This window comes from Flavobacterium sp. FG68 (assembly GCF_057808895.1).
This window is the reverse complement of the sequence record NZ_JBMDIY010000001.1, coordinates 171849-229519: the sequence shown is the minus strand read 5'-3', so window position 1 is coordinate 229519 and position 57671 is coordinate 171849. Positions and strand designations below refer to the sequence as shown.

The 57671-nt window shown below is 32.5% G+C and carries 51 protein-coding genes and 1 pseudogene (2 of these 52 cut by a window edge); 20 read left to right on the top strand and 32 right to left on the bottom strand.

Annotated features, from left to right (window positions below; genetic code table 11):
* The 6 genes from ACODSB_RS00985 to ACODSB_RS00960 all read right to left on the bottom strand — a co-directional run.
* Positions 1–87, bottom strand: the 5' portion of a protein-coding gene (locus ACODSB_RS00985) for a hypothetical protein (RefSeq protein WP_488935674.1). Its footprint begins 567 nt before the window's first position; only the first 87 of its 654 coding nucleotides appear in the window; it begins with the start codon at positions 85–87; the stop codon falls past the left edge of the window.
* A gap of 280 nt (positions 88–367) precedes the next feature.
* A complete protein-coding gene (locus ACODSB_RS00980) occupies positions 368–619 on the bottom strand; it encodes a hypothetical protein (protein ID WP_488935673.1) in 252 nt (83 codons plus the stop codon).
* 188 nt (positions 620–807) lie between these two features.
* Positions 808–1554: a LytR/AlgR family response regulator transcription factor gene (locus tag ACODSB_RS00975; protein WP_053470033.1), complete on the bottom strand. Its 747-nt coding sequence runs from the start codon at positions 1552–1554 to the stop codon at positions 808–810.
* A 1-nt stretch (position 1555) separates the two neighbouring features.
* Positions 1556–3088: a tetratricopeptide repeat-containing sensor histidine kinase gene (locus ACODSB_RS00970; protein ID WP_488935672.1), complete on the bottom strand. Its 1533-nt coding sequence runs from the start codon at positions 3086–3088 to the stop codon at positions 1556–1558.
* 305 nt (positions 3089–3393) lie between these two features.
* The gene (locus tag ACODSB_RS00965; protein ID WP_256636778.1) at positions 3394–3786 is read right to left on the bottom strand and encodes a hypothetical protein; all 393 of its coding nucleotides are present in this window, start codon (positions 3784–3786) and stop codon (positions 3394–3396) included.
* A 206-nt stretch (positions 3787–3992) separates the two neighbouring features.
* Positions 3993–4955, bottom strand: coding sequence for a hypothetical protein (locus ACODSB_RS00960; protein WP_488935671.1), 963 nt, complete (start codon positions 4953–4955; stop codon positions 3993–3995).
* 105 nt (positions 4956–5060) lie between these two features.
* On the opposite strand from ACODSB_RS00960, the gene ACODSB_RS00955 reads away from it, so the two are divergent.
* Positions 5061–6131: a fatty acid desaturase family protein gene (locus tag ACODSB_RS00955; RefSeq protein ID WP_488935670.1), complete on the top strand. Its 1071-nt coding sequence runs from the start codon at positions 5061–5063 to the stop codon at positions 6129–6131.
* 88 nt (positions 6132–6219) lie between these two features.
* Here ACODSB_RS00955 and ACODSB_RS00950 read toward each other — a convergent pair whose 3' ends face one another.
* From ACODSB_RS00950 to ACODSB_RS00935, 4 genes are all read right to left on the bottom strand, one after another.
* The gene (locus tag ACODSB_RS00950; RefSeq protein ID WP_180857309.1) at positions 6220–8355 is read right to left on the bottom strand and encodes a polyribonucleotide nucleotidyltransferase; all 2136 of its coding nucleotides are present in this window, start codon (positions 8353–8355) and stop codon (positions 6220–6222) included.
* A gap of 178 nt (positions 8356–8533) precedes the next feature.
* Positions 8534–8800, bottom strand: coding sequence for a 30S ribosomal protein S15 (rpsO, locus tag ACODSB_RS00945; RefSeq protein WP_007804772.1), 267 nt, complete (start codon positions 8798–8800; stop codon positions 8534–8536).
* Between the two features lie 217 nt (positions 8801–9017).
* Positions 9018–9713, bottom strand: coding sequence for a toxin-antitoxin system YwqK family antitoxin (locus tag ACODSB_RS00940; protein WP_488935669.1), 696 nt, complete (start codon positions 9711–9713; stop codon positions 9018–9020).
* Positions 9714–9748: 35 nt separating this feature from the next.
* Complete coding sequence (locus ACODSB_RS00935; protein ID WP_053470045.1) at positions 9749–10204, bottom strand: GAF domain-containing protein; 456 nt, start codon at positions 10202–10204, stop codon at positions 9749–9751.
* A 71-nt stretch (positions 10205–10275) separates the two neighbouring features.
* Between ACODSB_RS00935 and xrtF the strand changes: the two genes are divergently transcribed.
* The 6 genes from xrtF (at position 10276) to ACODSB_RS00905 (ending at position 14993) form a co-directional block, all read left to right on the top strand.
* Positions 10276–10812, top strand: a complete 537-nt coding sequence (xrtF, locus tag ACODSB_RS00930) for an exosortase family protein XrtF (RefSeq protein ID WP_488935668.1) — start codon at positions 10276–10278, stop codon at positions 10810–10812.
* A complete protein-coding gene (locus ACODSB_RS00925; protein ID WP_488935667.1) occupies positions 10802–11248 on the top strand; it encodes an exosortase F system-associated membrane protein in 447 nt (148 codons plus the stop codon). Before xrtF ends, ACODSB_RS00925 begins: the two co-directional genes overlap by 11 nt.
* Before the next feature lie 43 nt (positions 11249–11291).
* On the top strand, positions 11292–11690 hold the full coding sequence (locus ACODSB_RS00920; RefSeq protein ID WP_408611647.1) for an HYC_CC_PP family protein: 399 nt from the start codon (positions 11292–11294) through the stop codon (positions 11688–11690).
* A gap of 113 nt (positions 11691–11803) precedes the next feature.
* Positions 11804–13810: a TonB-dependent receptor plug domain-containing protein gene (locus ACODSB_RS00915; RefSeq protein ID WP_488935666.1), complete on the top strand. Its 2007-nt coding sequence runs from the start codon at positions 11804–11806 to the stop codon at positions 13808–13810.
* A gap of 27 nt (positions 13811–13837) precedes the next feature.
* Complete coding sequence (locus ACODSB_RS00910) at positions 13838–14182, top strand: heavy-metal-associated domain-containing protein (protein WP_073483406.1); 345 nt, start codon at positions 13838–13840, stop codon at positions 14180–14182.
* A gap of 130 nt (positions 14183–14312) precedes the next feature.
* A complete protein-coding gene (locus tag ACODSB_RS00905) occupies positions 14313–14993 on the top strand; it encodes a DedA family protein (protein WP_053470051.1) in 681 nt (226 codons plus the stop codon).
* Positions 14994–15323: 330 nt separating this feature from the next.
* Here the strand turns inward: ACODSB_RS00905 and rodA are convergent, their stop codons facing one another.
* The 6 genes from rodA to purH all read right to left on the bottom strand — a co-directional run bounded on the left by rodA (position 15324) and on the right by purH (position 22588).
* Positions 15324–16559 (bottom strand): rod shape-determining protein RodA, encoded by a 1236-nt coding sequence (gene rodA / locus ACODSB_RS00900; protein ID WP_053470052.1) that lies wholly within the window; start codon positions 16557–16559, stop codon positions 15324–15326.
* An 11-nt stretch (positions 16560–16570) separates the two neighbouring features.
* Positions 16571–18538: a penicillin-binding protein 2 gene (gene mrdA, locus ACODSB_RS00895; RefSeq protein ID WP_488935665.1), complete on the bottom strand. Its 1968-nt coding sequence runs from the start codon at positions 18536–18538 to the stop codon at positions 16571–16573.
* Positions 18535–19041, bottom strand: a complete 507-nt coding sequence (locus ACODSB_RS00890) for a rod shape-determining protein MreD (RefSeq protein WP_256636793.1) — start codon at positions 19039–19041, stop codon at positions 18535–18537. The genes mrdA and ACODSB_RS00890 overlap by 4 nt, the downstream gene beginning before the upstream one ends.
* Positions 19034–19864: a rod shape-determining protein MreC gene (gene mreC, locus ACODSB_RS00885; RefSeq protein WP_053470055.1), complete on the bottom strand. Its 831-nt coding sequence runs from the start codon at positions 19862–19864 to the stop codon at positions 19034–19036. Before mreC ends, ACODSB_RS00890 begins: the two co-directional genes overlap by 8 nt.
* A gap of 111 nt (positions 19865–19975) precedes the next feature.
* Positions 19976–21004: a rod shape-determining protein gene (locus ACODSB_RS00880; RefSeq protein WP_007804822.1), complete on the bottom strand. Its 1029-nt coding sequence runs from the start codon at positions 21002–21004 to the stop codon at positions 19976–19978.
* Between the two features lie 57 nt (positions 21005–21061).
* Positions 21062–22588: a bifunctional phosphoribosylaminoimidazolecarboxamide formyltransferase/IMP cyclohydrolase gene (purH, locus tag ACODSB_RS00875; RefSeq protein WP_053470056.1), complete on the bottom strand. Its 1527-nt coding sequence runs from the start codon at positions 22586–22588 to the stop codon at positions 21062–21064.
* 165 nt (positions 22589–22753) lie between these two features.
* Between purH and ACODSB_RS00870 the strand changes: the two genes are divergently transcribed.
* Together ACODSB_RS00870 and ACODSB_RS00865 are read left to right on the top strand one after the other, a co-directional pair.
* Positions 22754–24001 carry an ABC transporter permease gene (locus tag ACODSB_RS00870; RefSeq protein WP_053470057.1) on the top strand — a complete coding sequence of 416 codons (1248 nt, stop codon included), beginning with the start codon at positions 22754–22756 and terminating at the stop codon, positions 23999–24001.
* An 86-nt stretch (positions 24002–24087) separates the two neighbouring features.
* Positions 24088–24972 carry a cupin-like domain-containing protein gene (locus ACODSB_RS00865; RefSeq protein ID WP_488935664.1) on the top strand — a complete coding sequence of 295 codons (885 nt, stop codon included), beginning with the start codon at positions 24088–24090 and terminating at the stop codon, positions 24970–24972.
* A gap of 153 nt (positions 24973–25125) precedes the next feature.
* Here ACODSB_RS00865 and ACODSB_RS00860 read toward each other — a convergent pair whose 3' ends face one another.
* The 5 genes and pseudogenes from ACODSB_RS00860 to tamL all read right to left on the bottom strand — a co-directional run bounded on the left by ACODSB_RS00860 (position 25126) and on the right by tamL (position 31262).
* The gene (locus ACODSB_RS00860; protein ID WP_488935663.1) at positions 25126–25737 is read right to left on the bottom strand and encodes a hypothetical protein; all 612 of its coding nucleotides are present in this window, start codon (positions 25735–25737) and stop codon (positions 25126–25128) included.
* 86 nt (positions 25738–25823) lie between these two features.
* A pseudogene (locus tag ACODSB_RS00855) lies at positions 25824–26221 on the bottom strand (helix-turn-helix domain-containing protein).
* 373 nt (positions 26222–26594) lie between these two features.
* Positions 26595–27449, bottom strand: a complete 855-nt coding sequence (gene accD, locus ACODSB_RS00850; protein ID WP_026728501.1) for an acetyl-CoA carboxylase, carboxyltransferase subunit beta — start codon at positions 27447–27449, stop codon at positions 26595–26597.
* A 111-nt stretch (positions 27450–27560) separates the two neighbouring features.
* Positions 27561–28628: a class II fructose-bisphosphate aldolase gene (gene fbaA, locus ACODSB_RS00845; protein ID WP_035645669.1), complete on the bottom strand. Its 1068-nt coding sequence runs from the start codon at positions 28626–28628 to the stop codon at positions 27561–27563.
* 60 nt (positions 28629–28688) lie between these two features.
* Positions 28689–31262 carry a translocation and assembly module lipoprotein TamL gene (gene tamL, locus ACODSB_RS00840; protein ID WP_082356339.1) on the bottom strand — a complete coding sequence of 858 codons (2574 nt, stop codon included), beginning with the start codon at positions 31260–31262 and terminating at the stop codon, positions 28689–28691.
* A 38-nt stretch (positions 31263–31300) separates the two neighbouring features.
* Here tamL and ACODSB_RS00835 point away from each other — a divergent pair, with 38 nt between their 5' ends.
* Positions 31301–32029, top strand: a complete 729-nt coding sequence (locus tag ACODSB_RS00835) for a TrmH family RNA methyltransferase (protein WP_488935662.1) — start codon at positions 31301–31303, stop codon at positions 32027–32029.
* A gap of 9 nt (positions 32030–32038) precedes the next feature.
* Here ACODSB_RS00835 and porT read toward each other — a convergent pair whose 3' ends face one another.
* From porT to ACODSB_RS00815, 4 genes are all read right to left on the bottom strand, one after another.
* Positions 32039–32761, bottom strand: a complete 723-nt coding sequence (gene porT, locus ACODSB_RS00830; protein ID WP_488935661.1) for a type IX secretion/gliding motility protein PorT/SprT — start codon at positions 32759–32761, stop codon at positions 32039–32041.
* A 1-nt stretch (position 32762) separates the two neighbouring features.
* Positions 32763–33494 carry a bifunctional demethylmenaquinone methyltransferase/2-methoxy-6-polyprenyl-1,4-benzoquinol methylase UbiE gene (gene ubiE / locus ACODSB_RS00825; RefSeq protein WP_053470065.1) on the bottom strand — a complete coding sequence of 244 codons (732 nt, stop codon included), beginning with the start codon at positions 33492–33494 and terminating at the stop codon, positions 32763–32765.
* A 578-nt stretch (positions 33495–34072) separates the two neighbouring features.
* Positions 34073–34555: a dihydrofolate reductase gene (locus tag ACODSB_RS00820; RefSeq protein WP_053470066.1), complete on the bottom strand. Its 483-nt coding sequence runs from the start codon at positions 34553–34555 to the stop codon at positions 34073–34075.
* A 12-nt stretch (positions 34556–34567) separates the two neighbouring features.
* Entirely contained in the window at positions 34568–34912 is a 345-nt protein-coding gene (locus ACODSB_RS00815) for a 2TM domain-containing protein (RefSeq protein WP_053470067.1), read from the bottom strand.
* A gap of 240 nt (positions 34913–35152) precedes the next feature.
* Here ACODSB_RS00815 and ACODSB_RS00810 point away from each other — a divergent pair, with 240 nt between their 5' ends.
* A complete protein-coding gene (locus tag ACODSB_RS00810; RefSeq protein WP_056207766.1) occupies positions 35153–35449 on the top strand; it encodes an isoamylase early set domain-containing protein in 297 nt (98 codons plus the stop codon).
* Positions 35450–35488: 39 nt separating this feature from the next.
* Here ACODSB_RS00810 and ACODSB_RS00805 read toward each other — a convergent pair whose 3' ends face one another.
* The 4 genes from ACODSB_RS00805 to ACODSB_RS00790 form a co-directional block, all read right to left on the bottom strand.
* Positions 35489–36340, bottom strand: coding sequence for a thymidylate synthase (locus ACODSB_RS00805; RefSeq protein WP_073483372.1), 852 nt, complete (start codon positions 36338–36340; stop codon positions 35489–35491).
* 109 nt (positions 36341–36449) lie between these two features.
* Positions 36450–37073, bottom strand: a complete 624-nt coding sequence (locus ACODSB_RS00800; protein ID WP_053470070.1) for a bifunctional nuclease family protein — start codon at positions 37071–37073, stop codon at positions 36450–36452.
* 162 nt (positions 37074–37235) lie between these two features.
* On the bottom strand, positions 37236–38204 hold the full coding sequence (locus ACODSB_RS00795; RefSeq protein WP_488935660.1) for an electron transfer flavoprotein subunit alpha/FixB family protein: 969 nt from the start codon (positions 38202–38204) through the stop codon (positions 37236–37238).
* Positions 38205–38350: 146 nt separating this feature from the next.
* Positions 38351–39097, bottom strand: a complete 747-nt coding sequence (locus ACODSB_RS00790; protein WP_180856436.1) for an electron transfer flavoprotein subunit beta/FixA family protein — start codon at positions 39095–39097, stop codon at positions 38351–38353.
* A gap of 502 nt (positions 39098–39599) precedes the next feature.
* Between ACODSB_RS00790 and ACODSB_RS00785 the strand changes: the two genes are divergently transcribed.
* From ACODSB_RS00785 to ACODSB_RS00760, 6 genes are all read left to right on the top strand, one after another.
* Positions 39600–40577: a pyruvate dehydrogenase complex E1 component subunit beta gene (locus ACODSB_RS00785; protein ID WP_053470073.1), complete on the top strand. Its 978-nt coding sequence runs from the start codon at positions 39600–39602 to the stop codon at positions 40575–40577.
* A 70-nt stretch (positions 40578–40647) separates the two neighbouring features.
* The gene (locus ACODSB_RS00780; protein WP_488935659.1) at positions 40648–43149 is read left to right on the top strand and encodes a DUF5686 and carboxypeptidase-like regulatory domain-containing protein; all 2502 of its coding nucleotides are present in this window, start codon (positions 40648–40650) and stop codon (positions 43147–43149) included.
* A 51-nt stretch (positions 43150–43200) separates the two neighbouring features.
* Positions 43201–44253, top strand: a complete 1053-nt coding sequence (locus ACODSB_RS00775) for an acyltransferase (protein WP_488935658.1) — start codon at positions 43201–43203, stop codon at positions 44251–44253.
* Between the two features lie 12 nt (positions 44254–44265).
* Positions 44266–44865 (top strand): DNA-3-methyladenine glycosylase family protein, encoded by a 600-nt coding sequence (locus ACODSB_RS00770; RefSeq protein WP_488935657.1) that lies wholly within the window; start codon positions 44266–44268, stop codon positions 44863–44865.
* A 132-nt stretch (positions 44866–44997) separates the two neighbouring features.
* Positions 44998–45528, top strand: a complete 531-nt coding sequence (locus tag ACODSB_RS00765; protein WP_488935656.1) for an inorganic diphosphatase — start codon at positions 44998–45000, stop codon at positions 45526–45528.
* A gap of 113 nt (positions 45529–45641) precedes the next feature.
* A complete protein-coding gene (locus ACODSB_RS00760; RefSeq protein WP_488935655.1) occupies positions 45642–48194 on the top strand; it encodes a sodium-translocating pyrophosphatase in 2553 nt (850 codons plus the stop codon).
* Positions 48195–48793: 599 nt separating this feature from the next.
* Here ACODSB_RS00760 and ACODSB_RS00755 read toward each other — a convergent pair.
* Entirely contained in the window at positions 48794–49408 is a 615-nt protein-coding gene (locus tag ACODSB_RS00755; protein WP_053470079.1) for a deoxynucleoside kinase, read from the bottom strand.
* The gene (locus tag ACODSB_RS00750) at positions 49408–50211 is read right to left on the bottom strand and encodes a hypothetical protein (protein WP_488935654.1); all 804 of its coding nucleotides are present in this window, start codon (positions 50209–50211) and stop codon (positions 49408–49410) included. Before ACODSB_RS00750 ends, ACODSB_RS00755 begins: the two co-directional genes overlap by 1 nt.
* A 234-nt stretch (positions 50212–50445) precedes the next feature.
* Here ACODSB_RS00750 and ACODSB_RS00745 point away from each other — a divergent pair, with 234 nt between their 5' ends.
* From ACODSB_RS00745 to ACODSB_RS00735, 3 genes are all read left to right on the top strand, one after another.
* Entirely contained in the window at positions 50446–51330 is an 885-nt protein-coding gene (locus tag ACODSB_RS00745; protein WP_053470081.1) for a GLPGLI family protein, read from the top strand.
* A gap of 90 nt (positions 51331–51420) precedes the next feature.
* Positions 51421–54108, top strand: a complete 2688-nt coding sequence (locus tag ACODSB_RS00740) for a carboxypeptidase-like regulatory domain-containing protein (RefSeq protein WP_488935653.1) — start codon at positions 51421–51423, stop codon at positions 54106–54108.
* An 87-nt stretch (positions 54109–54195) separates the two neighbouring features.
* Entirely contained in the window at positions 54196–56448 is a 2253-nt protein-coding gene (locus ACODSB_RS00735) for a hypothetical protein (RefSeq protein ID WP_488935652.1), read from the top strand.
* 79 nt (positions 56449–56527) lie between these two features.
* Here ACODSB_RS00735 and metK read toward each other — a convergent pair whose 3' ends face one another.
* Positions 56528–57671, bottom strand: the 3' portion of a protein-coding gene (gene metK / locus ACODSB_RS00730; protein WP_488935651.1) for a methionine adenosyltransferase. The gene runs 107 nt beyond the window's last position; only the last 1144 of its 1251 coding nucleotides appear in the window; its start codon lies off the right edge, out of view — the gene reads right to left on this strand; its stop codon occupies positions 56528–56530.

Below are 57671 nucleotides of genomic sequence, written 5' to 3'. Positions count from 1 at the left end.
TCTGTATGGATTAATGTGTGGTACCCCGTTGTTTAGGTCAAGATTATCTTTGCCAACCGTCTTGTCAAACCAGTTGTATACATTCACGTCGTTATTTGTTTGACTGTGAATGCTATAAATGTTTAAGAATAATCCAAATAAAATGAGGAAAGCGGACTTTTTTTGATAATTTTTCAAAGGATTCAGTGGATTTTAGTGATTTGTTTTGGGGGTTTCCAAATTTATTAAAAAAAGGTTATAAACAAAACGTATATCTGTTAAAATGTGATAAAATCTTATTTTTTAAACAACAAAAACCCTAAATCATAATAACGATTTAGGGTTTTTTAACGAATAATTTGATTGAGTTAGAATTATGTATTTAAGTTTAATCGTAGAAATCATCAGTGTTATCAAGGATTTCGTCGAATATTTTTTTTAAGGATCTTATATAAATTGGAAACGCAATAGCCAGTAAGATATATTCTAATCTTAATACGGTAACATCGTCTAAAATTCTATATAAGCAGGGAATAATTACAGCCAAGGATACAACAACCCCAACCCACGGATTGTTTTTTATTTTTTTTATAGTTGGCAAAAGTTTCATTTCAGGTTGTCTCGTTAATGCTATCTTCATCTATCTCTATTTTGATTTAGGTGGGATAAAAGTAATTTTGATCTCAATTTATAAGTGTGAAAATGTCACGAAATGCTTTTTCTCTGTCATGAACGCCATGAAATGTTTATTATGTAGGAATATTTTCTTTGAAATAAGCATAAAAAATCCTCTATTAAAGAGGATTGGTTTTGAATTTGAGATATTTACTAAGATAAAATATTCATTTTTTTTATAAAATCTTTGTAGGTGTCACTCAGGTTTATTTTATGATTTCCTTTTAAAATAATAAGGTTATCTGCCAGAATAATTTCTTCTATTTTATCCGTATTTACAATTGTATTGCGATGTGTTTTTATGAATTTATTTTTGTCTAATAAATCGCTGATTTTAGTCAATGAAATTAGAATTACAAATTTTTCTTTTTCGGTTATAATATTGCAGTAACGCTCTTCAACTTCAATGTAAAGAATGTCTTCAAGAGATACCTTTTTTAAGGAATTTTTCTTTTTAATAAATAAAGAATCATTACTGATTACGGTATTTTGTTCTTCGCTAAAAAAGACATTTGTCTGCTCATAAAATTTCTCGACAGCCATTTCTAAGGCATACAAAATTTCAAGTTCATTAAACGGTTTCATTAAAAAACTGAAAGGCCTTGTGAGTTTTGCCCTTTCAAAAACCTGACGATCCTGAGAGCTTGTTAAAAATACAAATGGTTTAGACGCATGCGGAATTATATTGATGGATTCAGCAAAAGTTATTCCGTCTGGTTTTCCATCCAGGAAAACATCAATTATAATTATATCAACGGGTTTTTCATAAAAAAGTTTTAGTGCTTCTGTGTAATTTACGGCAACTCCGGCAACATTATAATTGTTTTTCTCTAATACTTTTACAAGTTCATCACTCTGCTCTAAAGTATCTTCTATAATTAAAACATTAATATTATCCATTTCATTTAGTTTTTGGGAATGTTAATATCATTTTAGTCCCTTTATTGAGTTCGCTTTCTATTTCAAACGTTCCCGAGTTTTTCTTGATCATTTGCTTACATAATTGTAAACCCAAACCAGTTCCTATAATTTCTGAATTGCCTTTTTTAGCTAATAATTCTCCTTCATAAAGCAATTCTTTAATAGTGTTTTCATTCATTCCAATTCCGGTATCCTGAATTATAACCTGACAAAAATCAGAATCTATTTCATTTGCCGAAAATGTAATTTGTCCATTCTCATTAGAAAATTTAATAGCATTGTCCAATAAATTTCTAAATACAATTTTTAGAGAATCTAGGTCAACAAACAAAAAAATGTTTTTTGAAACCGAATTCTCGAACGTAATTGATTTGTCTAACAATAAAGGCTTATAATTATATTCAATTTGTTGTATTACAGAATGCAGATGAACCGATTCTTTATGAAAATACAACTGTTTGGTTTGCAACAAAGCCCAATGCAATAAATTATCTAAAAGACTGTAAGCACCATTTGCGATACCGCTGTTTTGAATAATTAATTGATTTAATTCGTCATAATTTTTCGTTTCCAGCGTGGCAGATAATTTAGTGTTACTGGTTTTTAATGCATTTACAGATGAACGCAAATCATGGCTTACAATCGAAAACAATTGATCTTTTGTAGCATTGAGTTCGTCAAGTTTGTTTTTTTGACGCAAAATAGTTTTACCATTTTTTACTTTTTGTGCATATAAATAAACACCGCCGGTTAAAATCAACAATAAACCAATTGAAGAAAAGAATAAGGTATTACGCTGTGCATTTTTTAAGTCATTTTCTACTTCGAGTACTTTAATTTGTTTTTGTTTTTGTGCTACTGCAAACTTTTTTTCGTAATCTGCCAAAGCCCAAATTTTGTTTTGATTGTTTAAAGAATCTTTCCATTGAGCAGATTCTTTTCTGTAAAACAGTGCCTTCTTAAAATCGCCTTTATTTTCTTCTACGACAGACATGTTTAATGAAGCTTTTCTCTTTATATCAAAATCAATTGTTTTTTTTGATAAATCGTATGCTTTTTCAAAATAAGGTATTGCTTGCTGGTCTTTATATTGAATATAGTATAAGTTGGCAATATCATTATAAATGCAAAATAAATTTGAAATGTCTTTTTCTGTTTCCAGAATTTCTAAACTTTTAAAAAGATATTCTTCTGCTTTGATAAAATCACTTAGATGTAAATGGCAAATTCCTAAATTTTGATAAATAAGGCTTATTTTTAATCCTTGTTGATTTAAGGATTTAAGGTCTTCTATTTTTTTGAAATATATAATTGCTTTTTCAAATTCTTTTAATTCTATTGAAGCATCCCCTAAGTTTTTATTGACTAATGGATAGAACGTAAATTTTTTGGAAATTAAGTTTAATTCAAATTTTGCTTCTTTGAATAATTTTTTTTCAATAAAACTATATCCCCTAAAAAAGTGGCAATAATCTGCGACTTCTTTATTTTTATTAATATTTAATTGTTTCATAGAACTGACCAAAGTCGAGTCCCAATTTTTTTTAATAAAAAAGTTAGAAGCTTTGCTAAAATTCAACTCGTTTTTGAATTCAATCTCTTTTTTCTTTAGTGCTTCGTTTAATTGTTTGTTTGATGATTGAGAAAACAACAAGAAAGGGGAGCAAAGAATCAAGAAATTAAAAAAAAATCTAATAATAAGCATTACTCATTTTTGTTTAGAATTTAATAAGAAAATATTATGTAATAAAGAAACATCGTTTAATGGATAATTTATAATCTCAATAAACGATGTTAGTAAAATATCTATTGCGAGGTTTAACGACCTACAGATGTCTCTGTTCCTCTTGATGTTTCAGGATCAATATTTCTTAAATATGAGAATACAGTAGTAATGTTTTCAACGCTTTCAGAAGTATAATCTATTTCAACATACCATACATCATAAGTATTTGGTGTTTCTTCATCCCAATCGTAATCAAAATAGATTTCAACAGTATTAACATGTTCTGTTAATGTTCCAACTACCGGATTTTGTGAATCTTTAGAGTTAATGTATACAGTAGCACAGATTTTTAATGTTTTAACTCCGTTATTATCGTAAATTTTTGCCGAAGCCAAAGGAGGAACAGGAAAAGTGATGTTCACTGTGTCTGTAAAAGTAAAATCTGCGGTGTTAATTCTTGTGATTTGAATGACATTAAAGTCCATAATAAGGTTTTTAGGGTTAATAATTTTATTTTTGGTGGGTTAAAGATATTTTATTTCTTTAAGAAAATATAAGCATTGTCGTGTTTTTTTTGTTAAATTATTTATTTATTGCCGTTCATCAGTAATAAATATTATAATTTACTTTACTAAGGAAAAAACAAGCTAAAAAAAAATGTATTGGTTTGTTCTAGAAATGAATTATTATTTTAGAAAAGTAAGTCAACCTGCGAATTAATTTTTTCGAGATAATAATCTATTTTTCGAATAGCACGATTAAAGAAAAGGTTTTGCTCTTTAATACCAGATTGCCCTAAAGCTATTGAGTTGCTAATTTGCTGTTTAAAAAACTGATGCACATTTTTACAGCTGTCTTCATTGTCTGTAATAAAATACCCTAAGAGCGTGTAAGGAACAAACATAGTTAGTTTTTCTTCCGTTTCTATGAGCATGTTATTGTTTAATAATATCAGTTCATTATAATAAAGGGCAAAGTTGTTATTTGAGTCATTACATTTTGCCTGTATTAAACTTATTATTCTCTTTAAGTCCTTACAAAGAGCATTAGCATTTTTTAAATTTAGCAAGCCGGCTTCATAAAAATATAGAATCTGCTGCAAGCTGCTGTTTATAGTGGTGTCGTTCCAAATTTCATTTACGGTAGTGTTTTCATATGCTTTTTTTAAGGTCTGCATATATTCAGTAAAAGATTCTTCAATCACAAAATTTTCAAAAGATATTTTTTTCTGGTTTGTATTTAAAAGATTCAGCCAAACAAAAGCCTTGAATTTTGACAAAATCGTTCCGTCCATAAAATAGAATAACGGAATATCCTTGGCCGAATAATAAAGTTTTGTTTTTGGGTTTTTTGTCAGTATTTCAACCTGTTGTGCAGATGCTTTAAAATATTGAAGCATATCTTTTAAGGATTCAATCTCGATTGTTTTTTCAACAATGACTTTTTCTTTTGGTGAAAATAAATTATCCAATGAAATATTAAAATGATTCGCCAGTTTGATGGTTTCGTCAATAGAAAATTTACTCTTTTGAGATATCCTTCGATGCGACGCATCATAACTGATTTCCAAGATAGAAGCAATCTCATCTATCAAAGAATTTGACTTGGAAATTTTACTTCTAATAGCTTTTAAAAATGATTCCTGATGTTTCATAATTTGCGATAATCACAAATATAATATATTTTTTTATTGTTTTGCGCAAATCAATATGTGATAAATGCAATAGGTTTGTCCTGTAATTTAAAAAAATGATAATTTATGAAAGCTAAATATTTCAATAAATCTGAAGAAGAAAAACTTTTTTTCACCACATTAAAAGGAAGAGTTCATGAAAAACTTCAAGATAAAACTGTTTTTTACGGAGATACAAAATTTTGGTTTAAAGGATTGTTTTGGACTTTAATTTGTTATTTGTCCTATGCATTTCTTTTTTCAGATTCTATTAGCAAAATGAACTTTTGGCTGCTATACGTTGTTTTTCAATTATCCGGATTATTAATAGGATTTAGTTTTGGACATGATGCTTCGCATAACACAGCATTCAAAAATAAAAAAGCAAATTCAGTCCTGCATTTTTTTAGTTTCCTTACCGTGGGAATTGATCCATTGCTTTGGGGATTAAGACATATTCGATCTCATCACTTATACGCAAATGTAGAAGGAAGTGATGTTGATATAGATAAAAACCCTTTTTTAAGATTGAGCCCAACGCACCCATGGAAACCCAAACATAAATATCAAGCGTTTTATGCACCATTTGTTTATATGTTTACTTTACTTCATTCTGTTTTCATGAGTGACTGGGTGTATTTATTTTCAAATGAATACGATTGGATGAAAAGAGGCGTTCCTAAAGTTGAGTTGTATTTAAGATTTATATTGTACAAAATATTTTATTTTTCTTTAGCATTGATTATTCCAATATTGTATGCTGATTTTTCGTGGAGCTTTATTGTTTTGGTTTATTTTACAGCCAGTGCTTTTACTTCTATGGTATTTATTATTATGCTTGTAGGGACACATTTTTTTGATGGTGCAGATTATCCTCAGCCTGAAGGAGAATTTCTTGAACATACATGGGCTGTTCATCAGCTTCATACTAGCTGTGATTGGAATGCAGATAAAGCCTGGGCAAGGTTTTTAAGCGGCGGATCCAATTGTCATGCAGCTCATCATCTTTTTCCTAATATCTGTCATACTAATTATAGCGAGATAAATAATATTATTGAAGAAACAACGAAAGAATACAAGCAGCCTTATCATCATAAAACATTGTTTGAAATGATGTTTTCACATTTTAAACATTTACATAAAATGGGGAATCCATAATAAGATAATTTTTTAAACTTAAAAACCCCAATTCAACTAAATGAATTGGGGTTTTCTATGAATAAACCTTTAGTAAACTAAGATCTGATTACTCTTTTTTGTCCTCACGTGGAGGTCTTGGAACAAGTGCTTTTTTAGACACTTTTTCTTTTTTAGTTTTAGGGTCAACTCCTAAGTATTTCACTTGGAAAACATCTCCCATATTAACTACATCAGCAACGTTTTCAGTACGTTCCCAAGCAAGTTCAGATACGTGAAGTAATACCTCGTTTCCTGGCGCAGCAGTATATTCTACAACAGCTCCAAAATCAAGCATTTTGATTACTTTCACTTCGTAAGCTTCTCCTAATACTGGTTTGAAAGTGATAGAAGCAATTTTTGCTAATACCGCTTCAATTCCGGCAGGATCTGTACCTAAGATTTCGATAACACCTTGCTCATCAACTTCGTTGATTACGATAGTAGTTCCAGTAGCTTTTTGTAATTCCTGAATTACTTTTCCACCAGGTCCAATTAATGCTCCAATAAAGTTTCCAGGAATAGTTCTGGTAATAATTTTTGGTGCATGAGCTTTTACGTCAGCTCTTGGAGCAGCGATTGTCTCAGTCAATTTTCCTAAAATGTGTAAACGTCCTTCACGTGCCTGCCCTAAAGCCTGCTCCATAATGTCGTAACGTAAACCATCAATTTTAATATCCATTTGACAAGCTGTAATACCATCAGCAGTTCCGGTTACTTTAAAGTCCATATCTCCTAAGTGATCTTCATCACCTAAAATATCTGACAATACAGCAAATTTCTCTCCATCAGTAATCAATCCCATAGCAATTCCAGAAACTGGTTTTACCATTTGAACTCCAGCATCCATCAAAGCCATTGTTCCAGCACAAACTGTTGCCATAGAAGAAGAACCGTTAGATTCTAAAACTTCAGAAACAACACGAATTGTATAAGGACAATCAGCAGGAATCATATTTTTTAAAGCTCTTTGAGCTAAGTTACCGTGACCAACTTCTCTTCTTGAAGTTCCTCTTAATGGTTTTGCTTCACCAGTTGAGAAAGGAGGGAAGTTATAGTGTAAGTAGAATTTCTCTTCACCTTGTTCTGATGGAGAATCGATTTGGTTTGCTTCTCTGGAAGTTCCTAAAGTTACAGTTGCCAAAGCCTGAGTTTCTCCACGAGTAAATAAAGACGAACCGTGAACTCTTGGTAAATAATCAGTTTCACACCAAATTGGTCTGATATCTGTAGTTTTTCTACCATCTAAACGAACACCTAATTCTAATACTACATTACGAACAGCTTCTTTGTTTGTTTTGTAGAAATATTTAGAAACTAAATCGCCGTCAGCAGCTAATTCTTCTTCAGTAAATAAAGCTTTAACTTCTTCTTTTACTTCAGCAAATGCAGCACCTCTTTCGTGTTTAGCCGAACCAACTTTTGCAATAGCATAAATTTTATCGTATGCAGCAGCTTTTACTTTTTTATAGATTTCTTCGTTTTCTTTCTCACCTTCGTAAGTACGAATTTCTTTTTTACCAAAAGCAGCCTGTAAACGTAATTGTGCCTGGATTTGAACTTTAATAGCCTCGTGAGCAAATTTAATTGCTTCAACCATTTCAGCTTCTGAAATTTCTTTCATCTCACCTTCAACCATGGCAACAGAATCCATAGAAGCTCCAATCATCATATCGATGTCAGATTTTTCTAAATCTACTCTGCTTGGGTTGATCACAAATTTTCCGTCGATACGTGCAACACGTACTTCAGAAATTAAGTTGTAAAATGGAATATCTGAAACTGCTAATGCTGCAGATGCAGCTAAACCAGCTAAAGCGTCTGGCATAACTTCTTCGTCATGAGACATTAACTGAATCATAACTTGTGTTTCAGCATGGTAATCATCTGGGAAAAGCGGACGTAAAACACGGTCAACTAATCTCATTGTTAATACTTCGCTGTCGCTTGGACGTGCTTCTCTCTTAAAGAAACCTCCTGGGAAACGACCTGCTGCTGCGAATTTTTCGCGGTAATCTACCGTTAACGGTAAAAAATCAACGCCAGGGTTTGATGTGCGAGCTGAAACTGCTGTTGCAAGAATCATTGTGTCGCCCATTCTTACTACTACAGAACCATCTGCTTGTTTAGCTAGACGTCCTGTCTCGATTGTGATGCTTCTACCATCACCTAAATCGATCTTTTCTACAAATAATTGTGGAATCATAAATTTTTTCCTTATTGATTATACAATGGGTTTTAGTTGTGTTGTAGTGTTGTTGTGTGTAGTTGTTGTAATCTAAAACCCAATGAAAAACCAAACTTTTTTTCTTGTAATATGCTTGTAATTAAATACAATATGTAAAAACAAAAAGAGGCACTTTCGCACCTCTTTTCTATATTGATTATTTTCTGATATTCAATACTTTGATAATCTCACGATATCTGTTGATCTCTTTCTTTTTCAAGTAATCCAACAAAGCTCTTCTTTTACCTACTAATAGTACAAGAGAACGCTCAGTGTTGTAATCGTGACGATTTTTTTTCAAGTGTTCAGTTAAGTGAGAAATTCTGTAAGTGAACAATGCAATTTGACCTTCTGCGCTTCCAGTGTTTGTTGCACCACCGTGTTGTGCGAAAATCTCTTCTTTCTTTTCTTTAGTTAAATACATTCCAATATTATTTAATGATTTTTATGTATGTCATACATCCTTTGTAAGACGGGTGCAAAATTACATCTTTTTTCCGAAAAAATAAATTTAAACTTTGAAAATTTTAATAATTAATCAAATTCAGGTAAAAATAATCCTTTTTTGTTGATTTTGAACTAGTTTGATTTTAAATTCAGCTATTTGTCATTCGTTTCAAGACTAATTAACAAACTAAAACCTATTTTGATTTTGCAACTTTTTTACCCGTTTCTTTCTCGTTTAAAGAGGAATAAGAAAGTTTTACATTGTTTTCGTCTATGCTTGTTCCTGAAATTAAAACTCCCTGATCATAATTATCTGTAAATGAAATTTTACGTAAAGCATCATTTCCAACCCAGACACCTTGTTTTAAACCGTTTTTGACAATTCCTTTTTGGGTTACAAACTTATCGGTTTCTTCATATTCTCCATTTCCATCAACTACGGTTTGATTTTTATTTTCATCCCAAAAATTAAGAATTAAAGTTTGAGATGTTTTGGTTTTAGGATTCCACGAATTCTGTTTCTCGGATTTTTTACTTTGGTTTTCGTACCAATTAATCTCTTTCCCCACTTTATGGTCGTCAGAATAATTTACAACAGATTCTTTCGATCCATTTTTGAAATAACAAATAAACTCGCCATCCTTTTTTAAAATGTCTCTGTCTAAAGTACAGCCCGTCATTTTCTTTCTTCCGTTCTTGTAAAAATCGGTTACAACGTAGCGCGCGCTTTTTTGAGAATAATTAGTAATTACTCTGGTATAAACATAATTTTCGGGAGTAGCTTCACGATTTAAGGAGTCAAGGAAAATTTTCTTTGAAACAACATTAATCTGCCCAAATAGATTGACTGAACTTATAAGAAGAAATATGATGAATACATTTTTTTTCATTCAGCACTATTTTTTATACATTAAAAATAGCTCTTCTAAAATAACTTAGCAACTTCTTGATTAACAAACTCCAAAAATCTTTCGTCAGCTTCTGTAAACGGATCAATTACGTGGCTGTCAATATCAATTTGACCTATGTTTATTCCATTTACAAAAAGTGGAACAACGATTTCTGATTTTACAGTTAAACTGCAGGCAATATAATTGTCTTGTGCTTTTACATCTGGCACAACAAAATTTGCATTGCTTTCGGCAACTTGTCCGCAAATTCCTTTTCCAAACGGAATAACAGTATGATCAGTTTCTGCACCTACATATGGGCCTAAATGAAGTGTTTTGTTTTCGTGATTTGCAAAATAAAAACCAACCCAGTTGTAATATTCTACATTTTCGTTTAATAATTGGCAGACAGCTAATAGTTTTTCGTCTCTAACTTTATTATTATCAGATACTATAGCGCTTATTTTTGGTTGTAATTCTTGAAATGTCATGATTTGAAAATTTTATACAAAAGTATTTAAAGCTGAACTCAAAAAATACATAAATTTGAAAAAAAAATCTGTTGAAAAAATATCTAGCCCAATTCAAGCCGTTTTTAATTTTTATAGGTAATTTTTTTGCAGCTTATATTGCATTAACGCTATTATATAAATTTTATTTGAACAGTTTTAAAGCTGATGAAGTCGACGGAATTACAAATTTGGTTGGCCGCAATGTTGAGCAGCTTCTACATGCTTTTAATTTTGATATAAAAGTTCAAAAAAGCCTTTCCGGTTCCTGGTTAGAAGTTTTATATAACAATTATTATATCGTTCGAATTATTGAAGGCTGCAATGCGGTAAGCGTTATTATCTTGTTTATTGCTTTCGTGCTTGCTTTTTCTGGGAAATTTAAAGTTACCTTATATTATATCCTGTTCGGAATCGTGTTTATTTATCTTTTAAATATTGCCCGAATTGCTTTATTGACCATTTTGTTATTTCATTTTCCTGAAAAAAATCATCTTTTGCACGGCGTTCTTTTTCCGTTAATTATTTACGGAACCGTTTTTATTCTATGGATTATCTGGGTTAATAAATTTTCGAAGTATGCTAAATAAAATAAGAGAAGAAAAAGCGAAAATTTTCATTTCGATACTTGTTATTTGCTGTTTCGGGTTGATAAGAGCTTTGGAAAGTTCTCTGTTTTATGATCCTTTCTTAGATTATTTTGAAAAGGATTTTAATAACATAAAATTACCGGAAGTCGATTCGTTAAAACTTTTCCTGAACCTTTTACTTCGGTTTGTTTTAAACACTGCGCTATCACTTATTCTAATTTATACCCTTTTTAGAGACAAAGGAATTTTAATTTTCAGTTCCATTTTATACGCATTTTTTTCAGTCGTTCTTTTCGCAATGTTTTTTATAATTGTCGAATATTTTCCGGAGAAAAGCTGGCTCTTGTTTTATGTTCGAAGATTTATCATTCAGCCTATATTTGTACTTTTGTTTATTCCGGCATTTTACTATCAGCTTCAAAATCTAAAAAAATAACATTTCATTTAAATTTTATCTGACTCTTTTTAAATACTTTTGCATTATGAGAAAAAAGTGCACAGTTTTATTTTTAGCGTTCCTATTGTTGGTTTCCAACATTGGGTTTGCTTTTGATGTGCATTACTGCGGAGGAAAAATAGCTTCCGTTTCTTTAAATACTTCAGCTTCGGCATCACCAGAGAAAAAATGCTGTGGTGAAAAAGAAAAAAAATCATCTTGCTGTAAAGACAAAGTTGTAAAATTTGAAAAAAAATCAAGCGATGCAACTTTTAAGGTTTTCTTTTTCCAGCTTGCATTTCCGGCTGTAATTCAGGAATACAAACCAATTGCGTTTTTGTCCATTCCAAACTTCAAAAACAATCAGGTTATTTCGTATTATTCAGATGCGAATGCGCCCCCTTTATTCAAATTATACAATCAATACATTTTTTATTCCTGATTTTAATGTTTAGAATCAAGCCTTCTTTCTATGGCTTGCAATGAATGTTTTAGTGTTTCTTATTCTACAGAAACCCAAAACAGAATTTCTAAATAACATTAAAATCTTTTTTTATGCCAAAAAATATCATGCTTTTTGCGATGTTTTTGCTTTCGGTTTCTGTGTTTTCACAAGAAAATCTAGAGGAAGTAAAAGTCAAAAAAAAGCAAAAAGGAATTACAAAATCCTATACCGTTACCGCAAACACATCTTTAATTACGAGTAAAGAACTCTTAAAAGCAGCATGTTGTAATCTTGCCGAAAGTTTTGAGACAAATCCGTCTATTGATGTCAATTTTTCTGATGCTTTAACAGGAACGAAACAAATCAAAATGCTGGGATTAACAAGTCCGTATTTAATGATTACCGAAGAAAATATTCCTTCGGTTCGCGGAGCGTCACAAGCTTACGGTTTATCATTTACGCCCGGAACCTGGATCGAAAGTGTTCAGATTACCAAAGGCGCCGGAAGCGTTATTAACGGTTACGAAAGTATTTCGGGACAAATAAATACCGAACTTTTAAAACCTTTAAGTGATATTCCGTTTTTCCTGAATGCCTACGGTTCAACCGATTCAAGATTTGAATTGAATACCCATTTTAATAAAAAATTATCTGATAAATGGGCGACAAGTTTATTTGTTCATGGGAATACTCGTGTTGCAAAAAACGACATGAACGATGACGGTTTTTTAGATAATCCGCTAGGAAAACAAATCAATGTTTTAAACCGATATCAATATTATGATCCCGAAAGCGGTTTGGTAAGTTTTATCAATTTCAGATATATGAATGATAAAAAGCAGACTGGAGAAGTTGATTTTGATAAAGACCGTGATCGCGGAACTACAAATCATTGGGGTTCAGAAATCAATACAGAACGTTTTGATGTGTCTACAAAAATAGGTTATGTTTTTAAAGATATGCCTTATCAAAGCATCGGATTTCAAAATGCTTTCAACAGCCATAAACAGGATTCGTATTTTGGTTTAAATCAATATGATATTAAGCAGAATAGTTTTTATTCGAATTTAATTTTCAATTCAATTATCAATAATACGAAGCATAAATTTACAACTGGTTTAAATTTTTCATACGATCAATATCAGGAATTTGTAAATGTTACAGATTACAGTCGAATCGATAATTCGGTTGGGGCGTTTTTTGAATATACATATGACAATACCGATAATTTCAGTATAATTTTAGGAGGAAGAGTTGACAATCATAACCGTTTAGGCTTTTTTGCTACGCCAAGACTTCATGTTAGGTACAATCCTTGGAAAAATGGAGTAATTCGTTTTTCTGCCGGAAGAGGAAAACGTTCGGCTAATATTTTTGCCGAGAATCAGCAGCTTTTTGCCAGTTCAAGAACATTTTCAATTTTAGATAACAGCGGAAAAATCTATGGTTTAAATCCGGAAATTGCATGGAATTATGGAGTTAGTTTTTCGCAGAAATTTAAACTTTTCGGTAAAAATGCCGATGCCGGATTTGATATCTACAGAACCGATTTTCAAAATCAGGCCGTTGTAGATTTAATGCAGAGTCCGCAAGAAGTTTTGTTTTATAATTTAAAAGGAAGTTCTTTTGCTAATAGTATTCAGGTTGAATTTAATTACGAGTTAATTCACAACTTAAATTTAAGAACGGCTTATAAATATTATGACATACAAACCGATTATTTAAGAGGAACTTTTCAGCGTCCGCTTCAGGCGAAACATCGTTTTCTTGGGAATTTAGAATACGAAACAACATTGAACAATGACAAGCAATGGAAGTTTGATTATACTTTTAATTGGTCTGGAAAACAACAGCTTCCGTACACAGCTACGAATCCTGCTGAAGATCAGTTTCCTGATTTCTCGCCTTCGTATGCTGTTATGAATGCTCAGGTTACAAGGGTTTTCTCGTCAGTTTTTGAGGTATATATAGGAGGAGAAAATATTGGAAATTACAAACAACAAAAAGCAATTTTAGGAGCAAATGATCCTTTCGGACCAAATTTTGATGCTTCTGTTGCTTATGCGCCAATTTTTGGGCAAATGTATTATGCCGGATTACGATTTAAAATAAAATAATAAATTTATAACATTAAAGAATAGACAATGAAAAATTTGATTTTAATAGCAATGATAACTTTTTTAGGATTTTCGGCTCAGGCTCAAACTAAAAAAAATAAGAATTTAAAATATACTGTAGAAGTTAACGGAAACTGTGAACAATGCAAAAAACGAATTGAAAAAGCTGCATTTGGAGTTCCGGGTGTAAAAACGGCTTCCTGGGATATTAGTACGCATCAGCTTACTGTGATTTTAAACGAAGAAAAATCTTCTCCACAGGATTTGAATGCCGCAATTGCAAAAGTGGGACATGATACAAAAGAAGTAAAAGCTACAGATGCTGATTATGAAAATCTCCATTCTTGCTGTAAGTACGAGAGAGAAAAATAATTTTAAAAGCCCGAGTTAATCTTCGGGCTTTTTTATATAGTTAATTTATCTTTAAAATATGGCTTTTAATTGTGGTTAAGGTAAATAATTGTTAATTTCACAAACTTATAAGTATAACCAAATTCGTTTTATGAATAATTTTGAGTGGACCCAGTTACTAAACCCTGAATTCTATATAACTTTAAGTATCGGAGGTTTTGAGATTGGGTTATTTATTGTTCTGTTTATAGTTTTTGCTGAAACAGGACTTTTTGCAGGTTTTTTTCTTCCAGGAGACAGTTTGCTTTTTCTAGCTGGAATTTATAGCCGCGACTTAATTCAAAATGTTGTTTATATTCCGGGAGATTTTATCAATGTATTTTTGCTTTCGACAGCTGTAGCCGTAATGGGCGTTTTTGGAAATATGACCGGTTATTGGTTTGGAGCAAAAAGTGGTTATTATTTATTCAAAAAAGAAGATACATTTTGGTTTAAGAAAAAATACCTTTTACAATCAAAAGATTTCTTTGAAAAATACGGTGGAAAAGCAATCATTTACGCACGTTTCCTGCCAATCTTTAGAACTTTCGCGCCAATCATTGCCGGAATAGTTTCTATGGATAAAAAGAAATTTATGTTTTATAACATCTTAAGTTCTTTCTTGTGGTCCTTCATTTTAATCTTTGCCGGACATTATTTGTATGGTGTCTTTTTGAAAAAAGGAATTGATTTAAAAGAACACATCGAATACATTATTATAATCATCGTTATCATTTCTACATTCCCAGTTCTATTGAAACTTTTAAAAAAGAGACCAAGCGAAGAAATATAATTAAAGAATAGAATAAAAAAAGTCCGAAGCTAAAACTTCGGACTTTTTATTTTCTGTTTATTCATATATGATTCGATTTAAATAACATTAGTTAAATATTAATGTATTTTAAATATAGCCCGCGGTTTCAACCGTGGGACGCAATATATGTAATCGCATGTTATGATTTGTACTTCATTCGTTTCCCACGGTTGAAACCGTGGGCTATGTTTACAGAATGTTTTTATGTTGTTATCCAATGCAAAAGCAAATCTCTACAATTGGAATTTGGACCCGAGCGATAGCGAACAGGCGAAGCAATTTAAAAATTGGAATTTAAAATTTTAAACTCTACCATTCATTAACTTTATTGGCATCCATTTTTAAGAAGATAAACAATAAAATAGTAAATCCCCAAAGTCCGGAACCTCCATAAGAAAAGAAGGGCAGAGGTACTCCAATTGTTGGAAAAATACCAATAACCATTGCAATATTTACAAAGAAGTGTATAAACAAAATTCCGGCGACGCAATAACCATAAACCCGACTGAATTTAGTTTTTTGCCTTTCTGCCAAATAAATTACTCTCAGGAATAAACCTGTAAAAAGTAAAATCACAACCAGAGAACCTGTAAATCCCCATTCTTCGCCAACAGTTGTAAAAATATAATCCGTATGTTGTTCTGGAACGAATCCGCCTTTAGTTTGAGTTCCTTCTAAAAAGCCTTTTCCAAGCCATCCACCAGATCCAATAGCAATTTCAGATTGATTAGTATTATAACCAATACCTTTCATGTCAACGCTTTTTCCTAAAAGAATATTAAAACGATCTCTATGGTGCTGCTTAAATACATTATCGAATACATAATCAACAGAAAGAACAAATCCAGAAATCAGTACCAATAAAATAGCACTCAAAAGAAGATTTCTATCAACGGCTCTTCCTTTAAAATGTATAATAATTAAAACACCCAGTGCAATTAAAATAACAACATAAGGTTCTAAAATAAGCGTTAATACAAATAATAAAATAGTAATAAAACCAGTCCACACGTACCAAGATGGTAATCCTTCTCTAAATAAAACAAGAATAAAAACGCTGTAGATTAATGCACTTCCCGGATCGGGCTGTGGTAAAATAAGCATTACGGGCAAAAATACAATTGCCAAAGCCTGTAATTGCCTGTTTGTTTCTTTAAGGTTAATTTGAGTATCACTTAAATATTTGGCTAATGCCAATGATGTAGCGGCTTTTGCAAACTCTGACGGCTGAAGCGTGAAACTTCCTATCGCGTACCAGCATCGTTGGCCGGCAATCGTTTTTCCAAAGAGAAACAATCCGGCTAAAGACAATAATGCCACACCAAAAATAATACTGGCGTATTTTTCGTAAAATTTTCCATCAACAAATAGCACAACAAAAATTAGTGGAATTGTACATCCAATAAAAATTAATTGTTTTTGATATGTTCCATCGGTTGATAATAATGAAGAGGAATAAATATTCAGCCACCCCAATGTTACCAGCGCAATGTAGATAAAGACACTTATCCAGTCAATGTTATTTTTTACACTTTGATTTCTCATCTGAAATAATCTTAATTCTCTTTAGTGGTGTCTATTATTGTTTTTTTAGCTTCTGTTTTTGGAGCAGTTACCGTTTTAGGAACTACAATCTTAGCTTTTAAAACAGAATCTTTTGGTGTAGACTCAATTGCGCTAGCCTCGTTCATTCCGCCTAGTTTAGCATATTCAGCCGCTAAACTTTTATTTAAAACACGAACTTCCAAATCAGTTCTTGTGATTTTCTTTCTTAGATATTTTTCGATCATCAAACTGGCAATCGGTCCCGCAACAGTTGCTCCAAAACCTCCATTTTCAATCATAACCGCAATTGCAATTTTCGGATTGTCTTTTGGTGCAAAAGCAACAAAAATAGAGTGATCTTTAAGCTTTTCTCTTTTGCCGTTTATTTTGGCATAATTCTCAGCTGTTCCTGTTTTTCCGCAAATATCAATTCCGTTTACTCTAAGAGCGTAAGCAGTACCTTTGTTGTAAACATCAAATAACCCGCTGATAACTGGTGGAAAATATTTTTGATCAATAGTTGTCGTATGTCTTTCTGTAAACTTAGGATCAATTTTTCTGCCCTCAATTTTTTTGATGATATGAGGCGTATAATAATATCCCTGATTCGCAACCGTTGCCATCATATTTGCTAACTGAATAGGGGTCATTAAAACCTCTCCCTGTCCAATAGCATTTGACACAATAGTTGAGCTTCTCCATCCTCCGTTAGGATAAATTCTTTTATACGTTTTTGATGTTGGAATATTACCTTTTTTACCAGTTGGTAAATCATATCCCATAAATTGACCTAAACCAAAACTTTTTACGTGACCGCTCCAAACATCAACGGCTTTACCAGGATCTGAATATTTGTTAATCGTTAACATATAAGCCTGTCCAAAATAAGTGTTGCAGGAATTATAAATACCATTATGCAATTGATGAGGTCCAAAACCGTGGCATTTCATAAAACGGCCGCCACCATAACTAAATCCATGATGACACATAAAAGTAGTCTGTTCGTTGATAACACCTTCTTGCAGCGCCACTAAACCTGTTAGAATTTTAAACGGAGAACCCGGAGGATATTCGGCTAAAAGTCCGCGGTCATATAAAGGTTTTGCGATAGAATCATGATATAACAGGGTATAGTTTTTAGATCTTTGTCTTCCAACCAAAATACCCGGATCATAAGAAGGAGCTGTAACTAATGCTAATATTTCACCAGATTTTGGTTCAATAGCAACAATTCCGCCTCGTTTGTTAATCATTAATTCTTCACCGTACTTTTGAAGTTCAGCATCAATACTTAAATTGATATCTTCTCCGGCAACGGCAATAGTATCGTATTTTCCTTCTTTGTAGGCACCAATTTCTCGGTTGTATTTATCTTTTTGAATGTATTTTACACCTTTAATTCCGCGCAAAATATCTTCGTAACTTTCTTCAACACCTTGTTTTCCAATTAAATCTCCACTGTTGTAATATGGATTTTTGGCAATCAGTTTTTCGTTTACCTGTGTGATAAACCCAAATATATTGGCACCATAATCTACTTCGTAATCACGAAGAGAACGCTTTTGAAAATAGAAACCTTCATACTTTCTGATTTTCTCCTGAAAAGCAGCAAATTCGGTTTTGTTTAACTGAGATAAAAATACAGATGGAAGTCTAGGACTGTAAACTTTGGCTTTTGCAATTCTTTTTTCGTAATCTTCCCGTGTAATATTTAAAAGGGCACAGAATTCAGTAACATTAAGGTTTTCTTTAATATCTCTTGGAATTACCATGATATCATAAGAAGCCTGATTGGCAACTAATAGTTTACCATTTCTGTCATAAATATAGCCGCGTTCCGGATAGTCATAGACTTTCTTAATCGCATTATTTTCTGATTTCAATTTGAATGAATCATCTACAATTTGCAGATAAAATATCCGAATCACTAGCAAAGATGCTGCAATAATAATTAAAGAGGGCAGCAGAACTTTTCTCATCGTTTATTGGGCTTAATAATGTAAATTATTATAATTGAAGTGATTATTGTAAAAATTGAGCTAAATAGTGTTCGCAGTAAAATGTCGAATATAAACTTAAACTCAAAAGCTGTTAATGTAAATAGAACAATATGATGTAATAAAACAGAAACTAATATAAATGAAAACCGTTCTGGGGTTAAAGATTCGTTCAGTTTAATAGTTTGATATTCATAACTTAATCCGAACGAAAACTTAAAAATATACGGTCGATAGTAAGCCAAAATAACACAAGCAGTAGCGTGAATTCCGCCAGAATTACAAAACATATCCATTACTAATCCCAATAAAAAGCTGGAAATAATTAACCCTGCTCTGTTACTGTTTACCGGATATAAAATAATGTATAGAATATATGGAAAAGGACTTATGTATCCTAGAAAATTCATATTGTTAAAAATAACAATCTGAATTGCCAGCAACATAATAAATCGAAAAATATTTACTAACAAAGCGCTACTCATTTTTTTCCTTGCTTTTGTTTTCTAGATTAATAAGTTCTTCTCTGTCTTTACTCTTGATAATATATACGTGGCCTAAGTTTGTCATATCGTTAAAAAGTTTAACTTTTATAACATAAAAACTTGAGTTTTCTTTTTTGTATATATTTTCAACAGTACCAATATTGATTCCTTCCGGGAAAATAACAGATTGTCCTCCGGTAACGATAGTATCTCCTTTTCTTACAGAGGCTAATCTTGGAACATCTTCAAGCTGAACAAATCCAGTACTTTTTCCGTCCCACGTTAAAGAACCAAAGTGATTTGTCTTTTTTAGTTTAGCATTTATCTGTGATTTCATATTCAAAATACTCACTACAGTTGAGTAATTTGTTGAAGTATTGTCGATAACTCCAATAATTCCTAAGCTGTTGATAACACCCATATCTTGTTTAACTCCTTCTTTACTTCCAGAGTTAAGCGTAATATAGTTTTCGTGTGTATTGTAAGAGTTGTGAATTACTTTTGAAACGATAATATCAGCAGGTTTAACTCCTTTAATACTATCTGGTAATGGTGCTTTTGTTGTGTCTTCTTTATTGAATAAAAGACTTTTTAACCTTGCATTTTCAAGTACAAGTTCGTCGTTTTCGGTTCTTAAATTCAAATATTCGTTTACATGATTGATTCTTTCATAAACACCTCCGCTCAAAAAGTTTGCGGAACTGATTACTCTGCTTCTGTGGTACGAGTGCGATTGAATTGTGAGAGTCAACGAAATACCTAAAAGCAGCAAAAACAGCAATCGATTACTGTTTCTTATAATGAAATTAAAAATTTGCTGCATTTCGTGTCTGGTTATTTTGTTTCAGGTATGCTTTAGGGTTTCAAATTTTATTAAGGTCAAATATTAGAAATTTGACCCTAATAAAAGTATATTGATTGTTATTTTTGAATCTTATTTGATTAAGATACTTTTAAATTTTGCGATGTTTTTAAGCGCCATTCCTGTACCGCGAACAACTGCTCTTAACGGATCTTCAGCAATGTAAACTGGTAAATCTGTTTTTTGAGAAATACGTTTGTCAAGACCTCTTAACATAGATCCTCCACCGGCTAAATAAATACCAGTGTTGTAAATATCGGCAGCTAACTCAGGAGGAGTTTGAGATAATGTTTCCATTACTGCATCCTCAATACGCTGAATAGATTTATCTAATGCTTTTGCAATTTCACGGTAAGAAACATCAACTTGTTTTGGTTTCCCTGTAAGTAAGTCTCTACCCTGAACTGACATATCTTCTGGCGGTCCGTCTAAATCTTCGATAGCCGCTCCAATTTGAATTTTAATTTTCTCAGCAGTACTTTCTCCTACAAATAAGTTGTGCTGTGTACGCATGTAATAAACGATATCGTTTGTGAAAACGTCCCCTGCAATTTTTACAGATTTGTCGCAAACAATTCCGCCTAATGCGATAACTGCAATTTCTGTTGTACCACCCCCAATATCAACAATCATGTTTCCTTTTGGCTGCATGATATCGATACCAATACCAATTGCGGCTGCCATAGGCTCGTGAATCAAATAAACTTCTTTTCCGTTTACTCTTTCACAAGATTCTTTTACCGCTCTCATCTCCACCTCAGTAATACCAGAAGGAATACAAACTACCATGCGTAATGCAGGAGTAAACATTCTCTTTTTTAATGCAGGAATACTTTTAATGAACATGTTGATCATTTTTTCCGAAGCATCAAAATCGGCAATTACACCATCTTTCAAAGGCCTTATGGTCTTAATGTTTTCATGCGTTTTACCTTGCATCATGTTGGCTTCCTTACCAACAGCAATGATTTTGCCTGATATTCTATCACGTGCAACGATTGACGGACTATCAATAACAACTTTATCATTATGAATGATTAAAGTGTTTGCGGTACCAAGGTCTATCGCAATATCCTCGGTCATGAAATCAAAAAATCCCATAAGTTTTTTAGGGGTTTAAAATGTTATAAAATAATTTATCGAACAAAGTTAAACAAATTAATGTTTAAAATGACGTGTTCCTGTAAATACCATTGCAAGATTATTTTCATTGCAATAATTTATGCTTAATTCATCTTTTATCGAACCTCCCGGCTGAATTACTGCGGTTATTCCTGCTTTTTTAGCTAATTCTACACAATCCGGAAATGGGAAAAATGCATCACTTGCCATTGAAGCCCCGGTTAAATCAAATCCAAAAGCTTTTGCTTTGTCAACTGCTTGAACTAAAGCATCAACTCTTGAAGTCTGACCTGTACCAGATGAAATTAATGTTCCGTTTTTTGCAAAAACAATGGTATTTGATTTTGTATTCTTGCAAATTTTTGATGCAAAGATCAAATCTTCGATCTCCTGAGCAGTAGGTTCTGTTATTGTAACGGTTTTTAAATGCTCTTTATTATCTGTAATATTATTTCTGTCCTGAATTAACAAACCATTAAGACAAGTTCTTACTTGACGAGATGGTAATTCAACTTCATTTTGAACTAAAATAATTCTATTTTTCTTTTCTTGTAAAACAGTAATTGCTTCATCATCATAACTTGGAGCAATTACAACTTCGCAGAATAATTTGTTGATTTCCTGTGCTGTAGCTAGGTCAATTTTAGTATTTGAAATCAAAACACCTCCAAAAGCAGATGTAGGATCGCAAGCCAAAGCTGCTAAATAAGCTTCGCTGATTGTTTTTCTTGAAGCTAAACCACAAGCATTGTTATGTTTTAAAATAGCAAATGTTGGTCCGTCAGTTTTAAATTCAGCAATTAAATTAACTGCAGCATCAACATCTAATAAGTTGTTGTAAGATAACTCTTTTCCGTGAACTTTTTTGAACATAGCATCAAAATCTCCAAAGAAAAATCCTTTTTGATGTGGATTTTCACCGTATCTTAAAACTTGTCCGTTATCAATACTTTCTTTGTAGATCGTTTCATCTGTATTAAAATAGTTAAAAATAGCACCATCATAGTGAGATGAAACGTGGAACGCTTTAGTTGCTAACAATCTTCTGTTTTCAAGAGTTGTTGAACCATTTTGTTCCGTAATCAAATCTAAAAGCAAGCTGTATTCGTTAACAGAAGCAACAATTACAGTGTCTTTGAAGTTTTTTGCACCGGCACGGATTAAAGAAATTCCGCCAATATCAATTTTTTCAATAATATCTTGTTCACTTGCACCAGAAGCAACTGTTTTTTCAAAAGGATACAAATCAACAATTACTAAATCAATCTGAGGAATATCAAATTCTTTCATTTGCTGTACATCACTTTCATTATCCTGACGATTTAAAATTCCGCCAAAAATTTTCGGATGTAAAGTTTTTACTCTTCCGCCCAGAATTTCAGGAAAAGAAGTAATATCTTCAACTGGAACTACCGGAATACCAAGGTTTTTAATGAAATCTTCTGTTCCTCCTGTAGAGTAAAGTGTTACGTTTTGTTCGTGTAATTTTCTAACGATTGGTTCTAATCCATCTTTCGAAAAAACAGATATTAACGCTGATTGTATTTTTTTAGTTGTGCTCATTGTGTAGTTATGATTTTCAGACTGCAAAAGTAGTTTTTTTATATATTATTTTAAAAGAAATTAATGTAACATTCTCTTAAAAAAATCTACTGATGAGTAAGTTAACTTTTATTAGGTTTTTGTTTTTAAATTATTGAATTTTACTTTATTGAAAAATACTATTATATGCTTCTTTATCTAAGATTGTTAAAAGAAAGTCTCAGCTTTGCAATAAACGCTTTACGAAATAATAAACTGCGTACTTTATTATCATTGTTAGGTGTTACAATTGGTATATTTTCAATAATTGCCGTCCTGGCCGCTGTTGATTCATTAGACAAAAAAATCACCAAAGATTTGAGCAGCTTAGATAAAAATACGATTTATTTAATGAAATTCAACTTCGGGCCTTCTGAAATTCCGCAATGGAAGAGAGAACAGTTTCCAAATGTAAAATACGATGAATACATAGGCTTGAAAAATTCAATGAATAATACAGACCAAGTAGGTTATCAGCTTTTTGTAAATCACGAAACTTTAAAGTACGATTCGAAAACAGTTGCCGATGTAAATATCGTTCCGTCTTCATTTGAAATGGTAGATATCGACGGGTTGAGTTTTGATAAAGGAAGATTTTACAATGAATCTGAATCCAATTCAGGAACTGCAGTTATTGTTTTAGGATATGAAATTGCCCAAGGTCTTTTTGGAAATATGGATCCAATAGGGAAAAATATTCGTCTTTACGGACAGCGTTTTATCGTTATTGGTGTAATGGCGAAACAAGGTGCCGGTTTTTTTGGAGACAGTAATGATACATCGGTTTATTTGCCGGCAAACTTTTTACGCAGAATGTATGGCGACAGCGACGCGATGACTCCGGTTATTGTTTTAAAACCAACAAAAGGTGTTGATATGGATGCGTATAAAGCTGAAGTTGCACAAAAATTAAGAGCTATTCGCGGAATGAAAGCAGGAGAAATGGATAACTTCTTTATAAATGTACTTTCGGGATTTACTGATTTCATTGACGGAATTTTAGGTCAAATGAATGTTGTTGGATGGATTATTAGTGGTTTTTCTCTTTTAGTAGGCGGTTTCGGAATTGCTAATATTATGTTCGTTTCGGTTAAAGAAAGAACGAATTTAATTGGAATTCAAAAATCATTAGGGGCGAAGAATCGTTTTATATTATTTCAGTTTTTATTTGAAGCCATAATTCTTTCTGTTATTGGCGGAATTATTGGTTTACTGATGGTTTGGGGAATTGCTGTTATTTTGACAAAAGCCCTGGATTTTGATTTTGTTTTAAGCATTGGAAATATTCTTTTAGGAACAGGATTAGCTGCGCTTATTGGATTAATTTCGGGAATACTTCCGGCAATTTCTGCTGCAAATTTAGATCCTGTAGAAGCGATTCGAACAGGGATGTAAAATATTGTTTTTTGTTTCTATATGATTTTTGAGGATTAGAATTAGTTAGGTTTTTTTGTCAATAAACAATTTAAATCACTAAACGAATGAGCTTTATTTTAAAACATGTTGATACCGTTGAATCTATTTCTAGGAGTGATTTTAAAAAGAACTATTTAGATAAAAGGAAACCCTTAATTATAAAAGGACTAACAAAAGACTGGCCTGCAAGAGACAAATGGTCGACGGATTATTTTAAGCAAATTGCAGGAGATATTGAAGTAAAGCTTGTTGACAATTCTAAAGCAGATCCAGCCAAAATAATTAATGCTTCGATTGCGAGTATGAAATTTGGCGATTATCTCGATTTGATAAAAAGAGAGCCAACACAGCTGCGTATTTTTTTCTTCAATCTTTTCAAACACAGACCCGAATTAGTTAATGATGTAAAAGTACCCAAAGAATTAATGGGTGGTTTTATAGAAAGCATGCCTGCTATGTTTTTTGGAGGCTCAGAAGCTATCACATTTTTACACTATGATATCGATTTACCGCATCTTTTTCATACCCATTTTGGAGGCCGAAAACATATTATACTATTTGATAACAGGTGGAAAAAAAGACTTTATTGTGTTCCAAATACCACCTACGCTTTAGAAGATTATGATGTTGCCAATCCCGATTTTGAAAAATTCCCTGCTTTAAAAGGTGTTGAAGGTTACGAAGTTTTTCTCGAACATGGAGATACTTTATTTATGCCAACCGGAATGTGGCACTGGATGCGTTATATTGATGGTTCTTTTTCGCTGAGTCTTCGCGCTTGGGATTCATCCATAACCAGAAAAATGGCCAGCGTTTGGAGTTTATTTATGCATGGAGCGGTAGATAGTGCAGTAAAAATAGTTTTTAGAGAACGTTATGCTAAATGGCGTGAGAAATTAGCCTTTAAAATAGCGGAAAAGGAATTAAGAAAAAGCAAACCAAAAAACTAATCTAATTTCAGAATTATAATTTTTAGACTAGATAAAACTAAAAAAGCCCACATTGAGAAAAGTTCCGAAGGAACGAAATATCGGTAGCAACGGAATTTATTCCGTTGGAAGATGAAATCCCGCATTTAGAAGTTCCGTAGGAACGATACATGTTTATTTATTATTAGGAAGTTTAATTTTAGTTCGATCCCATTTGATTGAATCAGGATAATAGTAAATATGTTTGTTGGCATTGTTTTTATATTTCAAAACAGTATCTTCTTCTTGAGTAGTTCTTCGGATAATATAAGTGCCGATATTTTTCTTGTTTAAAAACTCAAAAAAGGAAGTGTTTTTTATAGTGTCTTTTTGAGAAGCAATAATTAAAATTTGTCTGTTTTTTTCTTTAGTCAATATGTTTTCAGAAAGAAAATCAGTTAAGTTTTTTTGAGGGATTCTAACAATGTCCTTCGGTTCTAAACCTAAAAAATGTGGAAGAGTATCATTTTTACTACCATAACTGCAAGTGATCATGATGTATTCTTTTTGATAGAAATAAAGATTACCCTTTTTATCAATAATCAATTGATGTTCTCCGTAAAAACCTTTTCTCGGGAATGCAACAAAATCGCTTCTGTTTTTCTTTAAAGAATCGATGTAATTTTGAAGTTTTTTATCTTCATACGAAATGATGTAATCTTTACTTTTTATACCCTTATTTTCTTTTTTCTTTTCACAATTCAAAAAGAGAATACATAAAATAAAACCAATTAGAATTCTTGTCATGCCGATAGGATTTCAAATAAAGATATAAAAAATCCCAAGAAACTCTTCTTGGGATTTTTTATAATATCGAAACGTTTTTAAAAATCTTATTTATCTTTTAATAATTTCTCCAAATACTCAACTTTTTCTTTTTCAGCCTGAAGCATACGCTCATAAAGTTCAATTACTTTATCTAATGGATTAAAGCTACAATAATTCGCATGAAACATTCCATTTGCTCCATTACAGCTGTTATCATAAAAATTATTAAAATAATTGATCATGTTTTCTTCGGTAAAATTTTTTATTGCTTCAACACTTACTCCAAGAGCTTTTGCTACTTTTCAAGTTTTGCATCGTCTATGGTTTCGCTGTTTTCTATTGCAGATACAGTTTGCTGAGATATTCCTAAAGCCTGCGCAAGAGCTTCCTGTTTCATATCTTTAAGTTCGCGAATACGGCTTATTTTTCGTCCTATATGATTTGGTTTTGTTGCTGTGTTCATAGTTCAAAGATATTTATAATGCTTTAATAAAAATTAGTTTTGGTAAAAAACAAGTCTGTTTTAGTGCGATACATTTTTGGTTACAAAACGATTTATCATTTTAAAAACAAAAATACAATTTTTCGGACAAGTATGTATTGTTTAAATAATATTGTATTTTTTTAAGTCAAAGGTGTAGTTTTTGTTTTCCTGCAAGGTTTTTAAAACCTTGTAGGTATTGTATTTTTTCCTAATTAAAATTCTAAGCTAGACCTACAAGGTTTTAAAAACCTTGCAGGAAACCTTAACTGTCCTTAATAACTTATATGGTTTAAAGAAAAAAAATCCCAAGAAGCAATTTCTTGGGATTTTCTATTTTCAAATAGTTTAAAAACTATCTAATATCATTATTCTGAATCAAATCGATATATAAATTGATCTTATCTTTTAATTCTTTTCTAGGCGTGATAAAGTCTAGGAAACCGTGCTCTAAAAGAAACTCAGCAGTTTGGAAACCTTCTGGTAAATCTTTTCCTGTAGTATCACGAACAACACGAGGACCAGCAAAACCAATCAAAGCGCCCGGCTCAGAGATATTGATGTCTCCTAACATTGCGTAAGATGCAGTTGTTCCACCCGTTGTTGGGTCTGTACAAAGAGAGATATAAGGTAATTTAGCTTCTGCTAATTGAGCTAGTTTTACAGAAGTTTTTGCTAATTGCATTAAAGAATAAGCAGCTTCCATCATACGAGCTCCACCAGATTTAGAAATCATAACAAAAGGCAGTTTGTTTTTGATCGCGTGATCAATACCTCTTGCAATTTTTTCACCTACAACAGCTCCCATAGATCCACCAATAAAAGCGAAATCCATACAGCAAATTACAAGTTCTCTTCCTTTAGATTTTCCTACTCCCGTACGTACAGCGTCTTTAAGATGAGTTTTTTCCATTACATCTTTCAATCTTTCTGCATATTTTTTTGTATCCACAAAATGCAGAGGATCTTTTGATGTCATGTTTTTATCTAACTCAACAAATTCGTTGTTGTCGAATAAAATTTCAAAATAGGTTGCGCTTCCAATTCGAACGTGAAAATCATCTTCTGGGCTTACGAATAAGTTTCTTGCTAACTCGTCTGCATCAATAATTTTTCCTGTTGGAGATTTGTACCACAATCCTTTCGGAACGTCCATCTTATCTTCTGTCGCGGTCGTAATCCCTTTTTCCTGTCTTTTAAACCAAGCCATTTTTTTAATTTTAGAATGTAGATTTTAAATTTTAGATTTTTCAATCTGAATTCAAAATTTAAATTTCAGGCTTCATTAGAAATCTGAAATCTAAATTCAAAAATCTAAAATTTAAAGCGTATTTACGTTATTTAAATCTGCAAAAGCTTGTTCAAGTCTTGCGTTGAATGTCACTTCGCTTTCACGAACCCATCTTCTTGGATCGTAATATTTTTTGTTTGGAGCATCAGCACCTTCTGGGTTACCAATTTGTGATTTTAAATAGTCAAGGTTTTTAACCATATAATCACGGATTCCTTCAGTGTATGCAAACTGTAAATCTGTATCGATGTTCATTTTGATAACTCCGTAGCTAATTCCTTCTCTGATTTCTTCAAGTGTAGAACCTGAACCTCCGTGGAAAACGAAATCAACTGGATTGTGTCCTGTGTTGAATTTGTTTTGAACGAAATCCTGAGAATTTTTTAAGATTTTTGGAGTTAATTTTACGTTTCCTGGTTTGTAAACACCGTGAACGTTTCCAAAAGCAGCAGCAATTGTAAATTTAGGACTTACTTTAGATAATTCTTCGTAAGCATAAGCTACTTCTTCTGGCTGTGTGTATAATTTTGAGCTATCAACATCTGAGTTGTCAACACCATCTTCTTCACCACCTGTAATACCAAGTTCGATTTCTAATGTCATTCCCATTTTGCTCATTCTAGCCAAATATTCTTTACAGATTTCAATGTTCTCTTCGATTGGCTCCTCAGACAAATCGATCATGTGAGAACTAAATAATGGTTTTCCTGTTTCTGCAAAATGTTTTTCAGAAGCATCTAATAAACCATCAATCCAAGGCAATAATTTTTTTGCACAGTGGTCAGTATGTAAAATTACAGTTGCTCCGTAAGCCTCTGCCAAAGTGTGAATATGTTTTGCTCCGGCGATACCACCAGCGATAGCTGCTTTTTCACCTGCGTTAGATAAACCTTTTCCAGCGTTAAATTGTGCTCCTCCGTTTGAAAATTGAATGATAACTGGCGCATTTAGTTTTGCTGCAGTTTCAAGAACTCCATTGATTGTGCTTGACCCAGTTACGTTAACTGCTGGTAAAGCAAAACCTTTTTCTTTTGCATAATTAAAAATCTCCTGAACCTGATCTCCTGTAGCTACTCCTGGTTTAATGTTGTGTGCCATTGTAATTTTTTTTATAGTTGTTTTTAGTTTTTAGGTTGCAAAAATAAGAATTAATTAGCATTAGAAAGGATAATTTATTCCAAAATTTAAAACCGAGTGCCCAAAATTGTATTCTTTAAACCATCTGTCGCCCTCGTCATGCGCCGGATTATAGGTCTTGAAGCCTAAATCTAAACGAATAACAAAAAAGCTTAAATCGTATCGTAAACCAAATCCTGAACCTAAAGCAATTTCATCTAAATCGTTTAAGTTGTTAAATCTTGCCTTGTCGTCAATCACATTATCGAACACATTCCAGATATTTCCGGCGTCTGCGAAGAGTGCGCCTTTAACATCTCCAAAAATCTTAAAACGAAATTCAGCGCTTAAGGCAATTTTCATATTGGCCTCGTTAAAATCGTTTAAAGCATTTGTACTTCCGGGACCAAGAGAGTAGGGCTGCCATGCGCGATTATCATTTGATCCTCCAGAATAATAACTTCGTGAGAACGGAATATAATTTGAATTTCCAAACGGAACAGCTATTCCAAAAAAGCTTCGAACCGCCAAAACTTTTTCTTTCCCGAAATCCCAGTGTTTGATATAATCAAATTCGGTTTTTAAGTATTCAGAATATTCTAAATTAAAAATCGAATAATTTCCATTTGCATTTTTTTCCAATTTTGCAATGCTTGAAATGGCAGATAATAAAGTTCCTGCAGATTCTATTTTTGTTTTAAACTGATAAAAAGTATTATCGGCAAGATCTTTTTTTGTTGTTTTCGTAAACGTATAACTTGTGGCAAGAATAAAATCATTTTCGGTCAAACGAACTCTTCTTTCTTCAATACTTTCTACATCTTTATATTGAGGGTCTCCAGGTTTTAATGCAGTTTGACCTGTTAATACCTCATTTGTAAAATTTGTAGTTCCGGTTGGGATCGTTAGATTTTTTTGAGCTTGTTGCTCTGCTTCTTCTCCCCAGTTGGTAGGAACAGTGTTATAATCCTTACCAATACCATTTAATTCATCATAAGATGAAGTATAAACATTAAAGTAATTGTTCGGATTTAAATTTCGAACATATTGAGCGTTTAATAACTCCAGTTTAGCAGTATTATATCTTTTAGGCGACCAGTTATACGAGATTCCTCCGGTAAAATTTTCCTTATCTAAACCAATGTTTTGCTGTTTCGAAAAACCCGATGTAATCGAAGTGTAAGGAATCATCCTCTTTGGAATAATTTTCTCTGTTCCAAAAGGCAGTAAAATCCTTGGGAAATTAAGCTTTAAGTCAAGTCCGTATTCCGAAACATTGAAAAAATTATTGTTTGGATTAGCCATATCTTTTGAAGAACCAATATTGGCTCGTGCCGAAATTTCTAATGTTTCAGCTCTGTTAAATACATTTCGGATAGTTTGAGAAATACTGGCTCCAATACCAAAATCCTGAATATTAGAGTGTGTCACGTCCAGAGTTGCACCAAAACTGTATTTTTTCCTCGGCGTTAAATACACATTTGCAATTAAAGACTGTGCAGTCGAATCGCGTTTGTCTACTTCATATTGTATAGAAGGATAATTGAAAATTTTAAGATTGTTTAAATATCTGGAAGAAAGCGTTGTTCTTGTGTCAGAATAAGTACTTCCTTTATTAATAAAGATTGCATCTGTTATGGCACGAGGTTTATACTTTAGTTTTTTATAACTGTATAAATTAAAGTTGTTGTACGTTGTGCTGTCGTTAATTTTGCTTTTTGAGTTGGCAGGAGAGTAATCAGTATAAATGTTTACATCGCTGATTTTGTATAGTTTAAAAGGCTCTGTTCTGCTTGAATCTCTTTCCTGAATATTGTTGTTGTTGATTATTAAAGTTACATCTGCTTTGTTTTTTTTGCCAATTGTATCAATATCAAAAGTTACATATGTTGGCTGAAAAAAGTAAGCACCGTGATTTCTGTAATAAGTTGTAATACGGTTTTTTTCTTCCTCAAAATCAGTAGTTTTGTATTGATTTCCCGATTTTAAAAATGAAGGTTCAGTATTTGTTTTGTATAATGAATCGAGTGCAGGAGTAAGGATTTTTGTTCTAATTGTATCCAAAATATAACCTGGTCCTGTGGTAATATTATAATTTACCTGTGCTTTTTTTCGGGCAATACTATCAATAGTATAATCTGTTGAAACATTAAAATAACCGTTGTTGAAATAGTAAAATTTTAAACGCTGCAAAGATTTTTTAGTTCTGGCTGTATCAATAATTACAGGCGGTTCTCCAGTATTTTTTAAAAATTCGTGAATTCCTTTGTATAAAAAAGACTGACCAAGTCTGTCTACTTGTTTGGCCGATAATAGTTTTGCCTGACGTTCGTATAATCCGGGATTATTTTTGAATTTTGCCTGATAAGTCGAATCCGGATTTAAGTTTGCCAGATTGTATAAGTTTAAACGCAGTTTGTATCCTAATAAAGTACCGTTTGGTTTTTGGTACAATTGATTAGACGCGTTTTCATCGTTTGTATTTTTACCGTTTACAACAATATTATTTTTTACGAGAAGATTTTTTCCATCCGGAACTCTTTTTACAGCATTACAAGCGCAAATAAGTATTGCTATTAGAATAAATGCTGTTATTTTTGTGGAATTATTTTTCAAGTGTTTTTTAATATTTAATTCAAAAGTACATTTATTTTATGGTTAGTAAAAACCAAATAAAGCTTATATCAGGCCTGCATCAAAAAAAACAGCGTTTTGCAAATCAATTGTTTTTTGCCGAAGGAGTAAAGGTAATTCAGGAATTGTTGCAATCCAATTTTGAATTAGAGCATTTATACACGACGTTAAATGATTTTGAAGAAGTTCAAACTGCAAAACGAACTCTTATTAATGAACAAGAACTGAAAAAAATAAGTGCTTTAACAACTCCAAATTCTTGTTTGGCAGTTTTTAAAATGCCTGTAGAAAATCAAATTATAAATTCTGGTTTAATCCTGGCGTTAGACGATATTCGTGATCCCGGAAATTTAGGGACCATAATGCGTCTTTGCGACTGGTTTGGAATCAAACAAATTGTCTGCTCAAAAGAAACAGTCGATATTTATAATCCAAAAGTAGTTCAGGCCACAATGGGATCAATTGCCAGAGTAAACGTAAATTATGTTGATCTAAAAACTTTTATAAGCCAGACAAAACTTCCTGTTTTTGGAACTTTTATGGATGGTAACAATATTTATCAATCTGATTTACCAAAAAACGGAATCATTATTATGGGTAATGAAGCCAATGGTATTTCGGCAGAAATTGAAAAAATAGTGACCAGCCGACTTACAATTCCAAGATTTGGAGAGCTGCAAAAAACCGAAAGTTTAAATGTAGCTACAGCAACAGCAATTATTTTAAGTGAATTTAAACGAAATAGTTAAGATTTTGTTTTAATGAAATGTGAAATTTATTAAAATAGCTCTCGATTTCATTGAATCTATATTATCTGTATAGGGACTTACAGGATGTTCTGGAGTTACATTATCACGAATTAACTCGTCAGTAATACCAAACATACCTCTAATAGAAGGAGAGAAGATGAAATATTCTGTAAAGAAATCAATTCCAAAACCTAGTTCGTAAGCAGCTGTCCATTGTTTAACCCTGAATTTACCTTCAAAGTTATCATCTACAGAACTTGAGTTACTTGATAAGTTTAAAGTCGTTGACATTCCGCCTACTAAATAAGGACGAATGTTTCCGGTTCTTAAAGAGGAGAACTTTAATAATAACGGAAAGTGAATGTAAGTACTGTTTACTTCTCGTAAATAATCTTTTTCTAAGTTTCCAACTCCCGGGTAATATAAATCTCTTTTTGTGTAGTATAAACCTGGTTCAAAACGCAAGTTAATATATTCCTGCAGTCTTAAATCGGCAACAACACCCACATTAAAACCAGTTGTTTTTTTTACCTGAATATCTTTTTGAACTACATCTTTGTAATCAAATTTAAAATCAAAACTATTAAAGCCTAAATAATAACCGAAATAGACACGTTGTTTCTGCCAGTTTTCAAGGTTAATAATAGGATCTTTACTAAACATACTTTTAGCAAATTGAGAATATCCTTTTGTCGTTAAGACTAATAAAAATACGATTGCAATTTTTTTCATACTATTTTTTAGATGCTGAATAAATGGTTGCTACACCAAAAGTTTGCGGCATTGCTACAACATCTATAAACCCAGTTTTTCTTAAAATATTGTTTAATGCTTCGCCATAAGGAAAAGCCGCAGCAGATTCAGATAAATAACCGTAAGCTGAATTGTCTTTTGAAAACAATTTTCCAATAAGTGGAAGTATATTTTTGCTGTAAAATTTATATCCTTGTTTGTAAGGAGTTTTATCCGGAACAGAAGTTTCCAGAATTACAAAAACGCCGTTTGGTTTTAAAACGCGTAAAATTTCGGCAAAACCTTTTTCTAAATGTTCAAAATTACGTACGCCAAAACCTACTGTAATCGCATCAAAATAATTATCCTCAAAAGGAATATTTTCAGAATCGCCTAAAACTAAATCTATAACATTAGAAAGCTTTTTTTCTTCGACTTTCTTTTTTCCAACTTCAAGCATTCCGGCCGAAATGTCAAGACCAATAATTTTTTCTGCATTAGTTTTTGCCATTAAAATAGCGAGATCACCAGTTCCGGTAGCGATATCAAGGATAACTTTTGGTTTAGAGTCAGAAACTATTTTCAATACTTTTTTTCTCCATTTAGTATCAATACCAAATGAAATTACGCGGTTCAAATTATCATAGTTCCCAGAGATGTTATCAAACATTTGGGCAACCTGCTCTTTCTTACCTAAAGAAGAGTCTTTATATGGAGTTATTTTCTCAGACATTATTATAATTTACGCAAATATAAACAATCTAGTTTAACTGTAATTGAGTTTTTTAAATTGTCAATTAAATGTTTTAGAGGATGCATTAAATCATTTTTTCGGACTTGCTCAAGCATCACCAAAAGTGGGTATTTTTAAAAAATCACCAAAAGTGGGTATTGTGTACAGCTGATTTTATACCCAACTTTGTCAAAGTAAAAATGATGAAATTTTAATGATTGATAGTTTCACATTGACTTAATCAGATGGCCGCTTTTTTTGCACTGGCAGTCATTTGTTCAAGTGGTAGTTTTTAAAGTGTTGTTCTTGGGGGAATACTATTTTAAAAAGTGCGAAGTACGTTCTTAGGATTAAATTTGTTTTTGGAAATTTTAATTTTCTTGCCTTTAATATCTTAGTGGTATTTGTTATTAAAGGCGCTTTTGAGACTTGTTCTCAATTAACATTAAATGTTATTCATTTATTTCAAATGTCTTTTTTCCATTTGAGATTTTTTACAAAAACTATTTCTTGAGCAAGTCAAGACTAAAAGTCAATCATTTTTAAAAAACATCCTCCAAAAGAGGGTGTTTTTTTATTTATTTTCGAATGTAAGTTTCATAAGTATAATCATAAAGATGTTTTTCATCTTTAAAATTTTCTTCGGATTCTACTAACTGCCATTCACTCTTACTGATTTTAGGAAAAAAAGTGTCGGCATCAAAAGTATGGTGTACTTTAGTAATTTCAATTATATCCGTAAAAGGTAAAGCCAAATTGTAGATTTCTCCACCGCCAATGATATACGAATCTTCCTCTTCAGGGCACAATGCTATGGCTTTTTCAATGCTGTCTACAACAATGCATCCTTCGGGATTATAATCTGTTTGGCGGGTTATAACAATATGTGTGCGGTTTGGTAAAGGCTTAGGGAAACTTTCAAAAGTTTTTCTTCCCATAATAATATGGTGATTAGTTGTCAGTGATTTAAATCTTTTAAAATCATTAGGTAAATGCCAGACTAAATCATTGTTTTTTCCCAGAGCATTATTTTCGGCAACAGCCGCTATCATTATAATCATGTTGTGTTTTAACTAAATTTTATTCTCGGTGTCTTCGTTTATTTTCGATTCTAATTGGCTGATTCTCTTTTGCTGTAAAGCAACAAGTCGGTCAATTTGCTCTCTTTCCCATTTTTTATTCATAAAACGATCTGTTATATAGACTTTTATAAAATGTAAAATAAAGATAAAGAGCCAGATTGTAATACCCCAAATACACCAGTTTTGAGTTGTTCCTTCGCCAAAACCAAAAAATTTATTAGCAATAAATAAAAATAAACTTCCCAGCAGGAAAAGAACAAAATGAAAATATAAGATCTTTTTTTGTCTTAATCGCCTTCTGGCATACTCATATTGTTCGTGCGCTTCTTTTTCCATAAGATAAAAATGAGATTATAAAGTTAAAATTTATTTTCAAAAAACTACATATTTTGACCCCAGAATATTTCCTGCAAAATCTGCCGTGAATTAGAAATGTGAAAAATATCGTACATTAAATTACATATCTAATTAAAATAATATACTGTTTTTGTCATAATCATAAATCGATTACAGTGCTATCGAATGTTCAGGTGAATTTATGTAATTTTATTGTAGAAATCTAAAAACTAAATAGTTATGTCTTTGAAGAAACAATTTATTAAAACGAAGCCAGTTGTTAAAGTTACATTTTCAATAGATGCCAAAGATGCTGATTCGGCAGCAGTAGTTGGAGATTTTAATAACTGGAATGTAGAAGAAGGAACGTTAAGCAAGTTGAAAAACGGAACTTTTAAAGCTACTTATGATCTGGTTAAAGACGCGATTTACGAATTTAAATACGTAATCGACGGTACTTATGTGAATGATCCTGAAGCGGATTTTTACAAATGGAATGATTACGCCGGAAGTGAAAATGGTGTTTTAGTGGTATAAAAAAATCCGCTTGAAAATTTTCAGCGGATTTTTTTATAATTATACAGCAACACTTCCTTTTATGGCAGGATGCGGATCATAATCTAAAAGTGTAAAATCATTAAAATCAAAATCAAAAATGTTTTTAATCTCCGGATTTAAAATCATTTTTGGTAATGGTTTTGGTTCACGGGTTAATTGCAGTTCTAATTGCTCAAAATGATTATTGTAAATATGTGCATCACCAAAAGTGTGAATAAATTCACCTGGCTCTAAATCGCAAACTTGTGCAATCATCATAGTAAATAATGCATAAGAAGCAATATTAAAAGGAACTCCCAAAAAGATATCGGCACTACGCTGATACAATTGGCAGGATAATTTTCCTTTTGTTTCTCCTTTTTCTAAATCTGGAGCTGCTACGTAGAATTGAAAAAATGCATGACAAGGAGGTAAAGCCGCTTTGTTGTTGGCTACATTTTCTTCAAATGATTTTTTAGTATCCGGCAAAACCGAAGGGTTCCATGCAGAAACCAGCATTCTTCGGCTGTTTGGATTTGTTTTTAATTCTGTAATTAATTCAGAAATCTGATCGATTTCTTCACTGTTCCAGTTTCTCCATTGATGTCCGTAAACAGGTCCTAAATCACCATTAGAATCTGCCCATTCATCCCAGATTTTTACTCCGTTTTCCTGAAGATATTTTATGTTTGTATCGCCTTTTAAAAACCAAAGCAATTCGTAAATAATCGATTTTAAATGTAATTTTTTGGTCGTAACCATTGGGAAACCTTCACTTAAATCAAAACGCATTTGGTAACCAAAAACACTTTTTGTTCCGGTTCCGGTACGGTCTCCTTTTTGATTGCCGTTTTCTAAAACGTGCTTTACTAAATCTAAGTATTGTTTCATTGTTGCTTTAGGCTTTAAGCTTTAGGCTTTAGGCTTTTTCCTAATGCTTCAGCTTATTTTTTATGTTTAGAGCTTTAAGCTTATTGCTTTAAGCTTATATCCCTTAAAATTATCTTTTCGAGATTTCGTCTCTGATTTTTGCTGCTTTTTCGTAATCTTCCTGAGAAACCGCCTGATCTAAAAGTTCGTTTAATTCTTGTAAACTGTGTTTTGCGTAAACGTCTCCAGATTGATTTGTTTCTTCTTCGTGACCAAAAGTTTCAGGATTAGAAAGAACATCGTCAATTTCCTGTGAACCCTGATCAGAATCTGAAGTATTCGATTTTAGATAAATTCCGGCTTTGTCCAAGATGTTTTTATAAGTAAAAATTGGAGCGTTGAAACGCAAAGCCAAAGCAATTGCATCAGAAGTTCTGGCATCGATAATTTCTTCGATTTTATCTCTTTCGCAGATTAAACTCGAGTAAAAAACACCGTCAACTAATTTGTGAATGATAACTTGCTTTACAACTATGTCAAATCTTTCAGCAAAGTTTTTAAATAAATCGTGTGTTAACGGACGTGGTGGTTTTATTTCTTTTTCTAAGGCAATAGCGATCGATTGGGCTTCAAAAGCACCAATAACGATAGGTAATTTTCTTTCACCATCAACTTCATTCAAAATTAAGGCATAAGCGCCATTTTGAGTTTGACTGTATGAAATTCCTTTTATAGATAATTTAACTAGACTCATATATGTTTGTAAAAAAGGCACTTAGCGCCTCATTTTTATGATTTTTTGATTAGAAAATAAAAGTGCAATTTTAATCAAAAAATATGGAACAAAAAAGCTGCCTATAAACAAAGATACAATATCTTGTTTTTAGGCAACTATATTTTTTAAGAGAATTTTTAATTAAGAATGTTGTGCTTTAAAAGCTTTTAATTTCTCTGTTAATTTAGGAACAATTTCAAAAGCATCGCCAACAATACCATAATCGGCAACTTTAAAGAAAGGAGCTTCTGGGTCATTATTGATTACTACTTTTACTTTTGAAGAGTTAATACCTGCAATATGCTGAATAGCTCCAGAAATTCCTATTGCAATATATAAGTTTGTTGCAACTGGTTTTCCTGTTTGTCCAACGTGCTCACTGTGAGGTCTCCATCCTAAATCTGAAACTGGTTTAGAACAAGCCGTCGCAGCACCTAAAACAGCAGCAAGATCTTCAACTAATCCCCAGTTTTCAGGTCCTTTCAATCCACGTCCGCCAGAAACTACGATATCAGCATCAGCGATAGAAACTTTTCCAGTTACTTTTTCTACAGATTCTACTTTTACTCCAAAGTCATTGTCTCCAATTGTTGGATTAAAATCTTCTTCAGAAGCAGATCCTGCACTTTCGAAAATTCCGTAAGAGTTTTTAGCTAAACCAAGAACTTTTACATCTGTAGAAATCTCTGTGATGTTGAAAGCTTTGTTTGAAAAAGCATTTCTTTTTACCTGAAAAGGTGAAGTGCTAATTGGTAATCCAACAACATTTGAAGCAAAACCAGCATTTAAAGCCACTGCAACTAATGATGAAAGGTAAATACTGTCTGTAGTAGAAGAAAGTAAAACTACTTTTGTTCCTTCTTTTTCAGCAGCTTGTTTAATTACATCGGCGTAAGCCTTAGCAGTAAAACCAGCTAATTTATCGTTGTTTACTTTTAGAACTTTATCAACTCCGTATTTAGACAATTCGCTTACGTCGCTAATGTTTACAGTTAAAGCTGTAACAGTTGTACCTAAAGATTCAGCTACTTTTTTTGCGTAAGAAGCTAATTCGAAAGCTACTTTTTTAAATTTTCCTTCTGCAGATTCTGCATATATTAATATTGACATAATAATTTTAGATTTTAGATTTTAGATTTCAGATTTTTGAAAATTGAAATCTAAAAAGATTATTGATTTTAGATTTTGAAGTGAATCAAATGTTGATTTTAGATTTAGTATTGCCATCCGCAATCTAAAATCTAAACTCTACAATCTTAAATCACTTTAGCCTCGTTGTGTAATAAATTAACTAACTCATCTAAATTATCTGCAGAAACTAATTTCACTGCTGATTTTGGAGCTGGTTTTTCAAATTTTACTGCTTTTGTATTTACAGGAGCATCAACTGGCTCAAGAATAGTTAAAGCTTTAGTTCTTGCTGTCATGATTCCTCTCATGTTAGGGATACGTAAATCTTTTTCTTCAACAAGACCTTTTTGACCACCAATAATTAAAGGAAGAGTAGTGCTTACCGTTTCTTTTCCACCGTCGATTTCACGAACCGCTTTTACATTGTTTCCATCAACAGTTAAAGAAGTACAAGAATTTAAAAAGTTAGAACCTAAAATTCCGGCAATCATTCCAGGAACCATTCCACCATTATAATCAAGAGATTCTTTTCCTGCAATTACAAGATCGTATCCGCCATTTTTAATTACTTCAGCTAATTGTTTTGCAACAAAAAATCCGTCAGTTGGGTTTGCGTTTACACGAATTGCTTCGTTTGCACCAATTGCCAATGCTTTACGCAATGTAGGTTCAGTGTCAGGACCTCCAACATTTACAACTGTTACATTTGCACCTTGCTGCTCTTGGAACCAGATAGCACGTGTAAGTCCAAACTCATCATTAGGATTAATTACATATTGTACACCATTGGTATCAAATTCTGAATCACCATTGGAGAAGTTAATTTTTGAAGTAGTATCAGGCACATGGCTGATGCAAACTAATATTTTCATAAAGTATATATTTTGAATTTGTAATATGCTTTACAAATTTAGAATTTAATTTGGAATAATTATACTATGCACGCATAATATTTTTTAAAACTATTACGATTTCGAAGATTATGTGTTTTGAAGTGGTTTTCATCGGAATCTTAAAATGAAAAAGCATTCATTTTGCCTGATTGTTAGGAATTTTGCAATTTTTGAAGGTTAAACAATGGTTAAAGTTTAGGTCGATAAATACTAATTTTTGAATTTCCCCGTTCTTATGAAAGAATTTCGGAGAAACAGGAATTAAACAAATAGATTAAAGTTTGTCAAAAAAATGGATTTGGCAGATTAAGTGTGAGCTACACGTCTATTATATCGATTTCGTTAATATCACAATAATCTTTAAAAAGTTAAAAGCTAAAGAGAGAAAGAACTTCATGCGATTTTAAATTCAATTTATGCTTTTAAGTTATTTAAAATATTTATTTTTGCTCTTCAGAAAATTCAACATACAATATAAAATATGAGAACAATACAATTTAGAGAGGCCATTTGTGAAGCGATGAGCGAAGAAATGCGTCACGATGAATCCATATATTTAATGGGCGAAGAAGTTGCAGAATACAACGGAGCATACAAAGCTTCAAAAGGAATGCTTGCTGAGTTTGGTGAAAAAAGAGTAATCGATACTCCAATCGCTGAGCTTGGTTTTACAGGAATTGCAGTAGGTTCTGCAATGAATGGTAACAGACCTATTGTAGAATATATGACTTTCAACTTCTGTTTAGTTGGTATTGATCAAATTATAAATAATGCTGCTAAAATGCGTCAAATGACTGGAGGACAATTTAATGTGCCAATCGTTTTCCGCGGACCAACTGCTTCGGCAGGGCAATTAGGAGCAACTCACTCACAAGCTTTAGAGAACTGGTTTGCAAACACTCCGGGTCTTAAAGTTGTTGTGCCTTCAACTCCTTATGATGCAAAAGGACTTTTAAAATCTGCAATTCGTGATAATGATCCTGTAATTTTTATGGAATCTGAGCAAATGTATGGCGATAAAGGAGAAGTGCCAGACGGAGAATACACAATTCCATTAGGAGTTGCTGATGTAAAACGTGAAGGAAAAGATGTAACGATCGTTTCTTTTGGAAAAATCATCAAAGAAGCTTTTATCGCTGCTGATGAATTAGCTAAAGAAGGAATTTCTTGTGAGATTATCGACTTAAGAACAGTTCGTCCTATGGATAAAGATGCTATTCTTAAATCTGTTAAAAAAACAAACCGTTTAGTAATTCTTGAAGAAGCCTGGCCATTTGCAAGTATTTCTTCTGAGATCACTTATATCGTTCAGGAGCAAGCATTTGATTTCCTTGATGCACCAATTCAACGTATTACAACTGCAGATACTCCTGCACCTTACTCTCCAGTATTATTAAAAGACTGGTTGCCAAATGCAGGTGATGTAGTAAAAGCAGTTAAAAAAGTGTTATACAAATAGTACACATTTAGAATACTCATAAAACTTCATCATTCACTGTTAATTGATGAAGTTTTTTTTTGCCCAGACAATGAAAAGAATAATTTTACTCAGCCTATTTTTTGTATTCGCATTTGCGGCTATTGCTACTGCACAAACGAAAGTGAGTGGAATTGTTTTGGACAAGTCTAATCAGCCGATACCTTTTGCAAATGTTGTTTTTAAAGGATCAAACACCGGAATCGTTTCTAACGAAGATGGTCGTTTTTATCTCGAATCTCCAAATACTTATACCGCTTTACTGGTTAGTTCTGCAGGATTTTCAGATAGAGAAGTTCCTTTAGAAAAAACAGTCAATTACGATTTTAAAATTGTTTTGAGCGAACCTCAGGCATTAAATGAAGTGGTAATTTATACCGGAAAAACATCAAAAAAGAACAATCCGGCGCTTGATATTTTGAGAAAAATATGGGAAAGAAAACGTAAAAACGGACTTTACCAATTCAATCAATATCAAATGCAGAAGTACGAAAAAGTCGAGTTCGATATGAACACGATTGATAGTGCTTTCATGAAAAACAAACTCTTTAAAGGAATGGAGTTTGTGTTTAATCACGTTGATACTTCAGATGTTACCGGAAAAACGTATCTACCCATTTTTATCAACGAATCTGTTTATGACGTTTATGGAGATAATAAATTAAAAAAGGTAAAAGAAAATATTACGGGAAATAAAATGTCTGGTTTCAACGGAAATCAGCAGATTTTAGCTTTTGTAAAAGACCTTTATTCAGATTATAATATTTACGATAATCACCTTAAATTTTTTGATAAGAGTTTTACAAGCCCGCTTTCAAGAACAGGAATTGATGTTTACAATTATGTATTGAAAGACAGTGCTTTTATTGATAAAAAATGGTGTTTTAATATTGTGTTTTATCCGAGGCGTAAAAACGAATTGACTTTTAAAGGAGATTTTTGGGTAAATGATACCACTTTTGCGATTAAGAAAATTAATATGGGCGTTACTAAAAGTGCCAATATTAACTGGGTAAAAGATATTTATATCGAGCAGGAATTTGAAGTAGATAACGACTCTGTTTTTCTATTGACCCGCGATTATATGATGTCTGATTTTGCTTTGAATAAAAAGGAAAAATCAAAAGGAGTTTATGGAAAACGAACGACCTTATTTCGAAACCATAAATTCAATATTCAAAAACCGGAGAAATTCTATAAAGAAGAAGTCAATTTCATTGACAATGCGGTCTACGACCGACCGCCGGAATTTTGGGAAGAAAATCGTTTTGAAAAATTAAATAAAGACGAAGCGGGTATTTATAAAATGCTCGATACTTTGCAGACAGTTAAGCGATTTAAGCAATTGTATAATCTCGTCTCCATTTTGGGAAGTGGTTATGTCGAATTTAAAAACTTCGATTATGGACCTATTTTCTCCACATTTGGATATAATGAAGTCGAAGGTTTGAGGCTGAGAGTAGGAGGACGAACTTATTTCGGACCAAATGATCCTTGGCGTATACAAGCTTATACAGCTTACGGATTTGATGACAGTAAATTCAAATACGGAGTTTCCGGAAAATGGATGGTCGACAAGAAAAAACGTGTGATTATTTCTGGAGGAAACAGGCGCGACATTGAACAAATTGGAGCCAGTTTAACCACAACAAATGATATTTTAGGTCGAAGTTTTGCGTCTTCTGCTTTGTTTACAACGGGAAGCAACGGAAAATTGACCAACATTAATTTAAGTAACATTTCGGTTGAAATGGAACCTAAAAAGAATTTTGTTGTTCAGGCAGGGTTTTCTTATCGAACATTAGAATCGGCATCAAAAACATTTAGTTTAGATTATTATACAACATTACCAACCGCAGCAGACCCTATGGGAGTTGTAAAAAGTGATGTAAAACAATCAGAAGCCAATATTCAGTTTGAATATATGCCAAACCGTAAAACTATTGGTTACGGAGTAGAAAGAGATTTAGTAGACAGTCCGTTTAGTCATTTCTTTGTTAACTTTAGCTACGGTTTAAAAGGAGTTTTTGAAAGTGATTTTGCTTACGAAAAAATACAGGTATTCTACAAACAGCCTATTATTATTGGACCTTTAGGAAGATCTAACATTATTATAGAAACAGGAAAAACATTCGGAACAATTCCGTTAGGATTAATGAGTGTAATTCCGGGGAACCAGACTTACTTTACCATTGAAAATACATTTAGTAACCTGAATTTCTACGAATTCGTTACGGATCAGTATACAACATTACAATGGAATCATGATTTTGGAGGAAGATTATTCGCCAGAGTTCCATTTATGAGAAAGTTAAACTGGAGAGAGTTTATAGGAGTAAGAGCAGTTCATGGAACAATTTCTAAAGCAAATCGTGAAATAAATGCTTCCGGACTTCCTTATAATGCACCAGAAAATGTATACTGGGAATACAATGCAGGAATAGGAAATATCTTCAAAGTTTTCCGTCTTGATTTTTCATGGAGAGGAAATTATCTAGATATGCCTGACGCCCATAAATTTGCTATAAAAGGATCTTTCGGATTTTATTTCTAAACATCATTTAGATTCTTCGCTTTCATAATTATAATTAACAAATAATATTTTATGAGTGAAAACCAAGTGGGCAATAAAATGAGCTGGGCAACTAATCTAAGAGTTGCAGCAACGATTAGTGTAATTCTAGTACATGTAACAGCAGAGATTTTATATCAATATGGTTATGTCTCAAATTTTGTTTGGTGGACAGGGAATGTTTATGATAGTTTTGTGCGCTTTTGTGTGCCTGTATTTGTGATGTTAACAGGAGTATTAATGTTAAGCAGAACATACGAATTAAGCGAATTCCTTAAAAAAAGATTTTCACGAATAGTTTTACCTTTCTTATTCTGGAGTTTTATTTATGCAATGTTTTCATTAAACGATAATATTTCTGGAGGTCATGAAATGTCTTTTTGGGAAATTATTGAATGGGTATTCCATCTATTACTAAATGGCAGTTCCTATCATCTCTGGTATATTTATATGATTATTGGAATATATTTATTTGTGCCAATCATGAGTAAATGGATTCAAAATGCTACAGAAAAAGAGATTTTATATTTTATATTGATATGGATATTTACTCTGTTTATTAATCAGCCAGCTTTATGCAACTTCAGAATTAATGTTGATTTAACCTATTTTTCGGGGTTTATAGGGTATTTGGTTTTAGGATATTATTTGTCAATTAAATCTTTCTCGTTTCCTAAAAGAACAATTATTGGGACTGCAGTATTTTTGGTGTTAATTGGAGTAAGTATTACAATATTTGGGACTTATTTTTTATCGCGCGACAGCAATAGTTTTGAAGAGTATTTTTATAATTATAATTCTTTAAATATTTTGATGGTTTCAGTTGGTCTTTTTCTTTTTTTTAAGAATCTGGAGATCACTAATTCTGTGGTAGTACAAATTACTAATTTTATCAGTAAATATAGTTATGGAATTTATTTGATCCACGTTTTGATTTTGCGATTTATGTGGGCAGTTAAAATAGACTATGATTTTATAAATCCTGTATTTGCAATTCCCTTAGTAACTTTAATTTGTCTGTTGATCTCTACTGTGATTGTATATTCTATTAATAAATTACCTTATGGTAAATATATATCAGGATAAAAAGTTTCCATCATGCAAGAAGCAATAGATTTTCTAACCAATAAAAATCCAGTATTTCGGGAAATAATCGAAAAATACGGGCTTCCGCCAATATCAAAGCGACCACAGGGCTTTGAGACTTTGGTGTTACTAATTCTTGAGCAGCAGGTTTCTGTAGATTCGGCGAAAGCCACATTCTTAAAAATAAAATCTTACACAACCTGCAACCCTGAAACAATGGCGATTTTGCCAGATGAAGAATATCGAAGTCTTGGCGTAAGCCGTCAAAAAACAAAATACATCAAGATCTTGTCTGAAGCCGTTTTAAACAAAGAACTTAATATAGAAAGTCTGGCTTCAAAACCGGCAAAACAAGTTCGTGAGGAATTAATCAAATTAAAAGGAATTGGAAACTGGACAATTGATATCTATTTAATGTTCTGTCTTGAGGAACCGGATTTGATTCCGCTGGGAGATATTGCAGTCATAAATACAATCAAAGAATTGCTTGATATTCACGACAAACAAGAGATGGAAATCCATGCAGAACAATGGAGTCCGTACCGATCTTATGCCACATATTTGCTATGGCATTATTACCTAAGTAAGCGAAATAGGAAAATTATATATTAACTGTCTGTTATATAAAAAGAAAAGTAGATTAATTAATGTATAAATACAGAGATTAATATACTTTTTTCATTGTAAAAAAGGATTGTTTAGTTACTTTTGCAGTCGAAATTATAGATATAATAAAAAACGAAAATGACCGCAGACAAACTAACAACTTTCGATGTATTGATCGAAATACCAAGAGGAAGCAGAAATAAATATGAGTACGATTTTGAAATCAAAAGAATGCGTTTCGACAGAATGTTATTCTCTTCAATGATGTACCCTGCAGATTACGGATTTATTCCTGAAACTTTAGCACTTGACGGTGACCCTCTTGATGTATTGGTTTTAGTAAACGAACCAACTTTCCCTGGATGTGTTATGGAAGTAAAACCAATTGGTGTTTTTCACATGGCAGATGATAAAGGACCAGACGAAAAAATTATTTGTGTACCAGTTTCAGATCCAATCTGGAATTCATTAAATGACCTTTCAGATATTAATGGACACTTATTAAAAGAAATCGAGCATTTCTTCCAGGTTTACAAAGATCTTGAAAACAAACAAGTAGATGTAGAAGGATGGGGAGACGTAAAAGAAGCATTTGCAATTATTGCTGAGTGTACAAAGCGTTTTAATGATATTGAAAACAAACCAGAGGGATTATTTAGTATTAAATAATTTATACCCTATTTTATTATAAAAAAAGCAATACTGCCGTCAGGAGTATTGCTTTTTTGTTTAAATTCGTTTCAGTTAGATTGTTGACTATTAACCAAAACCATTAATATATTATGAATGCATTTATGATTTACCTGCCAATTGTCATGGCAGTTTTAGGATTACTTTTCATGGGAATAAAAAGGACTTGGGTTTTAAAACAAGACGCGGGAGACGGTAAAATGAAAGAGATTTCAGATTACATCTACGAAGGGGCCTTAGCCTTCTTAAAAGCCGAATATAAACTATTAACCATCTTTGTTATTATTGCAAGTTTAGCTTTGGCAGGAATTACTTTTATTCCGGGTGTAAAAACACATTTATTGATCGTAATTGCATTTATTTTTGGCGCATTATTTTCAGCTTATGCAGGTAATATAGGTATGAAAATCGCAACCAAAACAAACGTTAGAACAACACAGGCGGCACGTACAAGTTTACCACAGGCACTAAAAGTATCTTTTGGCGGCGGAACCGTAATGGGATTGGGTGTTGCAGGTCTTGCAGTTCTGGGTTTAACAGCTTTTTTTATAATTTTCTTTAATTTATTTTCTGACGGAGTTTGGAAAGACACCGAAACAATGACGGTTGTTTTAGAAACGTTAGCCGGATTTTCTCTTGGTGCAGAATCTATCGCATTGTTTGCCAGAGTTGGTGGCGGAATCTACACAAAAGCAGCCGATGTTGGTGCCGATTTAGTAGGTAAAGTAGAAGCTGGAATTCCGGAAGATGATCCAAGAAACCCTGCAACAATTGCAGATAACGTTGGAGATAATGTGGGTGACGTTGCCGGTATGGGAGCCGATTTATTCGGATCTTACGTAGCAACCGTTCTTGCGGCAATGGTTCTTGGGAACTATGTTATAAAAGATATGGGCGGAAGTATCAATGACGCTTTTGGCGGAATTGGTCCAATTTTACTTCCAATGGCAATTGCCGGTTTCGGAATTTTATTCTCCATTATCGGAACAACATTAGTAAAAATTTCAGATGACAATGCGAAAGAAGCACAAGTTCAAAAAGCATTAAATATAGGAAACTGGGTTTCTATTACTTTAACGGCCGTAGCTTGTTTCTTTTTAGTACAATATATGCTTCCTGAAACTATGCAGATGACTTTCTTTGGAGAAGGATCAAAAGACATTTCATCATTGCGTGTTTTCTATGCAACATTAGTTGGATTAGTTGTTGGCGGAGCTATTTCATCAGTAACAGAATATTATACAGGATTAGGAACAAAACCAGTTTTGGCAATTGTTCAAAAATCATCTACAGGAGCGGGAACAAACGTAATTGCTGGTTTAGCAACGGGAATGATTTCGACTTTCCCAACCGTATTATTGTTTGCCGGTGCGATCTGGATTTCATATGCTTTGGCAGGATTTTACGGAGTTGCTTTAGCAGCTTCAGCCATGATGGCAACAACTGCGATGCAATTAGCAATTGATGCTTTCGGGCCAATTTCTGATAACGCTGGAGGAATTGCCGAAATGAGCGAATTACCAAAAGAAGTTCGTACAAGAACTGACATTTTAGATTCTGTTGGAAACACAACTGCAGCAACCGGAAAAGGTTTTGCAATTGCTTCTGCAGCTTTAACTTCATTAGCTTTATTTGCAGCATACGTAACGTTTACAGGAATTGACGGAATCAATATCTTCAAAGCGCCAGTTTTAGCAATGTTATTTGTCGGCGGAATGATTCCGGTGGTTTTCTCTGCTTTAGCGATGAATTCTGTTGGAAAAGCAGCGATGGATATGGTTTATGAAGTACGCCGTCAGTTTAAGGAAATTCCTGGAATTATGGAAGGAACCGGAAAACCGGAATATGGAAAATGTGTTGAAATTTCTACAAAAGCCGCTTTACGCGAAATGATGCTTCCGGGAATTTTAACGATTGGTTTCCCAATTGCAATTGTACTTTTAGGAAAATTAGTTTACTCAGATAACAATCAGTTAATTGCTGAAATGTTAGGAGGATATATGGCGGGAGTTACGGTTTCTGGAGTGCTTTGGGCAGTTTTCCAAAACAATGCCGGAGGTGCTTGGGACAATGCTAAAAAATCTTTTGAAGCCGGAGTTATGATCAACGGTGAAATGACTTATAAAGGTTCTGATGCACACAAAGCAGCCGTAACCGGAGATACAGTTGGAGATCCGTTTAAAGATACATCCGGACCATCAATGAACATCTTAATTAAATTAACTTGTTTAATTGGATTAGTTGTTGCACCAATTTTAGGTGATGGACATTCTGAATCAAACATTGCAGGAAAAGCTTCTTGTTGTGCAAAAATCGAAATGCATGCCGGAGGAGTTTCTAAATGCGGAGATTTATCAGGAATGACAAAAGAAGAATGTATTAAAATGTGCAAAGAAAAAGGCTGTACTGAAGAAGAAACAGCAAAATGTTTAGCACATTTTGATAAAACCGGAAAATATCAAAAAACAGATTGTTTCGATACAAGTAAATATGAGAAAAAATCTGTTCGCGTTGATCTAAGAAATGACAATGGTAAAACTACCGGAACTGTAACCAAAACTGAAAACGGTAAAACAACCACAGAAGTTTACGAAGGAACAGAAGAAGAAGTTGAAGCAAAAATTAGCGCAGCAACTGCAAAATAAAAAATAGCTTTGTCAAAGTTTCATAAAACGAAAATGCCTCTAAATAATTTTAGAGGCATTTTTTTTATTTAATGAATTTTTGAATCGAGTAAGAAACTTGATCCTTTGGTATAGTCCCTACGGGACAAATGTTAGGTGGTGCGATAATGTTCTACCGATATGTAATCTCTACGAGATATATACTTTTAGGAATAAAATATTTGATAAAGAATCATCTCGTTTGGTATAGTCCCTACGGGACAAATATTAGGTGGTGCGATAATATTCTACCGATATATAATCTCTACGAGATATATCATTAGGAATTAAATATTTGATAAATGGATAAAGAATAGACAATCATATTCCTTATAAGAATTAAATATTTGGTAAAAGAATAAAGAACGAAAAATCATACTCCTTTAGGAGTTAAATATCGGTAGAAAAAATAAAAAGCAGTTGGAATAATGTCCCGTAGGGACTATACATTACGATTCAATCTAAAAAATATTAAATAATAATCCTGGCTTTAAATTTTTGAAAAGTCTCATAAAACAAAAATACCTCTAAAATATTTAGAGGCATTTTTTTATTTCGTGCAAATCGGTGAAATTCGTGTTCTAGAACAATCCATTCAATTCAGCATCAATTCTATTAATGATGTTTCCTAAATCTTCCGGATTATCAACAAAATTAATATTATCAACATCAATAATCAATAATTTTCCTTTCGTGTAAGTCTGAATCCATGCCTCATATCTTTCGTTCAAACGGCTTAAATAATCGATAGAAATAGAGTTTTCGTATTCGCGTCCGCGTTTGTGAATTTGGCCCACAAGATTAGGAATAGAACTTCTTAAATAAATCAATAAATCCGGCGCTTTTACCAACGATTCCATTAATTCAAATAAAGACGTGTAATTTTCAAAATCACGGCTTGTCATCAATCCCATTGCATATAAATTGGGAGCAAAAATATGAGCATCTTCATAAATCGTTCTGTCCTGAATGATTTTTTTACCGCTTTCGCGAATTTGCAAAACCTGACGAAAACGACTATTCAGGAAATAGATTTGTAAGTTAAACGACCAGCGTTCCATTTGATGGTAAAAATCGTCTAAGTACGGATTATCAACCACATCTTCATAATGAGGCTCCCATTTAAAATGTTTGGCTAATAATTTAGTTAATGTAGTTTTTCCTGCGCCTATATTTCCTGCTATTGCTATGTGCATTACGGTGTTACGATTTTATAATTTACAATTTCTTTAGTTGTAAAAATAGATAAAATTTGGTCTTTGTAATAGAATTTGTCAAACGTTTTTTCTAAAACTTCAATTTCAGAAATTGTGTTAGTATTTTCTCTCAAATACAACAAGTTAGCTTTGCTGAAAATGAGTTTTTGAGAAGAAATTATTTCCATTTTATCAAAATCAGAAACATTGCCCAAACTTGAAATTTTTCCAAATATATCACATGAAAACCAATTGTTTTTTCTATCAATCCAATAAAAAGTATTAAAGTCGGTTTGGTAATATTTTATGCCTTCGGTTAACGGAATTGATACTGTTTTGTATTCATTTTTTAAATAATCAAAAAGACAAATCTGTTGATTCAACGTATTAAAAATCCAAAGCTGATTTTGAGTTGACATTCCAATAGCGCTGACAACGATAGGATTTGTATTTTGTGAAAAATTAATTTCGGTCATTTTATTCAATTGATTATCCAATAAAATAACGACGTTGAAATCTTCATAAAACAAAACAATTTTAAGCGGATTTTGAATATCAACTTTTGTAATATTTCCTAACGAAACATTCTTGTATTCAAAGATTTCGCTTCCTTTTATTTTGCTAAATACATTATTTTTTATTTGATAAGAATATCCAAAAGAGTCATAGCCAATAAATTCATCAGCATCAATTTTGAATTTTGAAATTACAGAAGCATTTACTTTTTGGCTTTGCCCAAAAAAAGTCGAAAACGAACACGCAATAAACAGCACTAATAAAATTTGGCGTATTGTTTTACTCATAATAGTATAATTTCATAAGCCAAAGTACAAAAACTACGTTAAAGAATATCTTAAAATTAGAGTTTTGGCTGTTTTTTGAATTTAAACCTTTGTAAATTAGAGTAGTCTTACAAAGATTAGATTTTGTCGATACCATTCTGGCATTGATATATTTAATTTTCAGTATTTTAAAATTAGTAATAAATTTGAATTGTAAGTTTTACAAGACTTCACAACCTTATTAAATAAAACCACATGAAAAAACTATCTTATTTACTCTTAATATTTGCTTTTACACAAGTACATGCACAAAAAGATTTTCAGGGAATGGCCGTTTACGAGTCTAAAACCCAGGCTCCTAAATTTGAAGGAATGCGTGCCGGAAATAGAGACATTACGCCAGAAATGCAGAAAAGCATGGAAGAGCGTATGAAACAAATGCTGGAGAAAACTTTTATATTGAATTTTGATAAAACAGCTTCGATTTATAAAGAAGAAGAGAAACTCGAAGCTCCGGGACAGCAAGGAGGTTTTCGTGTTATGATGAGTTCGATGATGGGCGGCGGCGGAACTTTTTACAAAGATGTAAAAGCTAAATCGTATACTGTCGATAAAGAATTTATGGGAAAAGAATTCCTTGTTGTTGATTCTCTGCCAAAATTAAACTGGAAATTGGAACAAGAAACCAAACAAATTGGCGGTTACAATTGCTTTAAAGCAACGGCAGTTAAAGAAGCCAGCAAAACCGATTTTAGAAACTTCAGACCTAAAAATAATGATAAAAAGGATGAAGCCAAAAAAACATCGGGAGAGACAAAAACTAATTTTGAAGACAATTTTGAAATCCCAAAAGAAATTACAGTTACCGCTTGGTATACACCGGAAATTCCGGTTAATCAGGGACCAGAAAATTATTGGGGATTACCGGGTTTGATTTTAGAAGTAAATGATGGAAAAACAGTTATTTTATGTTCTAAAATTGTTTTGAATGCTAAAGAAAAAGCGGAGATAAAACCATCTAAAAAAGGAAAAGTAGTTTCTCAAAAAGAGTACGATGAAACGGTGATTAAAAAAATGGAAGAATTTAGAGAAATGAACCGCGGACGTACGTCCGGGGCTGCAATGCCAATGGGAAGATAAAATTTGTAAAACTCCAAATTTCAAATCCCAAATTCCAAAATTGCTTCGCCCGTTCGCTTTCGCTCGGGTCCAACTTCCAATATTCTGATAATGAATAAGACACTTTTTTTATTTGCCTTACTTTTTACTTCTATATGCTTTTCACAAAGTGTTCGTTTCGATGGATTTATTCAGGATGAACAAAAAAATCCGTTGGAGATGGCCAATATTATGGCGGTCAACAATGCTACAAAAGCAATGGATTCGTACGGAATTACCAATGATAAAGGTAAATTTCAATTGACTTTAAAACCAAACGCTTCATACACAGTTAAAGTAAGTTATCTGGGAATGAAATCGAAAGAAATTGCCATTTCGACCAAAACAGAAAATATCGTTCAAAACATTGTTATGGACGGCACCGGAATAGAACTCGAAGGTGTTGAAATCGTTCGTGAAATGCCGGTTTCTATAAAAGGCGACACTATTGTTTACAATGCTGATTCGTTTAAATCAGGAACCGAAAAAAAGCTTGAAGATGTCCTGAAAAAACTTCCGGGCGTTGAGGTAAATGCCGATGGTGAAATTGAAGTTGAAGGCAAAAAAGTAAGCAAATTGATGGTGGAAGGAAAAGATTTTTTTGACGGAGATACCAAATTAGGCGTTAAAAATATTCCTGCCGATGCTATTGATAAAGTTCAGGTTTTAAGAAATTACAACGAAGTAAGTGCTTTAAAAGGTCTTGAAAACGATCAGGAAAATGTGGCGATGAATATTAAGCTGAAAGAAGGTAAAAAGAACTTTTGGTTTGGAGATATGACGGCCGGAATTGGCGTTGCAGAGCTCGACAGCCGTTATATTATAAATCCAAAGCTATTTTATTACAGCCCGAAATACAGCATTAATCTAATTACCAATTTTAATAATATTGGGGAACTGCCTCTTACGGCGCAGGATTATTTTAAGTTTACGGGCGGATTTAAAAACATGATGAAAAAAGGCGGAAGCTCTTTTAATGTTTCATCAAATGATTTAGGAATTTCGGTTTTAAGAAACAATCGGGCAAAAGAAATTGAAACCAAATTTGGTGCAACAAACTTCTCTTATTCTCCAACAAAAGCATGGAATATAAGCGGTTTCGGAATTCTTTCGACTTCAAAAACCGATTTAGAAACCAAATCACAGACTACGATTTTAGATTCTGGAGATCAGCAGAAAAGAGACGAATTAACGCATCAAAAAAACAATTTAGGGTTGTTTAAACTAAGTTCAACTTATAAGCCAAATGATAAATTTCAGTTTGATTATGACATCCTGATCAAATTATCAAAACAGGAAGAAGATACCGATTTACTTCGTGAACAAATTGTAAATAAGATTCCTGACTCAGAAACTATTTTTACAAATAAGAAACAAGATCCAACTTCGGTTAATCAAAATTTGAGTTTGTATTATACACAAAGCGAAAAGAATATTTTTGCTTTTGAAATGCAGCATTTGTATCAGGACGAAAATCCTTTTTATAATGCCAATCTGCGAACACTTCCTTTCAATTTGTCAGGATATATTCCGGGTCAGGATCGGAACGATTTAAATCAGGATCGTTTTGTGAAAACCAATAAACTAGACGCAAAACTAGATTACTATTATATGGTTACACCAAAAAGTAATTTCAATGTTACGTTGGGAAATACCTATTCGTATCAAAACTTCAATTCTCATATTTTTCAAATGCTGGATAACGGAGACAGAAATGATTTGAATAATTCAGAAAACAATAATGATGTAGATTGCCGTTTTAATGATGCGTTTTTAGGATTCCATTATAAAATTCTAACAGGAAAATTTACTTTGACGCCTGGAGTTAGTCTGCATTCTTACCAAATGACAAACGGACAATTGGGTTCAAATTATTCTCAAAGTTTTACCAAAATATTACCGGATTTCTTTGCTTTATACCAAATCAAAAAATCAGAAACGTTGACGTATAATTTCTCTTTGACAAATGATTTTACCGATATTAATCAATTGGCGGCTGGTTACGTTTTGTCAGATTACAGCAGTTTATTTCGTGGAGATCGTACTTTAGAAAACGCAACTTCGCAAGTTCATACACTTCGTTATTTCAAATACAATATGTTCAATTTCGAGAATATTTTCGCGAATGCAACCTATACAAGAAAAGTGGATGCGATTAAAACAGAAGCCAATTTTGATGGAATTAATCAATCATCTGTTCCCTATAATTCAAACTTAGCCGATGAAACTTTCTCAGGAATGGGAGCTTACGGACGTTCGTTTTTAAAGAATTACAAAGCATCAGTAAATGCAAGTTTGAACTGGTCAAAATTCAATAACATTCAAAATGATGATTTGAGAACCACAGAAAGTTTTGTGCAAAGTTATACAGTTAGAGCTTCAACCAATTATAAAAACCTTCCGAATATCGAATTTGGGTACAATCTTTTGGTGAATAAATACAGCGGTTCTACCTTTTATACTGATAAACCATTTGCAAAATTAGATTACTATTTCCTGGATAGTTTTTCTTTTGTTTCCGAGTATGAATTTTACCATTATTATAATGGAGATAAAACGGTCGACAACGAATATGATTTTTTAAGTGCCAGTTTAATTTATCAAAAGAAAAACAGCAAATGGGAGTATAAAGTTTCGGCAACCAATTTACTAAACACCAGATATCTTAATGATGATAACTTTACGCAGTTCTCTACAAGAGTTTCTCAATACACGGTTCAACCGCGCTACATTATCTTTTCAATGAAATATAATTTATAATAGATTGACTTAATTTAAAATTTAGGAGTTTATTTTAGTAAGAATAGAATATCTTTACATGAATATTAACAGCCAAATTTTTATATTATGCGCAATTCTATTTGGAGTTTATTGCTATTTACTTCGGGAATTTTTATGTCTTTTTCTCAAACGAAAGGCATCGAAAAAGGGACTTATTTATCTGCCGCCAAAGGTCAGAAAATCAAACTGAATTTATTAGACGATAATAAATACGAATTAGTTTTTTATACGGGAGGTTATGAAATTAAAGGCGACTCGTTAGTTTTTAGTAGAAATCCAACTGCAGAAAACAGATTTGATCTGTCGTTTGTAACTGATAAAAAAGCAAAAAACATCAAGATTAAATTTTTAGATCCATCTTATTATTCTTTTTATATAGGAACTCAAAACGGTACAGAAGAAATTCAATACCAAAGAATTTCGGATATAAAAACTAAACTGGATCCTGAATGGACAAAAACAGATTTAGAATTTGAAATCGAAAAATCAGATTTTTTATATTTAGTTTATGAAGAATATGACGGAAATAGCCATGTAGAAAAATACGCTTTACCAAAAGATGCTGCTGAAATAACTATTAATTACGAACTAGAAGTTTTAGGCGATTTAAAACTTGCCGGATTTTATGACAAGAAAACAAATGAATTAAAAATCTCTGAAAAAGGAGGAAAAAATCCATTGGTATTTATAAATGAAAAAGAGCCACAGCCTGTAAAAAAATCAAAAGTTACACCTCTTGAAAATCAAACCATTTCAAAATGGACTTATCCGGGTAAAGTTGATTATTTAAATGAAGATTTTGGAACCGGAGTTGCTGTTGATACGGCTGCTGCAGCTGTGGTTGATTATGCAGTTGATCCTAATGTTGTAAAATTTGATTTCAAACTAAAAATCGAAAACAACCTTAAAAAAGCAATTGAATCTACTAAAGGAGCAAGTACCAATAAGTATTTGGTTGTTTTAGCAAATGACAAAAATAAATTGGCAAAACAAAGTTTCGATGCTTTTGTAAAAGATCAGGAAACACAAACGGGATATAATATGTATGAAGCATATAATCCGCAATATGATGTTTTTAATTATTATCTGGCTGGAGCCGATGATAAAAAGTGGCTGAAAAACAATAAAATTACAAACGATCCGAGCGTAGTTGTTTTAAACGGAAACGGAGATGTATTAGCCGTTGCAAAATCTGATTTATCAGACAAATCATATCACTTTAATTATTATGGAGATCTTTACAGAAAACTTTTGCGTGCAGATGTTTTTGTAACGATTGATAAAATCTTTAAAAACAAAAAGGCAGCCGACACAGATTTGATCAGAGCTTTTAATAGAGCTTCGGTTTTAGAATCTTCTTATGATTATGATTCAGATTATGTTGTCACAGAAGATAACCCAACTGAATTTGCGATAACAAAAACAGCTGTAGATAAAAAAGAGATTGCTCAAACTTGGAAAAAACTAATTGAATCACATCAAAAAGACACCAAGCCAAACTTGTATTTGGTTGAAACAATTGTAAAAGAAATCAAAAATCAAGGTTTTACAAAACAGCTTTTTAATGAAGACAGAATCTTAAACGATACAGATTATTTAGCGATAGATTATCTTTTAAAACATTCTGACGCAATTGAAGCTGAACGTACAGCATTCAATAGTAAAGAAGGAGAAATACATGTTTTAGGAAATGTAGTTTCTGAGATTTCTTCGGCATTACAGCAAAACACTTATATTTCTCAGGAAGGAACTTCGGGAGAAGTAAATAAAGAAAAGAATATTTCTATTTATAAAAAGATCATTGCTTTAGGAAAAGGAAACTTTGAATCGTACCGAAACTATTTTGATTATTTAAGCCAAATTGAAGATAAAGACGGATCGAATACGAATTTCCTAAAAGACTTTAGCAGTTATTTTGACTCTAACTTAGCTTCAGAAAAAGGAAGCCCAATTGAAAAATTAGATGCTATATATACTTCATTAGATCCAACTTCAAGTTATTCTTATGACGGATGGAATGCTTTTAAAGATTATCATTCAAATCTTTGTAATTCTACGGCTTGGACTGTGGTTTTAAAACCGCAGAATGCTTCATTTATAAAAAGTGCAATTGTTTGGTCAGAATACAGTTTAGTTGTAACAAAAAACAATCCGTATTATTTAGATACTTTGGCGCAGTTATATTATAAAGACGGTCAAAAAGAAAAAGCAATTGCAACACAGACTTTGGCAGTAAAATATTTAACGCCGGAAGTTGAAGAAGTAACGGCAAGCGATATAAAAGAAACGCTTTCAAAAATGCAAAACGGAACGTATTAAAGTTCTGTTTTCATATCAAATAAAAAAAGGCTGTCTAAATTTAGACAGCCTTTTTTAGTATGTAAATGTTTCAGATTGATTACAATCCAAAAGCAGCTTTTACTTTGTCAACAAAATCAAGTTTCTCCCATGTAAACAATTCAACAGTAACCGTTTTTTCGTTTCCGCCTGGAGCAGAAAAAGTTTTAGTAACCGTTTCTGGTTTACGTCCCATGTGTCCGTAAGCAGCAGTTTCACTATAAATAGGATTTCTTAATTTCAAACGTTGTTCGATAAAGTAAGGACGCATATCAAAAATAGCTTCTACTTTTTTAGCGATTTCACCGTTAGTTAAGTTTACTTTAGAAGTTCCATAAGTTTCAATGAAAATTCCCATTGGCTGAGCAACTCCAATAGCGTAAGAAACCTGAACTAAGATTTCGTCAGCAACACCCGCAGCAACTAAGTTTTTAGCGATATGACGAGTTGCATAAGCAGCACTTCTGTCTACTTTACTTGGATCTTTTCCAGAGAATGCACCACCACCGTGAGCACCTTTTCCACCGTAAGTATCAACAATGATTTTTCTTCCTGTTAAACCAGTATCTCCGTGAGGACCTCCAATAACGAATTTTCCTGTTGGGTTAATATGGTAGTTGATTTTATCGTTGAATAAATGCGCGTGAGTTGGGTTTTTAGCGATAATTCTAGGAATAAGAATTTCGATAATATCTTTTTTGATTTTAGCAAGCATTACAGCTTCTTCATCAAAATCATCATGCTGAGTTGAAATAACAATTGCATCAATACGAGTCGGTTTGTTATCGTCGCTGTATTCTAAAGTTACCTGAGATTTAGCATCTGGACGTAAATACGTGATCTCTTTGTTTTCACGTCTTAAAATAGCTAACTCTTGTAATAATTTATGAGATAAATCAAGAGCTAGAGGCATATAGTTTTCAGTTTCGTTTGTAGCGTAACCAAACATCATTCCCTGATCACCTGCACCTTGCTCTTCTGGCTTAGCTCTGTCAACACCTTGGTTAATGTCTGCAGACTGCTCGTGAATTGCTGAAAGAATTCCACAAGAATTTGCTTCAAACATATATTCACTTTTAGTATATCCAATTTTACGGATTACCTCACGTGCAATTTGTTGTACATCAAGATAAGTATTTGATTTTACTTCACCTGCTAAAATAACCTGACCTGTAGTAACTAATGTCTCGCAAGCTACTTTTGAG

Bases quoted from the DNA above. Each gene is read 5' to 3' on its own strand.
- ACODSB_RS00980 (WP_488935673.1), bottom strand. From the start codon at position 619: ATGAAGATAGCATTAACGAGACAACCTGAAATGAAACTTTTGCCAACT.
- ACODSB_RS00975 (WP_053470033.1), bottom strand. From the start codon at position 1,554: ATGGATAATATTAATGTTTTAATTATAGAAGATACTTTAGAGCAGAGT.
- ACODSB_RS00970 (WP_488935672.1), bottom strand. From the start codon at position 3,088: ATGAAACAATTAAATATTAATAAAAATAAAGAAGTCGCAGATTATTGC.
- ACODSB_RS00965 (WP_256636778.1), bottom strand. From the start codon at position 3,786: ATGGACTTTAATGTCATTCAAATCACAAGAATTAACACCGCAGATTTT.
- ACODSB_RS00960 (WP_488935671.1), bottom strand. From the start codon at position 4,955: ATGAAACATCAGGAATCATTTTTAAAAGCTATTAGAAGTAAAATTTCC.
- ACODSB_RS00955 (WP_488935670.1), top strand. From the start codon at position 5,061: ATGAAAGCTAAATATTTCAATAAATCTGAAGAAGAAAAACTTTTTTTC.
- ACODSB_RS00950 (WP_180857309.1), bottom strand. From the start codon at position 8,355: ATGATTCCACAATTATTTGTAGAAAAGATCGATTTAGGTGATGGTAGA.
- rpsO (WP_007804772.1), bottom strand. From the start codon at position 8,800: ATGTATTTAACTAAAGAAAAGAAAGAAGAGATTTTCGCACAACACGGT.
- ACODSB_RS00940 (WP_488935669.1), bottom strand. From the start codon at position 9,713: ATGAAAAAAAATGTATTCATCATATTTCTTCTTATAAGTTCAGTCAAT.
- ACODSB_RS00935 (WP_053470045.1), bottom strand. From the start codon at position 10,204: ATGACATTTCAAGAATTACAACCAAAAATAAGCGCTATAGTATCTGAT.
- ACODSB_RS00925 (WP_488935667.1), top strand. From the start codon at position 10,802: ATGCTAAATAAAATAAGAGAAGAAAAAGCGAAAATTTTCATTTCGATA.
- ACODSB_RS00915 (WP_488935666.1), top strand. From the start codon at position 11,804: ATGCCAAAAAATATCATGCTTTTTGCGATGTTTTTGCTTTCGGTTTCT.
- ACODSB_RS00910 (WP_073483406.1), top strand. From the start codon at position 13,838: ATGAAAAATTTGATTTTAATAGCAATGATAACTTTTTTAGGATTTTCG.
- ACODSB_RS00905 (WP_053470051.1), top strand. From the start codon at position 14,313: ATGAATAATTTTGAGTGGACCCAGTTACTAAACCCTGAATTCTATATA.
- rodA (WP_053470052.1), bottom strand. From the start codon at position 16,559: ATGAGAAATCAAAGTGTAAAAAATAACATTGACTGGATAAGTGTCTTT.
- mrdA (WP_488935665.1), bottom strand. From the start codon at position 18,538: ATGAGAAAAGTTCTGCTGCCCTCTTTAATTATTATTGCAGCATCTTTG.
- ACODSB_RS00890 (WP_256636793.1), bottom strand. From the start codon at position 19,041: ATGAGTAGCGCTTTGTTAGTAAATATTTTTCGATTTATTATGTTGCTG.
- mreC (WP_053470055.1), bottom strand. From the start codon at position 19,864: ATGCAGCAAATTTTTAATTTCATTATAAGAAACAGTAATCGATTGCTG.
- ACODSB_RS00880 (WP_007804822.1), bottom strand. From the start codon at position 21,004: ATGGGATTTTTTGATTTCATGACCGAGGATATTGCGATAGACCTTGGT.
- purH (WP_053470056.1), bottom strand. From the start codon at position 22,588: ATGAGCACAACTAAAAAAATACAATCAGCGTTAATATCTGTTTTTTCG.
- ACODSB_RS00870 (WP_053470057.1), top strand. From the start codon at position 22,754: ATGCTTCTTTATCTAAGATTGTTAAAAGAAAGTCTCAGCTTTGCAATA.
- ACODSB_RS00865 (WP_488935664.1), top strand. From the start codon at position 24,088: ATGAGCTTTATTTTAAAACATGTTGATACCGTTGAATCTATTTCTAGG.
- ACODSB_RS00860 (WP_488935663.1), bottom strand. From the start codon at position 25,737: ATGACAAGAATTCTAATTGGTTTTATTTTATGTATTCTCTTTTTGAAT.
- accD (WP_026728501.1), bottom strand. From the start codon at position 27,449: ATGGCTTGGTTTAAAAGACAGGAAAAAGGGATTACGACCGCGACAGAA.
- fbaA (WP_035645669.1), bottom strand. From the start codon at position 28,628: ATGGCACACAACATTAAACCAGGAGTAGCTACAGGAGATCAGGTTCAG.
- ACODSB_RS00835 (WP_488935662.1), top strand. From the start codon at position 31,301: ATGGTTAGTAAAAACCAAATAAAGCTTATATCAGGCCTGCATCAAAAA.
- porT (WP_488935661.1), bottom strand. From the start codon at position 32,761: ATGAAAAAAATTGCAATCGTATTTTTATTAGTCTTAACGACAAAAGGA.
- ubiE (WP_053470065.1), bottom strand. From the start codon at position 33,494: ATGTCTGAGAAAATAACTCCATATAAAGACTCTTCTTTAGGTAAGAAA.
- ACODSB_RS00820 (WP_053470066.1), bottom strand. From the start codon at position 34,555: ATGATTATAATGATAGCGGCTGTTGCCGAAAATAATGCTCTGGGAAAA.
- ACODSB_RS00815 (WP_053470067.1), bottom strand. From the start codon at position 34,912: ATGGAAAAAGAAGCGCACGAACAATATGAGTATGCCAGAAGGCGATTA.
- ACODSB_RS00810 (WP_056207766.1), top strand. From the start codon at position 35,153: ATGTCTTTGAAGAAACAATTTATTAAAACGAAGCCAGTTGTTAAAGTT.
- ACODSB_RS00805 (WP_073483372.1), bottom strand. From the start codon at position 36,340: ATGAAACAATACTTAGATTTAGTAAAGCACGTTTTAGAAAACGGCAAT.
- ACODSB_RS00800 (WP_053470070.1), bottom strand. From the start codon at position 37,073: ATGAGTCTAGTTAAATTATCTATAAAAGGAATTTCATACAGTCAAACT.
- ACODSB_RS00795 (WP_488935660.1), bottom strand. From the start codon at position 38,204: ATGTCAATATTAATATATGCAGAATCTGCAGAAGGAAAATTTAAAAAA.
- ACODSB_RS00790 (WP_180856436.1), bottom strand. From the start codon at position 39,097: ATGAAAATATTAGTTTGCATCAGCCATGTGCCTGATACTACTTCAAAA.
- ACODSB_RS00785 (WP_053470073.1), top strand. From the start codon at position 39,600: ATGAGAACAATACAATTTAGAGAGGCCATTTGTGAAGCGATGAGCGAA.
- ACODSB_RS00780 (WP_488935659.1), top strand. From the start codon at position 40,648: ATGAAAAGAATAATTTTACTCAGCCTATTTTTTGTATTCGCATTTGCG.
- ACODSB_RS00775 (WP_488935658.1), top strand. From the start codon at position 43,201: ATGAGTGAAAACCAAGTGGGCAATAAAATGAGCTGGGCAACTAATCTA.
- ACODSB_RS00770 (WP_488935657.1), top strand. From the start codon at position 44,266: ATGCAAGAAGCAATAGATTTTCTAACCAATAAAAATCCAGTATTTCGG.
- ACODSB_RS00765 (WP_488935656.1), top strand. From the start codon at position 44,998: ATGACCGCAGACAAACTAACAACTTTCGATGTATTGATCGAAATACCA.
- ACODSB_RS00760 (WP_488935655.1), top strand. From the start codon at position 45,642: ATGAATGCATTTATGATTTACCTGCCAATTGTCATGGCAGTTTTAGGA.
- ACODSB_RS00755 (WP_053470079.1), bottom strand. From the start codon at position 49,408: ATGCACATAGCAATAGCAGGAAATATAGGCGCAGGAAAAACTACATTA.
- ACODSB_RS00750 (WP_488935654.1), bottom strand. From the start codon at position 50,211: ATGAGTAAAACAATACGCCAAATTTTATTAGTGCTGTTTATTGCGTGT.
- ACODSB_RS00745 (WP_053470081.1), top strand. From the start codon at position 50,446: ATGAAAAAACTATCTTATTTACTCTTAATATTTGCTTTTACACAAGTA.
- ACODSB_RS00740 (WP_488935653.1), top strand. From the start codon at position 51,421: ATGAATAAGACACTTTTTTTATTTGCCTTACTTTTTACTTCTATATGC.
- ACODSB_RS00735 (WP_488935652.1), top strand. From the start codon at position 54,196: ATGCGCAATTCTATTTGGAGTTTATTGCTATTTACTTCGGGAATTTTT.